The sequence below is a fragment of the Actinomycetospora lutea genome, assembly GCF_028737205.1.
Taxonomy (GTDB): Bacteria; Actinomycetota; Actinomycetes; order Mycobacteriales; family Pseudonocardiaceae; genus Actinomycetospora; species Actinomycetospora lutea.
The window spans coordinates 113508-166644 of the sequence record NZ_JAQZAL010000015.1 but is presented as its reverse complement, the minus strand read 5'-3'; the positions used below and the strand labels follow the sequence as shown (position 1 = coordinate 166644).

Below are 53137 nucleotides of genomic sequence, written 5' to 3'. Positions count from 1 at the left end.
TGGCGTGAGACGCCAGCGAAGCCGCATCGCTCGTACCGCTCAGGACACGCCGCGGTCGGCGGACGACCAGTGTTCCGCGCGCAGGTCGCGCTTGAGGATCTTCCCGGCCCCGGAGATCGGGAGGGCGTCGCGCAGCTCCACCGTGCGCGGGGCCTTGTAGCCGGCGATCAGGCCCTTGACGTGCTCGCGCAGCTCCTCGGCGGTCGGTGCCGCCCCCGCGACCGGGACGACGACCGCGTGCACGCGCTCGCCCCACTCGTCGTCGGGCACCCCGATCACCGCGCAGGACGCGACGTCCGGGTGCTTGGCCAGGGCGTTCTCGACCTCGACGGAGTACACGTTCTCGCCGCCCGAGACGATCATGTCCTTGATCCGGTCGACGACGTAGACGTAGCCCTCGTCGTCCATGCGGCCGCCGTCGCCGGTGTGCATCCAGCCGCCGCGCAGCGCGGTCGCGGTCTCCTCGGGGCGGTTCCAGTAGCCGAGCATCACGTGCGGCCCGCGGCAGACGATCTCGCCGACCGTGCCGTACGGGACCTCCTCGTCGTTCTCGTCGACGATCCGGACCTCGGCGTGCGGGGCCGCGCGCCCGGCCGAGCGACGCAGGCGGTCGACGCCGTGGTCGGCGGGGGAGAGCAGCGTCGCGACCGGCGACAGCTCGGTCATCCCGTAGGCCTGGGTGAACTCGGCGGCGGGCAGGCGCTTCGCGGCACGCTCGAGGACGGCCTCGGAGATCGGCGAGGCGCCGTAGAGCAGGTGGCGCAGGCTGGAGAGGTCGGCGTCGGCGGCCTCGGGGGAGTCGACCAGCATCTGGATCATCGTCGGCACGAGCAGGACGTCGGTGACCTCGTGCTCGGCGATCGCCGCGGCGACACCGGCGGGCGTGAACACCGGGACGATGACGTGCGTGCCACCGACGACGTTGCGCGCCACCCAGGAGGCGCCGTCGGCGAGGTGGAACATCGGCGCGGTGTGCAGCAGACGCCCGCCCGGGGTCATGAAGTCGCCGCTCGCCGCGCACCCCAGCGCGGACACGAGCAGGTTCGCGTGGCTGAGCACGACGCCCTTGGGCGTCCCCGTGGTGCCGCCGGTGTAGTAGATGCCGTACGGGTCGGCGCCGCCGCGCCGCGCGTCGGGGACGGGCGCGTGGCCGGCGACGAGCTCCTCGTAGGAGATCATCCCGTCGGGGACCTCACCGTCGCCGCAGTAGACGACGGTCCCGACGACCGGCGCGTCCGCACGCACCGCGGGCACCGCCGGGACGAACGTGTCGTCGACGAGCAGGACCGCCGCGCCCGCGTCCTCCAGCGAGAAGGCGATCTCGGCGGGGCTCCACCGGATGTTCACCGGGGTCACGACGCCGCCCGCCCACGGCACCGCGAACAGGTACTCGTGGTAGCGGTCGGAGTTCAGCGAGAGCATCGCGACCCGGTCGCCGGGACCGACCCCCAGGCCCTGCAGGGCGCCGGCGAGCCGGGCGACGCGGTCGAGGCACTGCGCCCAGGTCCGGACGCGCTCGCCCGCGATCGTCGCGGGCCGGTCGGGGGTCTGCTGGGCGGCGCGGTGCAGCGCCTGGGTGATCTCCACGGCTGGTCCTTCCCTCGGTGCTTGCCGCGCCATGTGAACGGTGATTAGCTCGCTGACGGCGTCAGTGAAGCACGTCACGTCGGCCCGCGGAAGCGACCAGCGGGAGGAGACCGGGATGATCCGGGCGTTCGACGTCGGGACGGTGACGTGACGGTCACGGCGCGCGAATCGTCGTTCACCTCCTGTGGTGGAGAGGGGCCAGGATGACCCTGTCGGCCCCCGCGCGACGGCGCCCGCGCGACCGGCGGCGCCAGATCCTCGCGGCGGCGGCCACGCTGTTCTGGTCCGAGGGCTACCACCGCGTCGGGATGGCGGACGTCGCGACGGCGGTCGGCATCGCCCCGAGCGCCCTCTACCGCCACGTGCGGGGCAAGCAGGAGCTCCTGCTCGCGATCCTCGACGAGCACCTCGCGCGCATCGAGGCCGTGGTCGCCGCGCCGGACGGCGACCTGGTGGACGGGCTCGCCGCCCTGACCCTCGAGCGCCGCGAGTTCGGCCTGCTCTGGGAGCGCGAGGCCGGGCACCTGCCCGCCGAGGAGAGCCGCGCGGTCCGCCACCGCCTGCGCGCGGTGGCCGCCGGCGTCGCCGCCGCGGGCGCCGAGGCCGACCCGGCGAACGCGGAGCTGCGCGCATGGGCCGCGATGTCGGTGATCGACAGCCCCGCGCACCACCGCTGGACGCTCGCCGGCGACCGGTTCGGCGACCTGCTCGCCGGGGCCGCGCGCGCCGTGCTCACCGTGCCGTTGCCCGCGGCGTCCGGGGAGCCGGAGACGCCGGCCCGACCCCCCGGGCTCGCCCCGGCCTCGCGGCGCGAGGCGCTGCTGGCGGCGGCCATCCGGCTCTTCGGCGAGCAGGGCTACCCGGCGGTGGGCCTCGGCGACATCGGCGCGACGGCGGGCATCGCCGGCCCGAGCGTCTACCGGCACTTCGCCACCAAGACCGACCTGCTGCTCGCCGCCCTGCACCGGGGGAACGAGGCGCTCTGGCTCGGCCTGCACCACGCGCTGGCCCGGGCGGGCGACGCCGAGGACGCGCTGACCCGCCTCGCCGCCGACTACACCGCCTTCGTCGCCGACAACCCCGAGATCGTCAGCGTGCTCGTCTCGCAGACCATCCACCTGCCCGCCCCCCACCGGGACGAGCTGCGCCGCTCGCAGCGGGCCTACCTCGCCGAGTGGGTCGCGCTGCTGACCGCCGCCCGCCCCGACCTGCCGGCGCCCGAGGCCCGCGTGCTCGTCCACGCCGCGCTCGCGCTGATCAACAGTCTGGCGCGCGTCCACCACCTCGCGGTCCGCCCCGGCGCCCGGGAACGGATCGCGACGCTGGCCGGCGCGGTGCTCGCCGCGGGGAGCTGATCAGGCCGCGCGCGAGGTCGTCGCGAGCCCGGCGCCCAGCCCGATCATCGCGACGCCGCCCGCGCCGCCGAGCACCGACAGCCGGCGCGGCGAGCGCGCGAACCAGGCCCGCGCGGTGCCCGCCCCGAGCGCCCAGGCGCTGTCGAAGGCGAGGCCGATCGACGTCATGATCACACCGAGCAGGAGGATCTGGGGACCGGTCGCCGCGCCCGGGTCGATGAACTGCGGCAGGAACGCGATGAGGAAGAGCGCGCTCTTGGGGTTGAGCACCCCGACGACGAGGCCGTCGATCCCCGAGCGCCACCATCCGGGCAGGGCCGGGGCCGCGGCCGGCGACGCGAGGGCGGTCGCGGTGGCGTGCCGGTGGCGGATCGCCGTCACGCCGAGCAGCACGAGATAGGCCGCGCCGGCGAACTTGACCACCGTGAACGCCGCGGCCGACTGCGCGAGCACCGCGCCGAGGCCGGCGCCGACGGCGAGGACCTGCAGACCGATGCCCAGCGCGTTGCCGGCGACCGAGCACAGCGCGCGCCGGCGCCCGGCGGCCAGGGCCCGGCTGACCGCGAACACGACGCTCGGGCCCGGGACGGCGATCACGATCGCGCAGGCGACGACGAAGGCGAGCAGGTGGTCGGGCACGCTCGCGAGCTTCGCCCGCGCCGGGCCGTGCGGTCCAGGGAATTCCCGGCCGCGCCGGTGACGGGACCCACCGCCGTGCGGTGAGGACGTCCGGAAGGTCGCGGGGACCCGTGATGTTGTACCGGATGCCGGACCGAGATCGCGTCGAGATCGACACATCGGACCGCCTGTCGGACACGTCTGCCGGACGACGGAGTCCGGAGAGGAGGACGTCGTTGCGACGTCACGAGAGCAGTCCCGTCCTGATCACCGGCGCGGCCGTCTCCCCCGCGGAGGAGTTCGCGGCCCGCCGGCGTCGCTACTCACTGATCATGTCCCTGCGCATCCCCTGCCTGGTCGTGGCCGGGGTGCTCGCCATCGGCTTCGGGTGGACCATCGCGGCGGCCGTGATCGTCATGCTGTCGGTGCCGCTGCCGTGGATGGCGGTGCTGATCGCCAACGACGGCCCGCCCCGCAAGGCCGAGAAGGTCGCCCGCTATCGCGGCGACCGTGTCCTCGAGACCCGGTCGGCCCGCGCGATCGAGCCCGGGCAGGTCATCGACGCGCCCACCGATCGGGCGGCGTGATCGACCGGTGAGCGAGGAGCAGGGCGGTTCGTGGGCGCAGATGGTCGCCCCCGGACGTCGGGGAGCCGTGACGGTGCTGGCCGGCGGCACGCTGATGTTCGCGATCGACACCTACGTCACCGCGAGCCTCCTGCCCTCCGCGGTCGCCGAGATCGGTGGGCCCGAGTTCTACGCGTGGCCCACCACCCTGTTCCTGCTCGCGGCCGTCGTCGCGTCGTCGCTGACCAGCCGGGTGCTGGCCACCGTGCCGGCGGCGCGGGCCTACCTCGTGGCGCTGGCGGTGTTCGCCCTGGGCGCCCTCGTCGACGCGCTCGCCCCGTCGATGGCGGTGCTGCTCGTCGGGCGGGTGGTGCAGGGGCTCGGCGGCGGGTTGCTCGCCGCCATGGGCTACGCCCTCATCCGCGTCGCGCTGCCCCGCACGCTGTGGACGCGCGGCAGCGCCGTGATCGCCGCGATGTGGGGCGTGGCGCTGATCGTCGGCCCCGGCCTCGGCGGGATCCTCGCCGCGGCGGGGCAGTGGCGCTGGGCGTTCGGCGCCCTCGTCCTGGGCAGCCTCGTGATCGCCGCGATCGTGCCCTCCGCGCTGCGCCGCGCCCGCGCGCCGATCTCCCCGGGCCCGTTCCCGGTCGGCTCGGTGCTGCTGGTCGGCGCGGCCGCGGCCGTGCTCAGCGTCGCCGGGCTGGCCGCCTCCCCGCTCGTCGCGGGCCTCGGCCTGCTGCTAGCGCTGGTGCTGCTCGTCCTCTTCGTCGTCCACGAGCGGCGGACGTCGGCGGCCGTGCTCCCACGCGCGACGTTCCGCCCCGGCTCGCCGCTGCGCTGGATCTACGGGCTCATGGCCGTCCTCGTCGGGGTCTCGGGGGTCGAGGCGTTCGTGCCGCTGGTCGGCCAGCAGGTCGCCGGCCTCACCCCGGTGTCCGCGGGCTTCCTCGGCGTCGCGCTGGGCGCCGGGTGGGTGCTCGGCGAGATGGTCAGCGCGTCCGCCCGCCGCCCCCGGCCCCGGGTCCTCGCCGGACCGGTGCTGCTCGCGTCCGGCACCGTCCTGGTCGCGGCCGCGCTGCTCCTCCTCGACGGCACGGCCGGCGTCGTGCTCTGGGCGGTGGGGCTGCTCGCGGGCGGGTTCGGCATCGGGACGGCGTGGCCGCACCTCGCGGCGTCGGCGATCGGCGGCGCGGACCCGGAGCCCGCCTCGGCGGCGGAGCAGGACGAGGGCGAGGCCGACAAGGCCTCCGCGGCCGTGACGACGGTGCAGATGCTCGCCGTCTCGGTCGGCACCGCGCTGGGCGGCGTCGCGCTCGCGCTCGGCGGCGCCGATCCGCTCGCGTCGGCGCGCTGGCTCTTCGCGACGTTCGCCGTCGTGGCCGTGCTCGGGGCGCTGACCGCCCGCCCGGCCGTCCGCGGCGTCTCCTAGCGCAGGATCTCCACGAGCAGTGCCCAGGCGTTGACCAGCCCGCCGACGAGGGCGAGCGCCACCGCGGCCGGCAGCCAGTAGAGCCCGCCGAGCGACTCGGTGAGCAGGCCGATCGCCGCGACCACGGGTGCGAGCGCCGCGGCCCCCGCGGGCACGACGTTCGTCGCCACCCGGGACAGCAGCGGCTGCTCCTCGGCGTGCGCCGCGGGCCGGACCAGGTACCCGAGCGACGGCACGGTCACCGCGGAGATCACCAGGAGCTCGATCGCGAGGGCGACCTCCGCCTGCCCCGGGATCAGGAGCGCGAGCGAGATGAAGACCGGCAGCGCGAGCAGGATCAGGGACAGCGCGGCCCGGCCCGCGATGCCGGGGCCGGAGAGGATCGTCCGGATGTTGATCGAGACGGCGACGAACAGCAGTCCGGCGAGCGCGGCCGCGGCGCCGGCCATGCCGGCGGCGAAGTCGGACCAGGGCTCGGCGTCGTAGGCGGGGTCCACGGCGGGGAGTCTGCCGCGCCTACCCGCCGAGCTCCTCGCGCATCGTCGTCGCCACGGCCTGCAGCGCGGACAGCGGGCGGATCATCACCGTGAGGCGGTCGATCGCGCCGGACGCGTCGTGGTGCAGGAGGTCGATGCCCTCGAGCTCGCGGTCGCCCACGCGGGCGCGGAAGACCAGGACGTGGTCCTCCCCGCCGCCCCCGCCGATCTCGTCCACGTAGCGGAAGTCCTCGAAGACGGTGAACACCGCGCGCAGGATCGGCGCGACGGCGTCGCGGCCCCGGTACGGCGTGTGCACCACGGGACTGGAGAACGCGACGTCCTCGGCGAGCAGGGCGACGGCGGCGTCGATGTCGCCGCGCTCGACGGCGGCGCGGAACGTGGTCATGCGGGCTCCGGGGTCGGGAAGCTCTGGGGGCTGCGGACGACGACGATCGCGGTGTCGTCGGCGACCTGGCCGCCGGCGTGGTCGAGCGCGGCGCGGCTGACCGCCTCGGCCACCGCCTCGGCGCCCGCCGCGGGCGACAGCGACGCGAGGACGCGGGCGACGCCGTCCTCGCCGAACAGGTCCGTGCTGCCCGGCGGGCGCGACTCGGTGACACCGTCGGTGTAGAAGACGAGGCTGTCGCCCGGCTTGAGGCACTCCTCCTCGCGCCCGACCGCCGCGTCCGGGCGCAGGCCCAGGGCGCGGCCGCCGTCGGCGAACTGGCGGACCTCGCCGTCGGCGCGCAGCAGGAAGGCCGGCGGGTGCCCGCCGTTGACCACGACCGTGTTCAGGCCCTCGTCGGCGGCGGTCATCGTCGCGTAGGTCGCGGTGACGAAGCTGTGGCGCCCGGCGAACCAGACGTGCAGCACGTCGTTGAGCGCCGCGAGCACCGCGCCGGTGTCGTCCTCGGTGTGCCCGACGGCGCGCACGGTGGAGCGGGCCAGCGCGGTGGTGCGCGCTGCCCACGGACCCTTGCCGCAGACGTCGCCGACCACCACGCCCCAGCCGCCCGGCACCGGGAAGACGTCGTAGAAGTCGCCCAGGACCTCGGCGCCCCCGCCGCCGGGGCGGTAGCGCGCGGCGACCTCCATGCCCGGGATCCGCGGGTTGCCCGCGGGCAGGAGGCTCTGCTGCAGCGTCTCGGCCAGCTCGGTGGCCTCGGCGGCGGAGCGTTCGGCGCGGGCGGCGTGGCGCTCGGCGTCGGCGGCGTGGCGCTCGGCCGCCGCGGACGCGTGGCGCGCCTCCTGCAGCGCCATCCGCAGGGCGATCTCGCCGCCCGCGGCCTGCGAGAGGGTGCGCAGGATCTCCAGCTGGCGGTGGGTCCACTCGCGCGGGCGGATGTCCATGGCGCAGAACGTGCCGAGCACGTCGCCGCTCGCGGCCCGGATCGGGATGCCGGCCCAGGCCTTGATGTTCATGGACGCGACCGCGTCCATGCCCCTCGTGCGGGCGTCGACGCGGGTGTCGGGGATGACCTGCTCCGCGCCGGTGGTGATCACGAACCGGCAGAACGACTGGCTGGCGGGCCGCTGCTGCGGCGTCCCGTCGTCGACGCCGGTGGTGCTCTTCCAGTAGGAGACCTGGTCGTCGACGAGGGTCACGAACACCATCGGGGCACCGATGAGGTCGGAGGCCAACCGGGTGAGGCGGTCGAACGCCTCTTCCCGTGGGGTGTCGAGCAGACCCGTCGACGCGACGGCCGCGACCCGCCCGGGGTCGTCGATCCGGTGATCCGGATTGGGCTCGTCGTCCACCGGGAACAGCCTACGGCCAGCGGTGTTCGGGACAGGACGAGGCGGGGGTGCTCGTGGGGGAGGGCGACGACGTGTTGCACCTCGAAGTACCGGCGACTCCGGCGCACGTCGGACGCCTGCGCCGCGCGGTCCGCGGCTGGCTGCGCCAGGCCCTCGGCGAGTCCGAGGCGGACGCCGTCGACAACCTCACCCTCGCCGTCAGCGAAGCCCTCGAGAACGCCGCGGAGCACGCGTACGCGGACCGGGACGAGCCCGGGACGATGACCCTCTCCGCGCAGCGCGACCCCGGCGGCGCGGGCTCGGTGGTGATCAGCGTGACCGACACCGGACGCTGGCGGGCGCCGACCGGGGGCACCGGCTACCGGGGCCGCGGCCTCGCCCTCATCGAGGAGCTCGCCGAGGCCCACACCGTCCGGCCGGGACCGACCGGGACCACGGTGACCCTGCGCCACCCGGCCTGAGCTACACCACGTCGGGCAGCTTGAGGTCGACCTGGAAGCCGCGCCGCCCGTCGTGGGTGACGACGCCCCGGCAGCGCACCAACCCGACGACGTCCACGAGGTGGCGGTAGCGGGCGCTCATCGCCGCGGTCAGCTCCCCGACCCGGCGGCCGTCGAGGCGGACCTCCACGGCGTAGTCGCCCCGGTACTTGCCGCGGGTGACCGTCGACGGCCACAGCTCGACCGTCACCGGCGTCGCCGCGGCGCCCGCGCGGTGGTGCGCGGCGAGGACGTCCTGGTGGTCCTCCTCGCGCGTCACGACGACCTCGCGATCGGCGTCGAGGACACCGGTCGGAGCGGCCGCGCGGGGCGCGGGGATGGGCGCCGTGGGCGGCTCGCCCCCACCGGCGCTCGGACGGCGGGGTGCGGGCGGGGGTGCGGGGCGGCGCGCGGGTGTGAGGACGGGGGCGGGAGCGACGGGCGGTGCCGGGACCGGTGTCGCTGCCGGTGCTCCTGCCGGTGCTCCTGCCGGTGCCCCTGCCGGGGTCGCGACGGGCCGGCGCCGTGACCGGTCGAGCGTCCACCAGACGCCGAACGGCACCGCGAGGACGACCGCGGTGATCGCGAGCCACTTGATCAGCAGGAGCACGGCCACACCGGCCCATCGTCGCGGGACCGCGTTTCGTGACAGGGACGGTCCGGACGGTAACGATCGCGGCCGGCCGCCCGACAAGGTCGACGATCATCGCCGGTGGGAGGGGACGTCGACGTGCGGCAGGCGTACAAGGTGTGGTCCGGGATCGCGGCCGGCGTGTTCTGCCTCGTCGCCGCCACCGACCTGTCGGGCCGGGGCGCCACGCCGCCGGCGGGGACCGTCGCGAGCTCGTCGTCGTTGCCCGCGACGACCGCCGCCGCGCCGGTGCGCGCCGGGGTCGGGACGGTGGGTGGCGCGACGTCCGCGCAGACCTCGAGGTGATCGACGGCGACACCTTCCGCCTCGCCTCGGGCGACGAGGTGCGCGTGCTGGGCATCGACTCCTGCGAGGCGACCACCCCGGGCGGGCGCCGCGCCACCGACGCCGCCCGCGCCCGCCTGCTGGGCGCGCCGGTGACCCTCGCCGCGCAGCCCGGTGTCGACCGCGACCGCTACGGGCGCATGCTGCGCTACGTCTCCGCGGGCGGCGGCGACTTCGCGGAGTCGATGGTCGCCATGGACCACACGGCGATCTACACCGACGGGCGCAACGACGCCTCGCCGGGCGTGCAGGCCACGCTGCGCCGGATCGACACGAACGGCCGGACCTGCGGGTCCACCACGACGGCGCCCACCACGCCGCGACGCACGGCGACCCCGTCGCCCGACGCCGACCGTCCCCGCACCGCCCTCCCGGCGGTCCCGCGCACGGCGACGCGCGAGTCGACGGCGGCCCGTTCCGGGGGCGGGCCGTACGCGAACTGCGCCGCGGCGCGGGCGGCGGGCGCGGCGCCCCTGCTCGCCGGCCAGCCGGGCTACCGCGCCGCCCTCGACCGCGACGACGACGGCGTCGCCTGCGAGTGAGCGTGGTGATCAGGAGCGCGTGACGTGTCCCCGTCGGCGGGCCGACGTCGATGAGGTACTCGTGATCACCGGAGCTTCCCCCGCGAGCGGACGGAGCTAGCGCGAGGCGGGTTCGGGACCGCGTACCGGGTGCCGGGCGGCGGCGGTGCGCGGCGCGCCGGAGGGACGGGCGGTGGACGGCCGCGGGGCGGGCGCGGGCGAGGTCGCCGGCAGCTCGAGCATGCCCAGGGCGGAGTCCGGGATGAGGGCCAGTTCCGAATTCTTGATCATGTCTGCCCCTTCCTGACGGAGGCCCGGGCCGACTGGAGCCCGGGGTGGCTGTTCCCCAGTCAACGCGCACCCCGCGGGGTCCTGCTCCCGTCCTGAGCACCTGATCGATCAGGCGGCCCGCCCGGCGCGGCGACTGGTCGGACACGACCGACGAGCGGCTCACCGGCGCCGGCCGGTCTCAGCGGGCGATCAGTCGGTGATCGTCGGGAGATCCGGGTCGGCGCTCAGAGCAGCGGCCGCAGGTGCGCCTCGGCCCAGCCGGCGAGGGTGCTCGGCGTCGTCGTGAGCACCGAGCGCGGCTGCTCGGGCACGAAGCCGTCGCGCAGGCCCGCCGCCATCCCGACGATCGCCTCGACCTGCGCCCCGCCCAGCCCGACCGACGCCAGGCCGGCGCGCACGTCGTCGTCGGAGACCCGCTCCGCGCGCACCGGGCGCCCGAGCACGGTGGTCAGCACCTCCGCGACCTCGGTGAACGTGAGGTCGCGGGGCCCGTGCACGGCCTGCACACCGCCCGCGGGCCACGGCGCGAGCAGGCGGGCGGCCGCGACCTCGGCGATGTCGCGCGGGTCGACCCACGGCATCGGGGCGTCGAGGGGCCACGCCGTGCGCACGACGCCCTCGCGGATGCCGTCGAGGTCGAGCACGAGGTTGGTGAAGAAGTAGGCGCAGCGCAGGTGCAGCACCGGCGCACCGGTGGCGTCGAGCGCCTCCTCGACCCGGGCGAGGCCGTCGATCTCCCCGGCCCCGCGGCGCTTCTCGGCGCCGACGCTCGACTGGACGACGGTGCGCGCGATGCCGTTCTCCACCACGGCCCGCGCGGCGTGGCCGCCGAGGCGTTCGTGGGCCGCGACCGGGTCGCCGTGAGGCTGTGTCGGGCTCACCCAGAACAGGGCCTGCACCCCGCGGGTGGCCGCGACCACCGCGTCGCCGTCGTCCTGGTCGCAGCGCACGGCGTCGACGTGGGCGCGCCAGACGGGGCCGAGCGCGTCCGGGTCGCGCATCAGGACGCGCGGCCGGACGCCGGCCTGCACGAGCGTGCGCAGAACGTGGGATCCCACGTGCTCCCGAGGGGTGGTGATCGCGATGACCATGCCGCGAGGGTCCCCGAGGGGTCCGACACCGGTTGACGATCCGGCGGTCGGGGAGTTAGCTCGTGGTCGATTACATCGTGCACGATGAAGAGGAGTACTTCATGCCGAGAGTCACCGTCGGGACCGAGAACGGCAACCCGGTCGACCTCCACTACTCCGACCACGGCTCGGGGCGCCCGGTCGTGCTGATCCACGGGTGGCCGCTGTCGGGCCGCTCGTGGGAGAAGCAGGTCCCGGCGCTCGTCGACGCCGGCCACCGCGTCGTCACCTACGACCGCCGCGGCTTCGGGTCGTCGTCGCAGCCGTGGACCGGCTACGACTACGACACCTTCGCCGCCGACCTCGACGCGCTGCTGCGCCACCTCGACCTGCGCGACGTCACGCTCGTCGGCTTCTCCATGGGCGGCGGGGAGGTCGCGCGCTACCTCGGCCGCTACGGCAGCGAGCGCGTCGCGCAGGCCGTGTTCGCCGCGGCCGTCCCGCCGTACCTCTACAAGACCGACGACAACCCCGACGGCGGGCTCGACGACGCCACGATCCAGGGCTTCCTCGACGGCGTCACCGGCGACCGCGTCGCGTTCCTCGACGGCTTCGTCACGACCTTCTTCACCGCCGGCGACCGCTCCGACCTCATCAGCGAGCCCGCGCGGCTCCACCACCGCGCGATCGCCGAGTTCGCGTCGCCGCAGGGCACGCTGGAGTGCATCAAGGCCTTCAGCTACACCGACTTCCGCGACGACCTCGCGAAGATCGACGTCCCGACGCTGGTCATCCACGGTGACTCGGACGCGATCGTGCCGTTCGAGGTCTCGGGCAAGCGCACCGCCGAGGCCGTGGGGGACAGCCGGACCGTCGTCATCGAGGGCGGCCCGCACGGGCTCAACGCGACCCACCCGCGGGAGTTCAACGACGCGCTGCTGGGCTTTGTGGGCTGATCAGGCCAGGACGGCCGTCGCCTCGACCTCGACGAGGAGGTCGGGCTCGCCGAGCGCGGTCACCCCGACGAGGGTGATCGCCGGCGTCACCTGGCCGAGGGCCGTGGCGGCGCGCATCGCACCCTCGCCGAAGGCGCCCATCTTCTCCGGGGTCAGGTCGACGACGTAGACGGTCATCTTGGCGACGTCGTGGAGCGTGGCGCCGACGGCCTCGAGGGCGGTGGCGACGTTGCGGTACGCCTGCTCGGTCTGGGCGGCGAGGTCGCCCGGGCCGACGGGCGTGCCGTCGGCGGTGCGGGCGACCTGGCCCGACACGAACACGGTGCGCGTGCCCGTCGCCACTGCGACCTGGCGGTAGACCTCGGGGGCGGGCAGGCCGGCGGGGTTGAGCAGCTCGACGGTCATGGTGACCTCCGTGAGTGGGATAGCGCTGTTATGCCTCGCCATGTATAGCAGCGTTATGCCACACTCGGCAAGTGCCCCGCCCTCCCGACCCCGCGGTCCGCACCGCCCTCATCGAGCAGGCGGCGGCGATGCTCGTCGCCCGCGAGCCGGTGACGCTGCGGGCCCTCGCGACGCGCGTAGGCACGTCGACCATGGCCGTCTACACCCACTTCGACGGCATGACCGGCCTGTGGGGCGCGGTGCGCCAGGAGGGGTTCGCGCGCCTCGCCCGCCGGTTGGCGGACGTGGCCGCGACCGACGACCCCGTGCGCGACCTCGCCGCCCTGGGCGCCGCCTACGCGGCCACCGCGATCGAGCACCCGGCGCTCTACCGCGCGATGTTCGACGCTGTCGCCGACCTGCCCGACCCGGAGGCGGCGGGCGCGGCGTTCGGGGTGCTCGTCGCGGCCGCGGGCCGCGCGCTCGAGGCCGGCCGCTTCCGCGCCGCCGACCCGGCCGCCGTCGCCACCCGCCAGTGGGCCTCGGGGCACGGGCTGATCCTGCTCGTGATCTCCGACGTGCTGCCCCGCACGGCCCTCGACGAGCACGCCCCCGCGCTCCTGACGGCGATCTTCTCCGCGGCCGGCGACGACCCGCCGCGGTGCGCGGCCTCGGTCCGCGCCGGCTGGGGCTAGCGTCCGCCGCGTGGATGCCGCCGCCCTGGTCACGCAGGCCCCGCTCGCCCAGGCCGCCGCCCTGCGCGCCGGCCACGTCAGCGCCGTCGACCTCGCCGAGGCGAGCCTGCGGGCGGCGCGGCAGGTCGACGCGCGGGTCAACGCCTTCGCCGAGCTCGACCCCGACGGGGCCCACACCGCCGCGCAGGCGGCCGACCGCCGCCGGGCCGCCGGCGAGGACGGCCCGCTGCTCGGGGTGCCGATCGCGCTCAAGGACGACCTCGACGCCGCCGGCCACGTGACGTCCTGGGGCACCCGGGCGCGCACCACCCCGGCGTCCGCCGACGGACCGGTGGTCGCCGCGATCAGGACCGCCGGCCTGGTGCCGATCGGGCGGACGACGCTGCCCGAGCTCGCGGTCTACGGGTTCACCGAGTCCGAGCGCTTCGGCGTGACGCGCAACCCCGTCGACCCGGGGCGGACCTCCGGGGGCTCGTCGGGCGGGTCGGCGGCCGCGGTCGCCGGCGGCGCGGTGGGGATCGCGACGGCGAGCGACGGCGGCGGCTCGATCCGCATCCCGGCGTCGTGCTGCGGGCTCGTCGGCATCAAGCCGGGCGCGGGCCGCACGCCCGGCGGCGGGTGGAACGGCCTCGCGGTGCAGGGCTGCGTGACGCGCCGCGTCGCCGACTCCGCGACCTACCTCGACCTCGTCGGCGACTTCCCGACCCCGCTCGCCGCGGCCGCCGAGCAGGACCCGCCGGGCCTGCGGGTCGGCGTCGACCTCGCCTCGCCGGTCACCCCGGCCCTGCCGCTCGACCCGGAGCTCGACGCCGCGGTCCGGCGCGCCGCCGACGTCCTGGCCGGCCTCGGGCACGACGTCCGCGAGGTCCGCGTCCGCTACGGCGCGATGGCGGCGGGGTTCGTCGCCCGCATGCTGCACGGCGTCGCCGGCGCCGCCGCGCAGGTCGACGACCCCTCGCTGCTCGAGCCCCGCACCGCCGAGGTGGCGTGGATCGGGCGGCGCCTCCCCGACGCCGCGGTCCGTCGGGCGATCCGGCAGGGCGAGGCGTTCGGGCGCCGCGCGCTCGCCGACCTCGGCGTCGACGTCCTGCTCACCCCGCCCGCACGGGGCCCCGCCGTGCCCGTCGGGCACTGGGCGGGCCGTCGGGGCCTGACCACGATGCTCGGGCTCGCGCAGCAGTACGCGCACACGCCGCCGTGGAACCACGCGGGCGTCCCGGCGGCGGTCGTGCCCGTGAGCCGGTCGGAGCTCGGGCTCCCGCTCGCGGTGCAGTGCGTCGTCGGGCCCGACGAGGACGCGCGCCTGGTGTCGGTCGCCGCACAGCTCGAGCGCGCGCTCCCGGCGGTGCCTCGTGGATCACGGGTGAGCCCGGGGGACCCCGGGTAGCCCGAGCCCGGTCCGCCGAGTCAGGGCCGCCCGACCGGGCGTCCGACCTCCGCTCCGGGGTACAGCCCTCCGCCCCGCGGCGTCGTCGTGGCGGTCGCACCCACCCGTGCCCGCCGGCCGTCCGGCGCCGCGATGAGCGCCGAGGAGAGCGATGACCCCCTTCGACGCGGTCGGGCCCGTCCTGGCCCGGTTCCGCACCGCGCCCACGCCGCGGGGTGAGGGCCGCACGCGCCACAACCTGGGCGTGCTGGCCGCGGCCGCCGCCGAGGACCTCGACGTCGCCCGCCTCGCCGAGGCGCACCTCGACGCGACGACGATCCTCGCCGAGCTCGACGGTCCCGCGCCGTCGCCCGGCTCGTGCTGGGGCGTGTGGGCCGCGGAGTCCGGCCCGGACGCGGTGCGCGTGGCGGAGGGGCGCCTGAGCGGGCGCAAGCCGTTCTGCTCGGGCGCCGCCGGCCCCTGTACGCACGCCCTGGTCACCGCGGAGGGCGGGCGCCTGTTCGCGATCGACCTCGCCGGGCCCGGGGTCACGGTCCACGCCGGCGAGTGGCAGGCGCTGGGCATGCGCGGCAGCGCCGCCGCCACGGTCGACCTCGACGCCGTTCCGGCCACGGAGATCGGCGCGCCCGGCGCCTACCTCGAGCGCCCCGGGTTCTGGCACGGCGCGATCGCCGTCGCCGCGGCCTGGTTCGGCGGGGCGTCCGGGGTGGCCGCGCCGCTGCGCCGGGCCGGGCGCGACGGCCGCCTGGACGCCCACGGGCTCGCCCACCTCGGGGCCGTCGACGCCGCCCTCGCCGCGGCCCGCGCGGTGCTCCGGGACGCGGCGGCCACGCTCGACGAGCAGGAGCCGGCCGCGTGGGACGCCGAGCGGCGCCGGGCGCTGCGGGTGCGCGCCGTGGTCGAGACCGCGGTCGAGGGCGCGCTGCAGCGCACCGGGCGCGCGCTGGGACCGGCGCCGGTCGCCCGCGACGCCGCGCACGCCCGCCGCGTCGCCGACCTCGAGGTCTACGTGCGCCAGAGCCACGCCGAGCGGGACCTCGCGACCCTCGGCGAGCTGGCCGGGGCCGACGACGCGGACCCGCTGTCGTGAACCGACCGTCGCTGAAGGGCACCGGGACCCCCGAGGACGCGTGGTGGGGCCCCGGCGGGCTCGACGGGGTGCCCGCGCGCGACCCGGCCGCGGTCCGCCCGCCGGGTCGCGTCGTCGTGGTCGCCCCGCACCCCGACGACGAGGTGCTCGGGGTCGGCGGGACGCTCGCGGTCTGGGCGGCGGAGTGCACCGAGGTCGCCGTCGTCGCGGTCACCGACGGCGAGGGTTCGCACCTCGACTCCCCGACGCTCACGCCCGCCGCGCTCGTCGACCGCCGGATCGAGGAGCGCCGCGCCGCGCTCGCCGCGCTCGGGCTCCAGCCGGCCGTGGCCCGGCTCCGCCTCCCCGACGGCGCGGTGGCGGCCGGAGACGTCGCCGACGGGGTCGCGGCGGTCCTGCGGCCCGGCGACACGGTGATCGCGCCCGTCCCCGGCGACGGGCACCCCGACCACGACGCCACCGCGGACGGCGCCGGCACCGCCGCCGCGCGGGTCGGCGTCGACTGCTGGCGCTACGCCGTGTGGCTCTGGCACTGGGCGCGCCCCGGGGAGGTGTCGTTCGACGGCGCCCGGCGGCTGCGCCTGTCCGCCACCGCCGTGCGCGCCAAGGCCGCGGCGATCGGGTGCTTCACCACCCAGGTCGCGCCGCTGTCGGACGACCCGCGCGACGCGACCGTCCTGACCGCCCCCGTGCTCGCACGGTTCCGGCGTGACACCGAGATCGTCTGGGGGCCGCGGTGAGCCTGTCCGGGGAGTACTTCGACGGCCTCTACGCGGCCGACGCCGACCCGTGGGGCATCGAGGCGGGCTGGTACGAGCAGCGCAAGCGCGCGGTCGTCCTCGCGGCCCTGCCCCGTCCGCGCTACGCGCGGGGCCTCGAGCCCGGCTGCGCGGGCGGGGCGCTGTCGGTGGAGCTGGCGGGGCGCTGCGACGAGCTCGTCTGCTGGGACCCCGCGGAGCGCGCCGTCGCGGCGACCGGGGCGCGGCTGGCCGACCGCCCGCACGTGCGCGTGGAGCGGGGGGCGCTGCCCGGGACCACGCCGGACGGGACGTTCGACCTGGTCCTCGCCTCCGAGGTCGTCTACTACCTCGACGCGGGGGACCGGGAGGCGTTCTGGCGCGCCGTGGAGGCGTGCCTGCGCCCGGGCGGTCACCTGCTCGCCGTGCACTGGCTGCGCGAGGCGCCGGAGTACCCCGTCGAGGGCGCGGCGGTGCACGACGAGCTGGCCGCACGCCCCGCCCTCGCCCGCACCGTCCGCCACGAGGAGGCCGACTTCCGGCTCGAGGTGTACGCGCGCGTGCCCCCGGCCCAGGAGACGGAGCGATCAGGGGAGCACGCCGATGGGGGAGCTCGACCGTTCGTACCGCGATCGGTGGCCGAGGAGACGGGACTCCGGTGATCCCCCTCGGAGTGGTGGTCCCCGCGCACGACGAGGAGGACCTGCTCGCCGACTGCCTCGCCGGCCTGCGCCACGCCGCGGCGACCGTCGCGGACCGGGCGCGGGTGCGCGTGCTCGTCGTCGCCGACGCGTGCTCCGACCGGACCGAGGAGCTGGCCCGGACCCACGGCGCCGACGTGCTCGCGCTCGCCGCGCACAACGTCGGGCGGGCCCGGGCGGCGGGCGCGTCCGCGCTGCTCGGGGCCCCGGACCCGGTCGCGTGGCTCGCCACCACCGACGCCGACTCGGTCGTCCCGCCGGACTGGCTCGCCGCGCAGCTCGCGGCGCGGGGCCGGGGCGCCGACGCGTGGGTGGGCACCGTCGAGGTCGTCGACTGGAGCGGGCTGCCCGGCGCCGTGCCCGCCCGCTACCGCGCGGCCTACGAGGCCGACCACCGCCCCGGCGACCCGCACCGTCACGTGCACGGGGCGAGCCTGGGCGTCGCGGCGCCGGCGTACCGCGCGGTCGGGGGCTTCCCGGCCCTGCCGACCGGCGAGGACGTCGCGCTCGTCGAGCGTCTCGACCGGGGCGGGCACCGCGTCGTCCGCGACCGCCGCCACCCCGTCGTGACGAGCGCGCGCACCGAGGGTCGCGCGCCCGGCGGGTTCGCGGGTCACCTGCGTGGGCTCGCGATGCATGTCATCCCCACGGCTCCGGGTACCACCCCGGCGTCCCCGCGTCCTGCCCTGCGGCGCGAGGACGACGGACCGGCGGCGCGCATCTCCTGATCCGCCGTCGGCGACACCGACCGCACGACCGCTCGAGACCCGGGGCGGAGCGCAGTGACCCTGCCGCGCGCGCCGACGGGCGCGCCCCTTACCCGGAGCCGCCCCGTGACGCAGCTTCTCCTCACCGACCGGCGAGCGCTCCCGTGAGCGCCGAGTCCGCCGCGTGGCGTGCCCACGTCGACGCGGCCATCGATCCCCGCTTCGAGCGCGCCTTCGCGATCCTCGACGCCGTCCAGGCCGAACGTCAGCGCCCCGACGGCCACCGCGGCGTCGCCCGGGTCCTGCAGCTGCGCGGCGAGCTCGCGCAGCTGTTGGCCGAGGTCGACGGCCTGCGCGAAGCCCGCGACGCCCGGGAGACACCATGAGGTCCGCCGCGCACGGCTCGTGCGCTCAACGTCGCCGTGGGTTAACTTCTGGTGACAGTCGTCGGTTGAGACCTCCACGCCACGACGCCCGCGTGGCCCGCCCTCCGGGGTCCGGGCCGTCCCGTGGCCGTCCGAGGGAGGCCCGATGACCATCGACACCCCAGCCCCGACTGCCTCGTCCCGCACGCTCATCGACGAGGTCGACCTGCCGGCGGACCTCGCGGAGCGTCGCCGGCGGGCCGTGGCCGAGGCCGTCGCCCACGCCGAGCCCGCCGCCACCGGCAACCGCCGGGCCGCGGTCGGCATCCGCCGCTACGGACCGGGCTGCGTCGCGCTCGCGCTGCGCGGCCGCTTCGACCGTGCCGGGCGGGAGCGCCTGCGGGCCCTGGCCGCCGAGGTCGAGCGGCAGGCGGGCACCGAGCTCGTCATCGACCTGTCCGGCCTCGACCAGTGCGACGCCGGTCTCGCCCGGGTGATCGCCCGGCTGCGCATCCGGTGCCTCGCGCGCGAGGCCCGCGTCGAGCTGCACGACCCGCCGGAGGCGCTGGCCGCGGAGCTGGGCCAGTTCCGGCTCTGACACCCCGCCACACGGCCCCGACAGCCGGCCCCGACACCCGGCGCGACACCGTCCCGAGGAGGAACCGGTGACCGATCGCGACGACCTCCGCGTCCGCAAGGCCCTGCAGGGCATGGCGTTCCCTGCCGACCGCACCCAGGTGATCTCGTGGGCCACCGACCGCGGCGAGCGCGACGACCGCGTGCTCACCGCGCTGCGGGCCCTGCCCGACCGCACGTTCTCGACGGCCGACGACGTCGTCATCTCGGTGCCCCAGCGGCCCGACCAGGCATGACGGGGACGCGGGTGGCACGGTCGTCGGTGTGCCCCCCGCGTTCACCGCAGACGACCTCGCCCACCTGCGCCGCTGTGTCGACCTCGCGCGCGAGGCGCTCGAGGCGGGCGACGAACCGTTCGGTTCCGTGCTCGTCGGTCCCGGCGGGTCGGTCCGGTTCGCCGACCGCAACCGGGTCGCCGGCGGCGACGCCACGCAGCACCCGGAGTTCGCGATCGCCCGCTGGGCGGCGGCTGAGCTGACGCCCGAGGAGCGGGCCGCGAGCACCGTCTACACCTCCGGCGAGCACTGCCCGATGTGCTCGGCGGCGCACGCCTGGGTCGGGCTGGGCCCGATCGTCTACGCGAGCTCGTCGGCGCAGCTGGCAAGCTGGCGCGCCGAGCTCGGCGCGCCGCCCTCGCCCGTCCGCCCGATCCCGATCACCGAGGTCGCGCCCGCACTGCGCGTCGCCGGCCCGGTGCCCCCGCTCGACGCCGAGGTCCGCGACCTCCAGCGCCGCCACCTGGGTATGTGAGCGAAATTCCCGGCTATAGCCGGGAATTTCGCTCACATGAGGACCGCGTCAGTCGTCGTCATCGTCGTCGTCGCGATCCGGCAGCCCGCCCTGCGCGGCCTCGGCGGGCGTGACCACCTGGACGTTCCCGAACGCCCCGTTGGCGTCGACGACCACCTCGGGCAGCGTCGCCCCGCCCGGCGGGAGCCGGCAGGCCTGCTCGCAGCTCGTGCTACCGAAGATCATGGTGCCGGTGGTGCGCGCGACCGTCCCGGGCGGCACCACCACCTCGGTCCGCCCGAACAGCGTGCCGACCTGCACCTCGCCGTCCCCGGGCGTGGCCTGCACGGTGCGGTTGCCGAACACGCTCGCGCCGTCGTCGGCGGTGACGAGGTGCCCGCCCACGAAGACCGCGGCCACCCCGATGACGAGCGGGACGACCGCCTTGCCGAGCCGCTCGTGCCACGGGGTGCGCTGCGCCGGGGCCGTCTCGGCGGCCCGTGGCGCGGGAGCGGGCGCCCCGCCCGGGATGTCGGCGACCAGGACGTCGAGCTCGCGCTGCGTCCGCGCCGCCCAGGCCTGCCGGGTGCGCTCGTCGTACTCCACGAGCGTCAGCACGCCGTCGTCGAGCGCGGTGCGGAGACGGTCGTCGGTGGCCTTCCGCTCGCGGTCGCCGATCCGCATCTCCGGGGGCTCCGCGGTCATGCTCCCCATCCTGCCCTCACGGCGGGTGTGACGATGGTTCACCCGGCGCGACCGGAGGCGTCGCGGCGGGCCGTGAGCAGTGCCCGGTCGTCGGGGTCCTCGGTGCGCGCGAGCGCCGCGTCGAGGGCGTCCCGGGCCTCCTCGCCGCGGCCGAGCCGGGCGAGCAGGTCGGCGCGTACCGCGTGCAGCAGGTGGTAGCGGTCGAGGCGCTCGGCGAGCTGCTCGACGATCGTCAGCGCGGCCGCGGGCCCCGCGGTCTCGGCCAGCGCGACGGCCCGGTTCAGCGCGACCGTCGGGCTGGGCGCGAGGGCGAGCAGCTGGTCGTGCAGCGCGACGATCTGCGCCCAGTCGGTGGAGGCCGTGTCGGGCGCGGAGGCGTGCACGGCGTTGATCGCGGCCTGGAGCTGGTAGGGCCCGGGGGCGTCGCGGCGCAGGCAACGGCGGACGAGGTCGAGGCCCTCGGCGACGAGCCCGGCGTCCCACCGCGCGCGGTCCTGGTCGGCGAGCAGCACCCGCGACCCGTCCGCGGCCCGCCGCGCGGGGCGGCGGGCCTCGGTGAGCAGCATCAGCGCGAGCAGGCCGAGCACCTCGGGCTCGTCGGGCATCAGCTCGGCGAGCAGGCGGCCCAGCCGGATCGCCTCGGCGGCGAGGTCGTCGCGGGTCGCCGTCGCGTGCCCCTCGGTGAAGACGAGGTAGACGACGGCGAGCACGCCGGGCACGCGGTCGGGCAGGTCGGCGTCGTGCGGCACGCGGTACGGGATGCGGGCCGCCCGGATCTTGTTCTTGGCGCGGACGATCCGCTGGGCCATCGTCGCCTCGGGGACGAGGAAGGCGCGGGCGATCTCGGGGGTCTCGAGGCCGCCGAGCAGGCGCAGCGTCAGCGCGACCCGCGCCGGCAGGGCGAGGGCCGGATGGCAGCACGTGAAAATCATGCGCAGGCGATCGTCGTGCACCGGTCCGCCCTCCTCCGGCTCGTCCTGCTCCGGCTCCTCGCGCGCGGCCCGCGCCTCCTTGTCCCGCCCGACGGCGTCGCGGCGCAGGCGGTCGATCGCGCGCCTTCGGGCGGTGGTGACGATCCAGCCGCCGGGGTTCGGCGGCACGCCCTCGTCGGGCCAGCGGGTCAGCGCGACGGTGAGCGCGTCCTGCACGGCGTCCTCGGCGAGGTCGATGTCGCCGAGGACGCGGGTCAGCGTCGCCACGCACCGCCCGTACTCCTCGGTGACGATCCGGGTGATCGCCGCCGAGGAGGGTGCGGGGGTCACGGGGCCCAGTGGAAGGGACGGACCTCGATCGGCAGGCCGACGGCCTCGGTGGAGCGCCGGCCCCAGTGCAGGGCGGCGTCGAGGTCGGGGGCATCGATGATCGTCAGGCCGCCGACGTACTCCTTGAGCTCGACGAACGGGCCGTCGGTGACCAGCACGTCGTCGCCGCTGCGCCGCAGCACCGTCGCCGTGTCCGGGGCCTCGAGCCCGCCCGAGAACACCCAGACGCCGGCCTCCTGCATGTCGGCCTGGAGCTCCGCGACGTTGCCCATGATCGTCTGCATCTCCTCGTCGGAGGGCATCTCGCCGTCGGCGGGGGTGACGACGCTGAGCAGGTAGTGGGCCATGGGTCCTCCTTCGTCGGGTGCGGACCGGGCGCCCGCACACCCCTCCACGAACGGCCCCGACGCCGATCGACAGGTCCGGCGAAGATTTTTCCGGACGCGGCTACGACAGCACGGTGTCGTACCGGGCCAACAGCTCACGGGCGACGGCGATGTCCGGCGGGCCGTCGGTCGCCAGCGCCAGGAACTCCTCCACGAGCGTGATCGCCTCGGCGGTGACGACGACGAGGACGGACGCCGGGCTCGTGGTCGGGTTGTGGAAGGCGTGTGCCGCACCGTGCGGGATCCACACGAACGAACCGGCCGGACAGTCCACGTGATCACCGTCGATGTCGAAGGACATCGTGCCGGTGAGGACGTAGAAGGCCTCGTCGTAGGAGATGTGGGTGTGACGCGGCGGGCCGGGGGAGCCCGGAGCGTGCTCGGCCTCGAAGACGGCGATCCCGCCGCCGACGCCCTTCTCGAGCTTCACCTCGTACCCCGGAGCCATGGCACGTCCGGAGCCCGGGAACACGACGTTGCCGGCCATGATCGCCTCCGCGCGATCGCCGAATGGTGGTGAGGGGAGGGTAGACCCACAGAGGACGTCACCGACCGGACGCGGCCGCTCCTACGCGGGTCACGGCGTGGTGGCCGGGTCCTGCGGGTCGGTGCGGGGGACCAGCTCGACGTGCACGGTGCGGCCGGTCCGCCGCCGGCCGACCCGGTGGGCCAGGGGGACGAGCACGCCGTGCAGCAGCGGGTACTTGCGACGCAGCAGCCGGGCCGCGGCGTGGGCCTCCTCGCCCTCGAGCAGTCGGCACCGGACCGCGAGCGGCGGCCCGGTCGGCACACCCCGGGCCGTGCACGGGGACACGCGCGCGACCGGATCCCGCCGCAGCCGCTTCGTCTTGCCGGCCCGCGCGAAGCTCCGGACGACGGCGCGCGACCCGTCGACCGCGATGCTCACCGGGGTCGCGACCGCGGTGCCGTCCCGGCGGAACGTCTCGAGCAGCACCGTCTTCTGCTCCACGAGGTGACGCAGCGCCGGGCTCGTCGACGGCACGACGTGCCCCAGGACGTAGCCGAGCCGGCGCCACCGCCACCACGCGGCGCCGGCGAGCACCGCGGCCGCCCCGACGGCGACCGGCCCACCGCCGGCGCCCAGCCCGACGACCAGCAAGGCCGTGACGAGCAGGGTCACCAGGGCGTCGCGCCAGAGGACGGACAGCAGCAGGCCGACGCCGACGCCGAGCGACGCGACGCCGACCCCGGCGGGCCCCGTCGGAACCAGGACCGCGGCGCCGACGAGCAGGGCGCCGGCGAGGACACCGACCACGACCTCCGGCGCCGGGCGCCCCCGGGTCCGCACCGCGGTCCCGCTCATCGGTCCCGCCGCGCGACCGTGACGGCCCAGGCGAGGTAGCCCGCGTTGACGGCGAGGCGCACCGTCACCCCGGCCGGGCGGTCGAGCCAGCGCGGGTGGTCGCGGCGCGTCCGGACCGCGGCGTCGACGTGCGCGACGAGGAAGGTCGCGATCAGCCCGGCGGCCCCGGACGCGCCGAGCCGCCGGGTCGCCGGGTGCAGCAGGGCCGCGGCGACCGCCAGCTCGGCGACGCCGCTGACGGCGACGACGGGCCGCGCCCAAGCGGCCATCCACGGCGGGACGACGGTGTGGAGGAAGGCCGGCGCGGCGAAGTGCGCGACGCCGGCCCCGCCGAAGAGGGCCGCGAGGGCGTAGGCGTCGCGGGGCGGGCGGCTCATGCCGGCACCGGCCGGTCGAGCGGCTCCCGCAGCCACGACACGCTGATCGCGAGGATCCACACGACGAACAGGCCGAGCGGGGCGGCGATGCCCCCAAGCAGGCCGTTGCCCGAGTTCCAGGGGCCCGTGAGCGTGCCCACGCCGCCGACCGCGCCCACGTTGGCGAGCACCCCCGCGAGCGCGAGCCACCCCGACCAGCGCGGCAGCACGTCCGCGGCGAAGGCCACGACCGCCACGGCGACGAAGAACGCCACCCCGGCGAAGGCGGCCGGCGCGGCGAGCACGAACCCGCCCACGTGCAGGGCGTACGCGCTCGTCGGGTCGGCGGCGGCGACCAGCCCGGCCGCCATCACGAGCCCGATCGCCACGTTCAGCGCGGTCATGAACATCAGCGCCGCGCCCAGCCCCGTCCACGACCACGCCCGGACGCCGGCGTCGGCGGACAGTCGCTCGGCGAGCGCGCCGAGGAAGACCAGCAGGAACAGGTAGCCGACGCTCACCGACAGGGCCACGACCTGCATCAGGGGCAGGTCGCCGGCCCAGTAGTCGACCACGGTGGCCGCCGAGCGCAGGTCCGGGAACCCGGGCACCGCCAGCGCCATCGGCGCCCAGGTCAGGCACAGCAGCACGCCCGACCACGCGCCCCAGCGCCCGCCGGTCACCGTGCGCTCCCCTGCGCGAGGAAGCGGGCGAGCCGCTCGGGGTCGGCGTGCAGCATCGTCGACCGCACGACCACCCCGCCGCGCACCTCGTAGACGCCGACCTCGTCCTCGTCGAGCCGCGCCCCCCGCGCCTCGTCGACGGCGCGGTGCCGGAACACCGCGACGACCCGCCCGTCCTCGGTCTCGGCGAAGCTCGCCCCGAGCGGCTCCCGGCCCACCTGGTAGGGCCCCCAGGCCCGGGTGAACGCCGCCGCGTGCTCGCGGGGCCCGCGGTACACCCCGCCGTAGGGCAGCGACGGCGCCTCGTGGATCTCGGGCCGGTCGGCGTAGCAGGCGAGCAGCGCCGCCGGGTCCCGGGCCTCCACCGCCGCGAACAGCCGGCGGACCACCTCCACGCGCTGCGACATCGCGCCTCCCCTCTCGACGAGCGCGTTTAGTAGACCATATCGTCTAATTTATGGACAACGAGTGGAGGTCCGATGCGCGGGTCAGTCCTGCAGCGCGGCCCGGACCGCGCGGCCGAGGGGGTCGCGGAGCTCGGGCGGGGGCGGGCGCCGGGCGAGGAGGTGGCGGCGGATCGCCCCGAGGGGGAGGTCGACGACGGCGAGGACGGTGCGCTCGACGGCCTGGCGGTCAGCCCGGCCGTAGAGGCGGGTCGCCAGGTCCTCCACGCCGCGCTCGATCGGGGCGTTCACCGTGGTCAGCCGGCGGGCGAGGTCCTCGTCGCGGATGCCCCGCTCGACGTCGCGGCGTCGCACCGTGATCAGCAGGGCCGCCTCGTCGGGCTCCTCGCGGGCGAAGTCGTGGAGGGTCAGCGCCGCCGCGACCCCGACCGTCACCGCGTCCCCGGGCCCGTCGAGCGCGGCGAGGAAGCGGTCCTGCGAGGCGCGCACGGCGCGCAGCCACATCGTCGCGAGCAGGTCGTCGAGCGTCCCGAAGCGGTGGTAGATCGAGCCCTTCGGGGCGCCGCTGGCCACCACGATGCGGTCGACCGTCGCCGTGCGCAGGCCGTCGGCGAGGACCAGCTCCCGCGCGGCGTCGAGGATGCTGCCCGCCGGATGGCGTTCTGCTCGGCCCACCCCGCGCTCAGTACAGGAGCCGGCGGTAGTTGTCCGGGGCGTAGCGCTGCTCCAGCTCCTCGAGCGAGGAGTCGGGGCTCGTCCGGTGCGCGATCTCGGCGACGCTGGGGAGGTCGACCGGCGACCAGGCGTCGGGGTCCCAGAGCCCGGAGCGCATCAGGGCCTTGGGGCAGTGGAAGAAGACCTCGTCGACGGTCACCTCGACGAGCAGGCGCGGGCGGTGGCCGCGGACCTCGAACGCGGCCGCGTCGTCGGGATCGAGGAGCAGTCGCGCGCGCCCGTTGACCCGCAGCGTGTCGCGGCGCCGCGGCACGAGGAACAGCAGCGCGACGTGGGGGTCACCCAGAATGTTGATCATTCCGTCGACGCGGCGGTTGCCGGGCCGGTCGGGCAGCAGCAGGGTCCGGTCGTCGGCCACGAGCACCGCGCCCGCCGGGTCGCCCTTGGGGGAGACGTCGAGCGAGCCGTCGGCCCCCGAGGTCGCGAGCAGGTGCAGCGTCGAGGAGTCGATGAAGGCCCGGTCGACGTCGTCGAGGACTGCGCGCACCTTGTCCCGGGCGCGGGCCACCGGCTCGCCGACCACCGCCCGCAGCTGCTCGAGGTCGGTGATCACCGTGCCGCCGCGCGCGCCCGACTCGCTCACCGGGCCGAGGCTACGGTCCCGCGTCCGCTCGCGCGAAGAGCCGCCGTTGGACGGCGGCGAGCACGTCGGCGCGGGTGCGGGTGCCGTGCTCGGCGGCGATGAGCGGGTCGGCGACCGCCACCGAGAACGCGAGGAAGCACCGGGCCTCGAGGTCGTCGGCGTCGGTGGACACGGGTTCGAGCAGCTCGCGCAGGTAGGCGATGCGCGCGTTGTCGACGCGCCGCAGGCGCTCGGCGACCGCCGCGTCGCGTCGCGCCCAGTCGCGCACGGCGAGGTCGATCGGCCGCAGCGCGGGGCTGAAGGTGAGCTCGGCGGCCCGCAGCGCCCTCGCCATGGCGTCGCCGCCCTCCTGCTCGACGCGCGCGATGACGTCCTCGGTGCTGCGGGCCTCCCAGGTCGCCAGCACCTCCTCGAGGAGGGCGGGCCGGTCGGCGAAGTAGCCGTAGAAGCCGCCCTTGCTGACGCCCAGCGACCGCGCCAGGGACTCGACCTGGACCGCGTCCGGCCCGCCGGAGGCCAGCGCCTGCAGCCCGGCGTCGATCCACCGCGGGCGGGGCGTGCGGGCGATCGCCACGGCGGCGGTCCTCCTCGGGCTCGGGATCTGTACGGCACCGTACAGACGCTGCTAGCGTCGGCGTCGTATACGGCCCCGTATAGAACGAGGGGGATCGGATGACCACGACCCACGCCGTCACCCACGGCCTGCGGCTGCCGCCCGGGCAGCGCGCGGTCGAGGGGTTCCCGCGCTTCGGCACGCACCTCCACCACCCGGCCCCGGAGATCCCCGCGGACCACGCGATCGCGGTCGGCGGAGCCGTGCGCGCGCCGTTCACGGTCCCCCTGGCCCACCTCGCGCGGATGCCGCGCCGCGAGCTCGCCGCCGACTTCCACTGCGTCGCGGGCTGGTCGGCCGTCGACCTGCGCTGGGAGGGCGTGGGGTTCGACGCCTTCTACCGCGAGGTCCTCGCGCCCGCCCTCGACCCGGCGGCCACCGTCACCCACGTCGTCTTCGGCGGCCTCGACGGCCACCGCTCGGTCGTGACGATCGAGGACGCGCTGGCCGGCGACGTCCTGCTCGCCGAGAACCTCGACGGCCGCCCGCTCGACAGCGACCATGGCGCCCCGGTCCGCCTGGTCAGCCCGCGCCAGTACGGCTACATCAGCACCAAGCACCTGAGCCGGATCGAGCTCCGCACCACCGCGCCGGCGGCGCCGCGGGGCACCGACCGGCTGCTCGAGGAGCACCCGCGCGCGCGGGTCTGGGAGGAGGAGCGCCACGGCACCCTCCCCGGCCCGTGGGTGCGCCCGATCTACCGGCTGCTGATCCCGCCGATCCGGGCCCTGTGCGCGTGGGGACGCTCAGGGCCGCGTGAGGCCGTGGAGCAGTAGCGACGCGAGCGCCTCGTAGGCCTCGGCGTCGGCGAGGCCGGTCGCGCCGGCGATGCGGCGCTGCTGGATGGCCACCATCGTCGTCGCCACCGTCTCGGCGGCGAAGGACACGGGGACGTCGCGGAAGTCGCCGGCCGCGACGCCCTCGGCGATCAGCTCGCCGACGCGGCGGGCGGCGGCCCCGGTGTTGCGCGCGTAGACCTCGGCGGCCGGCGGGAACGCGGCCATGTCGTCGAAGAACCGGGCCGACGCGGGCGCGAGCTCGGCCGCCACGGCGCGGAGGTAGGCGGCGACGCGGTCGGCGGGCGCCGCGCAGGCGTCGACGGCGGCCTCGACGCGGACGGTGGCGCGCTCGAAGAAGCGCACGACCGCCGCGCGGACCAGCTGCTCCTTCGACCCGGCCAGCGCGTAGAGCGTGCGCTTGGAGCAGCGCAGGCGCGCGGCGACGTCGTCCAGCGTCAGGTGGGCGAAGCCCTCGGCGAGCAGCAGGTCGATGAGGGCGTCGAAGAGCTCCGAGTGGCGGGCGGCACCGCGGCGCGTCGGGCTCGGGGCGGTCACGGGCCTACCCTAGCGCTCCTCTCATCGGTACTCTAGGACCGTTCTGAGTACCGATAGGAGGCCTCGATGCCCGTCGACCGGCTGCTGCCCACCCAGGAGGCCGAAGACCTGCTGGACCTGACCCGCGACCTCGCGGACAAGGAGCTCGCCACGCGGGTGGAGGAGCACGAGCGGGCCGAGACCTATCCCGAGGGCCTGTTCGCGACGCTCGGGGAGGCGGGGCTGCTGGGGCTGCCGTACCCGGAGGAGTTCGGCGGCGGAGCGCAGCCCTACGAGGTCTACCTGCAGGTGCTCGAGGAGCTCGCGGCGCGCTGGGCGGCGGTCGCCGTGGCGACGAGCGTGCACTCGCTGTCGTGCTTCCCGCTCGCGACGTTCGGCACCGCCGAGCAGCAGCAGCGTTGGCTGCCCGACATGCTCGGCGGCGGGCTGGTCGGCGGGTACTCGCTCTCCGAGCCGCAGGCCGGGTCGGACGCGGCGGCGCTGCGGTGCAAGGCCTCGCCCGTCGAGGGCGGCTACGAGATCCGCGGCACCAAGGCGTGGATCACTCACGGGGGTCGTGCCGACTTCTACGCCCTGTTCGCGCGGACCGGAGAAGGCTCGCGCGGCATCTCGTGCTTCCTCGCACCCGGGCAGATCGACGGCCTGGCCTGGGGGAGGCCCGAGGAGAAGATGGGCCTGCACGGCGTGCCGACCACCACGGCGAACTGGGACGGCGCGGTCCTCTCCGGCGAGCGGCTGATCGGCCGTGAGGGCCAGGGGCTGGAGATCGCGTTCTCGGCGCTGGACTCGGGGCGCCTGGGCATCGCGGCGTGCGCGGTCGGGCTCGCGCAGGCGGCCCTGGACGCGGCCGTGGACTACGCGAACGAGCGGGAGACGTTCGGCCGCAAGATCGTCGACCACCAGGGGCTGGGCTTCGTGCTCGCCGACATGGCGGCGGCGGTCGACTCGGCGCGCGCGACCTACCTCGACGCCGCGCGCCGCCGCGACCTCGGCCGGCCCTACGGGCGCCAGGCGAGCGTGGCGAAGCTGGTGGCCACGGACGCGGCCATGAAGGTGACCACCGACGCCGTGCAGGTCTTCGGCGGCTACGGCTACACCCGCGACTTCCCGGTGGAGCGCTACATGCGCGAGGCCAAGATCATGCAGATCTTCGAGGGCACCAACCAGATCCAGCGCCTGGTGATCAGCCGCCACTTCGCGCGGTAGGAGTATGTGAGCGAACTTCGGGGCTATAGCCCCGAAGTTCGCTCACGTGGGTCAGCCGCCCCAGGTCACCTGGCGCAGGCCGTGGCGGTCGGGCGGGCCGGGCTGGGCGGCGCCGTCGGGCGAGACCGGCGACCCGTGGGCGGTGCCGCCCTCGCGGGCCTCGCTCTGGTCGCCGCCGGACGGTTCCGCGCCCGCGTCCAGCTCGGCGAGGCGGGTGCGCAGCACCTCGATCACCGGCATCCGCGACGAGTGGGCGCGCTCGTGCTCGAGCAGGCCCTCCACCTCGTCGCGCTCGAGCGAGCGGATGCGGTGCTTGACCGTGTCGACCGTGGCGTGGTCGAAGTCGGGGAACGGGGCGTCGGCCACGGGGACCTCCTCGGGCGGATAGGGCCCGAGGCCTACCCGCTCACGCGGCTGGCGCACCCTCCTCCGGGCGGGTGAGCAGCCCGATGACGCGCTTCTTGACGAGGAACCCGACGATCAGACCGACGAGCACCGCGACCACCAGACCGGCCCACGAGAACCGCTTGAGCCAGGACTCGGCCGCGACCCCGAGGGCGTAGACCAGCGCCGTCGTGCCGAACGTCCACAGCACGCCGCCGACGAGGTTGGCCGGCATGAACTTGCGGTAGGGCATCTTCAGTGCGCCGGCCAGCGGGCCCGCGAGGATGCGCAGGATCGCGATGAAGCGCCCGACGATCACCGTCAGCACGCCCCAGCGCTCGAAGGCCCGCTCGGCGATCGCGACGTGCCCGGGCCCGAAGTGCTTCGGGAACCGCCGCCCGGCCGCCTCGAGCAGCCCGATCCCGTAGCGGCGCCCCACCGCGAAGCCGATGGAGTCGCCCACGACGGCGCCGATCAGCGCGCACACGGCGACCCAGATCGCGGAGACGGCGAGCTCGGGCCGGGTGGCCATCAGCGTCGCGGTCACCAGCACGATCTCGCCGGGCAGCGGGATGCCGAAGCTCTCGATGCCGACCACGAACAGCACGGTGAGGTACACCGCCAGCGGCGGGATCGACTGCAGCCACTCCGCGATCACCCGGCCACTCCCTCCCGCGACGACACCCCCGAGCATGACGCACCGTGGCCATCGACGACAGCCGTTGCGTCGGAAGTGCGACAGCCTGGGCGTTCCGGACGAACGGAGCGTGACGCCCCGACTCCTAGCTGCTCCGCAACGTCCGGCTGTGGCCCCGGAACTCGGCGATGACCTGCCCGTCGCGCGGCCGGGTCACGGTGACGTCGTAGACGCCGCTGCGCCCGTACGCGACCCGCTCGCTGGCCTCGGCCTGCAGCACGTCGCCGAGCTGGGCCGACGCGACGAACACGATGTCGGCGGCGGCCGCGACGGCGACCGGCCCGGCCGAGTTGCAGGCGCACGCGAACGTCGAGTCGGCGAGCAGGAACAGGTAGCCGCCGTGGCACATCCCGTGGCCGTTGACCATCTCCTCGGTCACCGGCATCGAGATCCGCGCGTGCCCGTCCGACGCCTCGTGCAGCTCTATGCCCAGCTTGCGCGAGGCGGCGTCGTCGTCCCACATGCGCCGGACCGGCGAGCTGATCTCACGCGTCACGCTTCGCCACCAGCGTCAGCACGTCGTACTTCGCGACCGGCGCGCCGTCGCCGTTGACGACCTCCGCGTCCCAGCGCACCTCGCCGTAGGCGGCGGAGGCGCGCGGCGAGATCTGCTTGGCCGTCAGCGTGATCGTCAGCTCGTCGTCGAACCTCACCGGCGTCAGGAAGCGCAGGTTGTCGACCCCGAAGTTGGCGAGCACCGGGCCCGGCGCCGGGTCGACGAACAGGCCCGCCGCGAACGACACGACGAGGTAGCCGTGGGCGACGCGCTCGCCGAAGAACGGGTTGGCGGCCGCGGCCTCGGCGTCGAGGTGGGCGTAGAACGTGTCGCCGGTGAACTCGGCGAAGTGCTCCACGTCGGCCTCGGTGACCCGGCGCGGGCCGCCGACGACGGTGTCGCCGGGCCGCAGGTCGTCGAGGTGCTTGCGGAACGGGTGCTCGTCGGTGACGGTGCGCGCGCTGCCCGGGACCCAGCGCCCGGTGATCGCCGAGAGCATGTCCGGGGAGCCCTGCACCGCGCTGCGCTGCATGTGGTGGGCGACGCCGCGCAGCCCGCCCATCTCCTCGCCGCCGCCGGCGCGCCCCGGACCGCCGTGCACGAGCTGGGGCATCGGCGAGCCGTGGCCCGTCGACTCCTTCGCGTCGGTGCGGTCGAGCACCAGCAGGCGCCCGTGCCACGGTGCCGTGCCGAGCACGACCTCGCGGGCGAACTCCGGGTCGGCGGTGACCACCGAGCCCGCGAGCGAGCCCTGCCCGCGCGCGGCGAGCTCGACGACCTCGCCCGTCGACGCGTAGGGCACGACCGTGGCGACCGGCCCGAACGCCTCGACCTCGTGCACCGCGGCGCTGTCGGGCGACCCGCGCAGCAGCACCGGGGACAGGAACGCGCCGCGCTGCGCGTCGGCGCCGGTGACCTCGACCTGCTCGGGGTCGCCGAACACGACCTCGGCGCCGTCCATCAGCGACTTCAGCGAGCGGCGGACCTCCTCGCGCTGCTCGAGCCCGGCCAGCGCGCCCATGGTCACGCCCTCGGCCACCGGGTCGCCGACGATGACCTTCGCGAGCTCCTCCCGCACCGCCTCGACCACCGCGTCGGCCTGCGCCGCGGGCACGAACGCGCGCCGGATCGCCGTGCACTTCTGGCCCGCCTTGACCGTCATCTCGGTGACGAGCTGGCCGACGTAGAGGTCGAACTCCGGGGTCCCCGGCGTGGCGTCCGGCCCGAGGATCGAGCAGTTCAACGAGTCGGCCTCCGCGGTGAAGCGCACCGCGCGCGCCGAGAGCACCGGGTGGGTGCGCAGCCGGCGGGCGGTGGAGGCCGAGCCGGTGAACGAGACGAGGTCCTGCTCGGTGAGGTGGTCGAACAGGTCCCCGCCAGAAGAGGATGTGAGAGAGCCGGCGAGGAACTGCACCGCGCCGTCGGGCAGCAGCCCCGACGCGACGATCAGCCGGGCCAGCTCGGCGGTGAGGAACGCGGTGGGCGTCGCCGGCTTGATGATCGACGGGACGCCGGCGAGGAACGCGGGCGCGAGCTTCTCCAGCGGGCCCCAGACGGGGAAGTTGTAGGCGTTGACCTGCACCGCGACGCCCTGCAGCGGGGTGTACACGTGCTGGGCGAGGAACGTGCCGCCCTTGCTCAGGGGCACGACGTCGCCGTCGAGCCACGGCCCGGACGCGGGCAGCTCGCGCTTGCCCAGCGACGCGTAGGCCAGCAGGACGCCGATGCCGCCGTCGACGTCGAACTTCGCGTCGCCCGTGGTCGCGCCCGTGCGCGCCGACACGGCGTAGAGCTCCTCGCGGTGCTCGCGCAGGTACCCGGCGAGGGCCTTGAGCAGCGACGCGCGCTGGTGGAACGACAGCTCGCGCAGCGCGGGCCCGCCGACGCGGCGCCCGTACCCGGCGACCGCGGCCATGTCGATGCCCTCGGTGGCGAGCCGGCCGATCTCCTCGCCGGTCACGGCGTCGCTCATCGGGCGACCCTCGGCGTCGGGGGTGACCCACTCGCCGAGGACGTGGCTGGACAGGACGCTCATTCGCTGAGACTCCTAGACGTCGTAGTCGACGGTGACTTCGTCGGACACCGGTAGGGCCTGGCAGGTCAGCACGAACCCGGCGTCGACCTCCTCGGGCTCGAGCGCGAAGTTACGGCGCATCGTGACCTCGCCGACGGTGACCTGCGCGCGGCAGGTGCCGCACACCCCGCCCTTGCAGGCGAACGGGAGGTCGGAGCGGGCGCGCTGGGCGGCGTCGAGCACCGGCTCGGTGCGCGGCAGCGTGAGCACCGACGCGCGCCCGTTGACGATCACCGTGACGGTGGCGCCGGTGCCGTCGTCCTCGACCGCGTCGTCCTCGGCGCGGTGCACCTCGGGCGGGGGCTCGTCGACGTAGAACAGCTCGCGGTGCACGCGCCGGCGCTCGACGTCGAAGCCGGTGATGACCTCGGTCGCCGCCTCGACCATCCCGAGCGGGCCGCAGAGCCACCAGTGCGCGACCTCGCCGACGGGGACCAGCGCGCCGATCAGCGTGCGCAGCCGCTCGGCGTCGAGCCGGCCGTTGAACAGGTCGGCGGCGGTGGGCTCGCGGGAGAGCACGTGCACCAGCTGCAGGCGCGGGCCGTAGCGGTCCTTGAGGTCGGCGAGATCCTCGCCGAACATCACCGTGTCGCTGCGGCGGTTGCCGTAGAGCAGCGTCACGTGGGTGTCGCGGTACGCGCCCAGCACGGTCGCGGCGATCGAGAGCACCGGCGTGATCCCCGAGCCCGCGGCGACGAGCACGTGGTGCTCGCCGGGTGCGACCTCCGGGCTGAAGCGGCCCTGCGGCGGCCCGACCTCGATCTCGTCGCCCGCGGTGAGGCGGTCGACCAGCCAGGTCGAGAACAGCCCGTCGTCGACGCGGCGCACCCCGATCCGCGGGGCGGCGCCCTCGGGCGCGCAGATCGAGTACGACCGGCGCTCCTCGGCGGTGCCGTCTCCCCGCCCAGCCAGGCGCAGGGTCAGGTACTGGCCGGCGCGGAAGGCGTAGTCGTCGCGCAGCGCGTCCGGCACGTCGAACCGGACGGCCACGGCGTCGTCGCAGAGCCGCTCGACGTCGGCGACCCGCAGGGTGTGGAAACCGGCCGCGCGGGGCGCGGCCACCTCCGTGGCGGGGGCGCTCATCAGATCTCCTTGACGTGCTCGAACGGCTCGGCGCACGACCGGCAGCGGCGCAGCGCCGTGCAGGCGGTCGGCCCGAAGCGCGAGGTCTCCTCGGTGTCGGGCGCCCCGCAGCGGGGGCAGGCCACCGCGCGCGACGGGGCGACCAGCGTCAGCGGCACCGGTCCGCCCGCCGGACGCGGCCCGAGCCGGTCGGGCGGGGCGACGCCGGCCTCGGCGAGCTTGCGGCGGCCCGCGTCGGAGATCCAGTCGGTGGACCACGGCGGGCTGAACGTCGTGCGCACCTCGACCCGCTCGTGCCCGGCCGCGTGGAGCTTGCGACGCAGGTCGGCGCGCATCTCGTCGAGGGCGGGGCAGCCGGAGTAGGTCGGGGTGATGGTGACGACGACCGTCCCGTCGCCGGCGGTGTCGACGCCGCGCAGCACGCCGAGGTCGGCGAGGGTCAGCATCGGCATCTCGGGGTCGACGACGCCCTCCGCGGCGGTCCGGGCGTCGAGCAGCGGGGCGGTCACCACGTCGCCTCCGGGTGGGCGCGGGCGAGGGACTGCATCACCGCGAGGACCGTGCCGAGCGACTCGGTGTGCACGCCGTCGCGGCCACCCCAGGATCTTCTGTGGCGCTGCCCGCCGACGAGGCCCACCGCGGGGCGCTCGGGGCGGGTCAGGGTGGCGACCGGGAGGACCTGCTCGAGCACGGCGTCGACCTCGGCGCGCAGCTCCGCGGGGTCGACGGCCACGCCGACGTCGGCGAGGCGGCGCTCGACGTCGTGGGGCAGGAAGAGCTCCTCGACGAACGGCCACACGGCGTCCAGGCCCGCCTGCATCCGCGCGTGGGAGAGCTCGGTCCCGTCCCCGAGGCGCAGCGTCCACTGGGCGGCGTAGTCGCGGTGGTAGGTCAGCTCCTTGACCGCCTTGCCGGCGACGGCGGCGATCACCGGGTCGCGGCTGGCGGTGAGGCGCTGCATCAGCGCGAGCCGCCAGGAGGACAGGAGGAGGATCCAGGCGATCGTGCGCCCGAAGTCGCCGAGGTCGGTCTCGACGAGCGTGACGTTGCGGAACGCGCGGTCGTCGCGGAAGTACGTCAGCACGTCCTCGTCGTCCTGCCTCAACCGTCCGGCTCCGCTCCGCTGCGCGTCCCACGGGCCGGCGCGGAACGGCTCGGCGGCGCCGAGGTGCCCGGCGCGCGAGAGCAGCACGCGCGCCTGCCCGAGCAGGTCGAGCGCGATGTTGGCGAGCGCGACGTCCTCCTCGAGCTCGGGCGCCTTGGCCGTCCAGCCGGCCAGGCGCTGCGAGGCGATCAGCGCGTCGTCGGCGAGCATGAGGCAGTAGGCGGCGAGGTCGTCGCGGTCGACGCCCTCGGGCGCCGGGGCGTCGATCTCCGCGGTGCCCGCGTCGAAGCCGGTGCCGAACGCCCAGCGGCCGTCGTCGTCGGCGGTCGCGAGGGCGTCGTAGACGTTGTCGTCGTGCTCGGCGGGGTTGGTGTCGTCGTGGCTGTGCATCAGAGGTGGGGGACGTCGTCGGGAATGTCGTAGAAGGTCGGGTGCCGGTAGACCTTGTCGCCGGCGGGCGCGAAGAACGGGTCCTTCTCGTCCGGGCTCGACGCGGTGATCGCGTCGCCGCGCACGACCCAGATGCTCACGCCCTCGTTGCGCCGCGTGTAGAGGTTGCGCGCGTTGTGCAGGGCCATCGTGTCGTCGGGCGCGTGCAGCGAGCCGACGTGCACGTGGTTGAGCCCGCGCTTGCCGCGCACGAACACCTCGTAGAGCGGCCAGACGGCCTTCGGGGTGCCGTCGAAGCGCGGCTCGCCCTCGACGTGCGCGGTGGTGTCGTCGGCCATGCTCACGCGCTCATCGCCTCCCGCCCGGCGTGTTTCGCGGCGTACGCGGCCGCCGCGTCACGGACCCACTGCCCGCCCTCGTGGGCGGCGCGGCGGTTGTGCAGACGCTGGGCGTTGCACGGCCCCGCACCCTTGACGACCTGCATGAACTCGTCCCAGTCGATGTCGCCGAAGTCGTGCGCCTGGCGCTCGGCGTTCCAGCGCAGCGCGGGGTCGGGCAGCGTGACGCCCAGGGCCTGCGCCTGCGGGACGGTCATGTCGACGTAGCGCTGGCGCAGCTCGTCGTTGGTGTGGCGCTTGATCCGCCAGGCCATCGACTGCTGGGTGTTGGGCGAGTCGCCGTCGGCCGGGCCGAACATCATCAGCGAGGGCCACCACCAGCGGTCCACCGCGTCCTGGACCATCGCGCGCTGCGCGTCGGTGCCGGCCATCAGCGTCATCAGCAGCTCGTAGCCCTGGCGCTGGTGGAACGACTCCTCCTTGCAGATGCGCACCATCGCCCGCGCGTAGGGCCCGTAGCTGGAGCGGCACAGCGGGACCTGGTTGACGATCGCGGCGCCGTCGACCAGCCAGCCGATGACGCCGATGTCGGCGAACGTCAGCGTGGGGTAGTTGAAGATCGACGAGTACTTCTGCTTCGCGTCGATCAGCTTCTCGGTGAGCTCGCCGCGGTCGACCCCGAGCGTCTCGGTGGCCGAGTACAGGTACAGCCCGTGGCCGGCCTCGTCCTGGACCTTCGCCAGCAGGATGGCCTTCCGTCGCAGGCTGGGGGCGCGCAGGATCCAGTTGCCCTCGGGCTGCATCCCGATGATCTCGGAGTGCGCGTGCTGGGCGATCTGGCGGATGAGGGTCTTGCGGTAGCCCTCGGGCATCCAGTCGCGCGGCTCGACCCGGCCCTCGGAGGCCACGGTGCGCTCGAACTGGGCCTCGAGCTCTTGCTCGGTCACCGTCATCGGTGGCCACCTCTCCGTACCGAATGTTCGTTCGGTTGATGGTGACGCACCGGACCCCGTCTCCGCAACCATCACGTGGGCGTGGGCTCGCCGCGTGGTCGGGAGCGAGGGAGTCCCTGAGTGCGTGGGAGGCAGCGAGGGACGCCCTCGCTGCCCCACTCGCCGGGCATGATCGCCGGCGTGGACGTGCTCGCGACGCTGGCGGACGGGGCGCTCACGGTGCGCCGGGCCCAGGCGGCCGACCTGCCCGCGCTGGTCGGGCTGATCGCCGCCGACCCGGTGAGCGCCGGGCGGGGCGACGCCGCCGGCGACCTCGCGCCGTACGCGGCGGCGTTCGCCGAGATCGACGACGACCCCGCCCACCTGCTCGTGTGCCTCGACGACGCCGACGGGGCGACGGTCGGGACGCTGCAGCTCACCGTGCTGCCGAGCCTCGGGCGGCGGGGGACGCGGCGCGCGCAGCTGGAGTCGGTGCACGTCGACGAGCGGTGCCGGGGCCGGGGCCACGGCGTGCTGCTCGTCGGCTGGGCCGTGGAGGAGGCCCGGCGGCGTGGCTGCGGGCTGGTGCAGCTCACCAGCGACACGTCCCGCGAGGGCGCCCACCGGTTCTACGAGCGGCTCGGGTTCACCGCGAGCCACGTGGGGTTCAAGAAGGACCTGACGTCCCGTCGATGAGCTCGTCGAGCGTGACGTAGAGCCCCGGCTCGCCGGTGCGCTCGCTGCGCTCGACCGCGGCGCGCGCCCGGGCCGCGATGCGCCCGATCTCGTCGGCCGCGACCACCCGCGTCTGCAGCACCTCGCCGTCGCCGTCGGTCAGGGTGACCGCGACCAGGCCTGTCTCGGGCTGCTCGGAGAACTCCAGCGGCACGCGCCCGAGCCTAGGTCGGCCGGCCGTCCGGCGCAGATGTCTTCTGGGCGAGCAGCCCCTCGAACGCCATGCGGTCGACCTCGGCGACGAGGTCGTCGACGGCGACGCGCCCCGGCCGGTACCAGTCGACGAGCGAGTTCACGAGCCCCGAGAGCAGGCGGGCGCCGACGGCCGGGTCGATGCCGGCGCGCAGCTCCCCGGCGCCCGAGGCCTCCCGGACCAGGGCGGCGATGGCGGAGTCGAACTCGCGGCGCCGGGCCAGGGCCCAGCGCTCGGTCTCGGTGTTGCCGCGCAGGCGCAGCAGCAGCGTCACGTGCGGCAGCTCGGCGACCAGCACCTCGACCTGCCGGCGCACGATGTGGCGCAGCCGGGTCAGCGGGCTGCCAGAGGATGCCCCGGGCTCGTCGAGGATGCCGAACAGGCCGTCGAGCGCGCGCTCGAGCGCGGCGCGCAGCAGGGCCTCCTTGCCGCGCACGTGGTGGTAGAAGGACGACTTCGTGATGCCGGCCGCCGCCGAGAGGTCCTCCATGCTCGTGGCGTCGTAGCCACGCTCGTTGAAGACCCGCGCGGCGACCTCGACGAGACTCGACGGGTCGTACGTCGGTCGGGCCCGGCGCTCCCGCACGGGCCCCGCCGGGCGCTCGCCCTCGGGGGCGGGGGGTCGCGTGCCGGTCACGCGGGGGAATCTACGTGCCCGACCGGGCTCCGGGGCCAGAGACGGGCGGACGAGATCACTCGCGGTCGCGCCGCCCGGTTCCGAGCGAAGGGCACCGTCGGTCAGGTAGACGGGCGAGGGGCGCCCCTCGCCGGAACGCGGTCCCTGGCGCGCGAGGCCCCGCACCCACCATCCTCGTCCCTGGCCGGGTGGAGCGGGTCACTGCTACCGTCGAGCCGACCGAACGATCGTTCGAGCCTGACCTATCGATACTGCGCCACCACGCAGCGTGTTCCCCGGAGCTGCTCGATGACGACGCCCGAGACCCTCCACGACCTCGCGCCGGCGGGCGACGCGGGCAACGCGACGCGCACGATGGGCGCGGCCCTGCGTCGCGCGCTCGCCACCGCCCGCGGGCGCACGGCCGTGGTCTGCGGCGAGCAGACGGTCAGCTACGCCGAGCTGGCCGACCGCATCGCGCGCCTCGGCGGGCTGCTCACGAAGCTGGGGCTGCGCCCCGGCGACCGCGTCGGCGTCCTCGGCGCGAACTGCCACCGCTACCTCGAGCTCTACCTCGGCCTGCCCAGCCACGGGCTCGTCATCGTCCCGCTGAACGTGCGCCACACCGCCGCCGAGCGCAGCTACGCGCTGCGCGACGCCGGCGCGCGCGTGCTGTTCGCCGACCGCGCGCTCGACGGCCTCGACCCGGACCTGCGCGTGGTCGACACCAGCACCGAGTACGAGGGGCTGCTCGCCGACGCCGAGCCCACCGCGCCGCTGCGCGAGCCCGCGGAGCACGACCTCGCCGGCATCTTCTACACCGGCGGCACCACCGGGGCGGCCAAGGGCGTGATGCTCACGCACGGCAACCTCGTCGCCAACGCGTTCCACTTCATGGCCTGCTGGCCGTTCACCGCGGACACCCGCTGGCTCGTGGTCGCGCCGATGTTCCACGCCGCGGGCACGATCGCCGCGCTCTCCACCGTCTGGGCCGGCGGGATGCAGGTGATGTGCCCTGCCTTCACGCCCGACGGCGTCCTGGACCTGGTCGAGCGCCACGGCATCACGGCGACGCTCGTGGTCCCGACGATGATGGACGCGCTCGCCGCCGAGCAGGCCGTCCGGCCGCGGACCGTGTCGAGCCTGCGCTGGCTCTCGCACGGGTCGTCGCCCGCCGCCGTCGAGCTGCTGCGCCGCACCCACACCGCGTTCCCGGACGCCGAGATGCTGCACATCTACGGGCTGACCGAGACCTCGCCGATCGTGACCCTCCTGCCCGGCGAGCAGCACCTGCTCGACGCCCCGCAGGCGCGCTCGTGCGGGCGCGCCGCGGTGGGCGTCGAGGTGATCGTCGTCGACCCCGCCGACCGCACGCCGCTGCCGCCCGGCACGGTCGGCGAGGTGCTGATCCGCGGCGCCAACGTCACCGCGGGCTACTGGAACAAGCCCGAGGAGACCGCCGCGGCGCTGCGCGACGGCTGGTTCGCCTCCGGGGACCTGGGTCTGCTCGACGACGGCGGGCACCTGTTCCTCGTCGACCGCGCCAAGGACATGATCGTCTCGGGCGGCGAGAACGTGTACAGCGCCGAGGTGGAGAACGCGCTGTTCGCGCACCCCTCGGTGGTCGAGGTCGCGGTGTTCGGCGTGCCGCACGAGCGCTTCGGCGAGTCGGTGCACGCGGTCGTCGTGCTGCGCTCCCAGCCCGACGACGCCGACGCCTTCGCCGAGGAGCTCGTCGCGCACTGCCGCCGCACGATCGCCGGCTACAAGGTCCCGCGCAGCATCGAGACGCGCGTCGAACCTCTCCCCAAGTCCGGCGCCGGGAAGATCCTCAAGCGGGAACTGCGCGCCGTGTACTGGAGCGAGCGCGAGTCCCAGCTGACCTGATCCGCGGCAGCGCACGACTCCTCCGTGCGGGAAGGCCTCGACGGCGTTGCGGTCGGCGCCGCGGCCTTCCACGCCGCCCCGCGGCTTGCGACGCTGTCCGCAGGTCCGCCAGGGGGGAGCGCGGCGATGACGGTGCCACTGAGCGGCGGCGACGAAGCGGTCACCGTCGGCGAACGTGTCGTCCTCCGGGTCCCGGGGCTGACCGGCGAGGTCGAGCTCCGACCGGTCGCGCGGAACGCCGCCGCCGCCCCGGACGGCGACGACGTCGGCCACCTGGGCCGGGCCCTCGCCAACGCGGGCCTGGAACGGGCCGCCGCCTTCTTCGTGCGGCCCACGTCGGCGCCGGCCGGGGACGGGGCCGTCGTGGCCACCCCGAGTGGCTCCGGCCGGCAGGCGGTCCTGCTGTCCCGGGACGCTGCCGGGATCCTGCACTGGCACCTCCCGGAGTCCGGTCCGGTGACGGGCACCGGGACGACGGGTGCGCCCGACCTGTCGATCCGCATCCCCCGTGACCGCTTCGAGGCGGCCGACTCGGCCACGCTCTGGACGCTGCTGGAATTCCCGCTCGGCGCGGTCGGCCGGGCGGCGGCGCACGCCTTCGAGCAGTGGGAGAGGACGGCCCGCCCCTCCGTGGCGACCTGGTTCCCCCCGAAGCACGGGCTCCGGCAGGGGGTGACGCTCACCGACGCCAACTGGCGGGCCTTGGCCGCGGCCACCGGGCCGACGTTGTTGTTCCTCCACGGCATCTTCAGCACCAGCGCGAGCGCGTTCGGCGGGCTGCTCGACACCGATCTCCCCGGCAACGAGGAGCTCTGGGCGCGCCTCGACCGGAAGTACCAGGGGCGGATCATCACCTTCGAGCACCCGACGGCCTCGGTCCCACCCGAGGAGAACGCGGAGGCTCTCCTCGAGCTGATCCCCCGGGACGTCCACCTGGAGCTGGACATCGTCTGCCACAGCCGCGGCGGTCTCGTCGCGCGCGTCCTCGACGGGCAGCTCGCCGCGACGACCGGCAGGAGTCTGTTCGACGTCCTCGTGGACCCGCTGCGAGAGTTCCTCGGCCTGCACCGGGCACGGGGCAGGGTGACCGTCCGCAAGATCGTGTTCGCGGGCACCCCGAACGGCGGCACGGCCATCGTCGAGCGGGAGAACTGGAACACCCTGGCCGACGGCTTCACCACCCTCCTCGACGCGCTGCCACCGGGCCCCTGGCATGCCACCACACCGGTGTTCGAGGCCGTGCTCGAGCTGGTCAAGGCGCTGGCCGCCCGGACCGCGGACGACCTCCCCGGCCTGCGGGCCATGGACCCCGACAGTGCGCTCTACGCCGCCCTCGACCGGTACTCCGGCACCGCCCCGCTCTACTACGCGATCGAGGCGGACCACGAAGACGGTGTCGACGAGCTCATCGACCCGATCTTCGGGCGACCCAACGACGTCGCCGTGCCCACCACCGGAGTCGGCGACCCCGTCACGGTCCGTCCCGCCGCATCACGGCCCTCCGCGATCACCGGCTTCCCGGTCCCCGCGGCCCGCCGTCTCGTCTTCGACCCCGGCGACGTGTGGCACCTCACCTACTTCCGGCAGGAACAGACCCGGACGCACCTCCTGCGCTGGCTCACCTGAGCGCGGCGAGGCGCTCGGACAGGCAGCGCCGGACCGTCCGACGGGAGACGACCGCCGCCTCCGTGAACGCCGGCGCGACCGGGCCGGAGCCCGTTCGGCCGCACGCGGGTACCGCCTGCCGTCACGGTCGCCGGACGGACCCGTCCGTGCCCGAATACTTCGGGCCCCTGACCGAAGGAGATCCGACACGATGCTCGCCATCGCCGCAGCGGTCCTGTTCCTCATCGCGCTGATCTTCGAGGTGTCCGGCCTCGTGATCAGCGTGCTCACCCCGACGGTGCTCCTCACGCTGGGCGCGATCTGCATCGCGCTGCACCTCGCCGGCATCGGGCACCGGAGGAGGGCACCGCTCCGCTGATCGAGCGACGGCCCGGCTCACCTGAGCTCGGCCAGCGCGGTCTCCACGAGGTCCACGACGGCGTCGGGGTGCGACACCATCGGGACGTGGCTGGACTCGACCTCGACGGTCGTCGCGCCCATCCGGGCGGCGAACGCGCGCTCCGCGTCCGGCGGGATGGCCTCGTCGTTCGTGGCCACCAGGTACCAGGTCGGGAGCGCCTTCCAGGCCGGGATGCCCATGACGTCCTCGAGCGTGCTCGCCGCGAGGGGCTGCTGCGCGGCGTGCATCACGCGCGCCTTCACCGGGTCCACGTCCGCCGCGAAGTGCCCGACGAAATCGGCCTCGGGCAGCCAGGCGTATCCGAGGTCGTCGATCTCGAGGTTCCCCAGCGCGGGTGTCGGGGGTCCCTGGGCCAGCAGCTGCCCGATGGACTCGCCCTCGTCCAGGCCGAAGGCGGCGATGTAGACGAGGCCGACGACGTTCGGCGCGTCCTCGCCCAGGGCCGTGGCGATCTGACCGCCGTAGGAGTGGCCGACGACGAGGGTCGGGCCGTCCTGGCGGCGTAGGACCTGGCGCAGCCGCGCGACGTCGGCCTCCAGCGAGGTCTCGGGGAACTGCGGGCTGATCACCGTGTGGCCGCGTGCCTGCAGTGCCTCCACCACCGAGCTCCAGCACGAGCCGTCGGCCCATGCGCCGTGGACCAGGACGATGGTGGTGCCGCTCACGGAGACCCCTCTCGGACGGATGATCGCTCAGCGCGACCGTTGCCCACCCGCACCACGAAGGAGTGAACGTCCGACCTCGATCCGGTCTCGGAGCGTGACCCGTCTGTCAGTCGCCCGGGCCCCGGAGAACAGGACTCCGGCGACCGGTGGAGTCCTCAGTGACCGACGAACGTCGGCTTCTCCTTGGCGAGGAACGCCTCGACCGCGTTGCGGTGGTCCTCGGTCTTCGCCAGGCGCGACTGCGCCGCGCCCTCGTGCTCGAGCACGCTCGGCAACGAGGACACCGTCCCCAGCGCGATCGCGGCTTTGATCTCGGCGTACGCGGCGGTCGGCCCCGAGGCGAGCTTGCGGGCCAGGGCGAGCGCCTTGTCGTCGAGCTCCTCGGCGGCGACGACCTCGCGCACGACGCCCCAGTCGCGCGCCGACTCGGCGGTGAACGTGTCGCCGAGCATCAGCAGATCGGTGGCCCGCGAGGCGCCGACCGCGTGCGCGAGCGTCGCGGAGAGCCCGGAGTCGCCGCCGAACCCGATGCCGGCGAACGCCGTCGCGAACCGGACCCCGGCCGCGGCCAGGCGCAGGTCGCAGGCCAGCGCGAACCCGAGGCCGGCGCCGACGCAGGTGCCGCCGATGGCCGCGATCGCCGGCTTGGGCATGGTCGCGAGCGCCGAGGTGATGCGGTTGTAGTGCTCGGGCACCGTGCGCATCGCGTCCGGGTCGCCCGAGCGCAGGGTCTCGGCGTGCTCGCCGAGGTCCTGCCCGACGCAGAACGCGGGACCGGCGCCCGCGAGGACGACGGCGCGCACGCTCTGGTCCTGCGCGACCTCCTCGAGAGCGTCGCGCAGCGCCACCTTGAGCTCGGTGGTCAGCGCGTTGCGCCGGTCCGGGCGGTTCATCCGCACGACCGCCACGGCCGCCTGGTCGTCCCGGGTCACCACGACGGCGTCGCTGCTCATCGCACGCACTCCTCTCCTCGGCCGGGCGCTCCGGCGCGCGGGATCATGCTGCCCGCCCGCGGCGGGCGGGGACAGGGGAGGGTGGGGCCATGACGACGGTGTCAGCGGTGTCCGGGCGGGTCGCGGCGTTCTGCGAGCGCTACGGGCTCGACGTCCCGATCCTCCAGGCGCCGATGGCGGGCGCCTGCCCGCCCGAGCTGGCCGTGGCCGTCGCGCGGGCCGGCGGCATGGGCGCGACCGGGGCGGTCCTCGACGGGCCGACGAAGATCGAGGACTGGGTGCGGCGGTTCCGCGAGGGCTCGTCGGGGCCGTTCCAGATGAACCTGTGGATCCCCGACGCGCCGCTGGCTGGGGACGGCGGGGAGGCCGCCGCGCGCGGCTTCCTCGAGCGCTACGGCACCCCCGGCGAGCCCGCCGGGCCGTCGCCGGTGTTCGCCGAGCAGGTCGACGCGCTGCTCGCGGCGGGGCCGACGGTGATGTCCTCGATCATGGGGTTGTACGACCCGCCCACCGTCGAGCGGATGCACGCCGCGGGGATCGCCTGGTTCGCGTGCGCGACCACCCTCGACGAGGCGCTCGCCGCGCAGGACGCCGGCGCCGACGCGGTGGTCGCCCAGGGCATCGAGGCCGGCGGGCACCGCGGGACGTTCGACCCCGTGGCCGCCGAGTCGACCGGCGTCGGGCTGCTCGCACTCGTGCCGCAGCTCGCCGACGCGCTGACCGTGCCCGTGGTCGCCACCGGCGGGATCACCGACGGGCGCGCGGTCGCGGCGGCGCTGACGCTCGGGGCGAGCGCGGTGCAGGTCGGCACGGCCTACCTCCGCTCGCCGGAGATCGGGATCGCGGCGGGGTGGTCGGAGGCCCTGGGGGCCGCCGCACCAGAGAGCTCGGTCCTCACCCGCGCCTACTCGGGACGGCCCGGACGGGCGCTGCCGACCCCGTTCGTCCGCGCCTGGACCGCGGACGACGCGCCGCCGCCCGCCCGCTACCCGGTCCAGCGGGCGCTCGTGGGTCAGTGGCGTCGCGGGCAGGCGTCCGGCGTCGACCCCGTCAACCAGTGGGCGGGCCAGGCCGCCCGCCTCGCGCGCCCGGAGTCTGCGCGGGTGATCACCGAGGAGCTGTGGCGCTCGGCGCGGGCCCTCTTGCCGACGTGACCGACACTGGTGGGGTGCGCCGACTCCCCGCCCACCACGCCGCCCGCGCCACCGGCGCGCTCCTGGCCGCGCAAGGTGTATTCCAAGCGTGCCTGGCGTCGGGGGCGCCGTGGGGACGCGTCGCGTACGGCGGCACGCACCCCGGCCGGCTCCCCGAGAAGCTGCGGCGGATCAGCGGGGTCGCCGCGCCGGTCTACGCGGCGTCGGCCCTCGCGGTCGCGACGGGGGCCGGGCCGCCGCGGGTGCGACGGGCGGCGCTGAGCGGACTCGCCGCGTTCATGGCCGTCGGCACGGTGCTGAACGGGGTCTCCCGGTCGCCGGGCGAGCGCCTGGTGTGGACGCCGTTCTGCGCCGTGACCGCGGTGCTCGCCTGGGCCGCCCGCCCGGATCAGGGCACGCGAGCCACGAGCGTGATCACCGGCGGCCGGTAGGGCTCCATCACCGGGGCGACGGCCGCAATCGCCGCGCGCCGCAGCGCGTCACGCTCGCCCTCGGCGAGCCCGGCCAGCCAGCCGGCGACGTGGGCCTGGCCCAGGCGGTAGTCCACCAGGTCCTCCGGGCGCTCGACCCCGACGTCGGCGACGTGCTCGGTGACGGCGACGTCGACCAGCCCGGCGGCCCGGGCGGCTCCGCGCATCGCGGGCACGTCGCCGAGCAGCGGCGCCTGCACGGTCGTGAGGTGGGCGTACCAGTCCGGCGGCGTGAAGCCGGCGTCCGCGGCGACGGCGTCGATCCGGTCGCGCACCGTGCGGTGGGCGGTCGTGGCGCCGGGCGCCGTCGCGAGGACCGCACCGCCGGGCCGGGTGACGCGGGCCAGCTCGCGCAGCGCGGCCGCCGGGTCGTCGACGTGGTTGAGCACGAACGCCGCGACCGAGTCGTCGACGGCGTCGTCCCGCAGGGGCAGCGCCTCCAGGGCCCCGACGGCGGCCGGTGGGCGGGTCGCGGCGTCCCGGGCGAGCATCGCCGGCGATCGGTCGACGGCGACCGGGCGCGCCCCGGCGCCCCGCAGCGCCGTCGACGCCAGGCCCGTCCCGGCGCCGGCGTCGAGCACGCGCCGACCGGCCAGCGGGTGCGGCGCGGCCCCCACGAGCTGGGTCGCGAGCGGCCCGTACACCCGCGCGGCGCCGGTCGCCCAGCCCGTCGCGGCCCAGGCGTAGCGGTCCACCGTCATGGCCTCACTGTTCCCTCAGAGTCGCCACAGAGCTGCGTCACCCCCGATCAGCAGAGTGATCGCCAGAGGCGGCCGCCCCGAACGGTCGCCCGGACCGCGAGGAGATCGATCGATGGACCCCCGCCGCCTGCCGGTTCTCGCCGGACCGGTCCTGGCCGGACTGCTCGTGCTCGGCGGCTGCGCCGGCGCCCCCGCGACCCCCGCCGGGCCCCCCGCCGGGACCCCCGCCGCGGCGCCCGCCCCCGCGGTCGTGTCCGCGCCCACCGGCGTCGGCGGGCAGGCGCCCTGCACGACGCGGCTGCGGCCCGGCGGGGGCAGTGGCGGCGGGCTGACCCTGACGCCCGAGGTGCAGGCGCAGATCGAGCGGCTGCGGCAGACACCGGGCCCGGACGCCCGCGCGACGCCACCCGACCCGGCGCTCGCCTCCCGCCTCGCCGACGTCAGCTCCCGCGTCGAGCGCGCCGCCCAGCCGTGCACGGACCGCTGACGGGGACGAGCACAATCGCGCCATGAGCGACCCGGCCGCGCCCGACCTGCTGGTCGTCGACGACGACGCCGACGTGCGCGCCTCGCTCGAGCGGGGGCTGCGGTTGTCGGGCTTCGCGGTGCGCTCCGCGCAGGACGGCCCGGGCGCGCTGCGCGCGGTGCACGAGCGCGTCCCCGACGCCGTGGTCCTCGACCTCGGGCTGCCGGGCATGGACGGCGTCGCGGTGGTCACCGCGCTGCGGGCGATGGACCACGACGTCCCGGTGTGCGTGCTCTCGGCCCGCGACACCGTCGACGACCGCGTCGTCGGCCTCGAGGCCGGCGCCGACGACTACATGGTCAAGCCGTTCGCGCTCACCGAGCTGGTCGCGCGGCTGCGGGCGCTGCTGCGCCGCGGCGTCCGGCCGGCACCCGCCGCGTCCGGCGAGGTGATCGCGGCCGGTCCGCTCCGGATCGACCTCGCGCGGCGCACCGTGCACGTGGGCGAGCGGTCGGTGGACCTGACCAAGCGGGAGTACGAGCTGCTCGTCGTGCTCGCCCGCAACGCCGACGTCGTCCTGACCCGCGAGCGGCTGCTCGAGCTGGTCTGGGGCTACGACTTCGCCACCGACACCAACGTCGTCGATGTCTTCGTCGGCTACCTGCGGCGCAAGCTGGAGGCCGACGGCACGCCGCGGCTCGTGCACACCGTGCGCGGCGTGGGGTTCGTGCTGCGGGAGGGCGGGTGACGCGCCGCTCCGCGTCCCTGCGCCTGCGGGTCGCGCTCGCCTCGGCCCTCGCCTCCCTGGTCGTGGTGGTGCTCGTCGGCGTGCTGGCCTCGGTGCTGCTGACCCGCGAGCAGACCGAACGGCTCGACCGCAGCCTCGTGCCGGGCTCGCCCGCGGTGCTCGGGACGTTCGCGTCGACGCGCGCCGACCTGGCCGTCACGCTGCGCGGACCGACCGGCACCCGGCGCGTCAGCGGCCCCGAGCTGCCGCTCTCCCCGATCGGCGTCCCGACCTCGGTGGAGGTGGGCGGCGTCGCGTACCGCATCCGCACCGCGCCGGGGCCGACGCCGGGCGTGCTGGTCACGGTCGGGGCGACCGAGGACGACACCCGGGCGCGGGTCGCCGACCGGCAGCGCCTGGTCACCGGGCTCGGCGTGGTGGCCGTCGCCCTGGCCGCCGGGCTCGGCTGGCTCTTCGCGGGCCGTGCCGTCCGCCCGCTGCGCCGGCTCACCGCCCAGGCGGCGACGCTCGACGGCGCCGTGGATCCCGAGGTCGACCCGCCGACCGTGCGCGCCGACGGGTCCCGCGAGTCCGAGGAGCTCGCCGACGCGCTGTCTGCCATGCTCGCCCGTCTGCACGCCGAGCAGGAGCGCAGCACGGCGTCGCTGCACGCCGCGCGGGACTTCGCGGCGGCCGCTCGCCACGAGCTGCGCACGCCGCTGACCGCGATGCGCACCGACCTCGAGGTCCTGCGCGCCCACCCCGACCTGCCCGAGCGCGACGCGGTGCTCGCCGACGTCCTGCGTGCCCAGGCCCGGGTCGAGGCGACGCTCACCGCGCTGGGCCAGCTCGCCGCGGGCGATCTGCCGGAGGTGGGCGACCGGGACGCGGTCGGGGTCGCCGACCTGCTGCGCCTGGCCGCGGAGGACGCGCGCCGGGCGCACCCGGAGCTGGAGGTCGTCGTCGACGACCCGGCGACCGGGACGGCGGGCGCGGTGCGGGCCTCGCTCGAGGGGCTGCGGATGGCGCTGGCGAACGCGGTCGTCAACGCCGTGCGGCACGGCGGGGCGGGGAGCGTGCGGCTCGGCGCCCACGCGCGCGACGACGGCGGGGTGGTGCTCACCGTCGACGACGACGGGTGCGGTCTGCCGGCCGCCGAGCGGGAGTCCGTGCTCGGGAGGTTCGTGCGGGGGAGCACCGCGGGCGCGCCGGGCTCGGGGCTGGGCCTGGCGCTGGTGGCGCAGCAGGCGGCGCGGCACGGCGGGGAGGTGCGCCTCGAGGACGCGCCGACCGGGGGGCTGCGCGTCAGCCTCGCGATCGGTCCGGATCGAGCTGGGTGACCAGGCGCAGGTCCCACGTCTCGGGCCACGGGGTGGGCCGCCGGACCCGCTCGTAGACCCACGCGGTGAACCCCTCGGCGACGAGGCCGCGCGCGAGCTCCACCAGCCCCGCGAGGTCGTCGGAGTCGTGCTGCTCGTGATCGTTGCGGGCGGGGGTGTGGAGCGGCCCGCGGAACCGCCGGGCGTCCAGCCGGTAGCGCCGGGGACCGCCCGGCCCGGGTAAGAGGGTGTCGTGGATGTCGCTCATGTCGCCGAGTATAGCGACGTCGGCGACACCGACGACAACAGTGCCATAGGAGAAACTGACGACACCGGCGTTGTTCCCGTCTTTCGGACGACAGCGGCGACATAGGGTGACCGGCATGTCGCCGTCGGATCTGGTGTCGACGCCCGAGGCCGCGAAGGCGCTCGGGGTCAGCGCGCGCACCCTGCAGCGCTACGTGACGCAGGGTCTCGTCACGCCGGAGATCACGCTGCCGTCGGGGCAGTACCGGTGGAACGTGGCCAAGCTCCGACGCCAGATCGGCATCGCCGAGGAGGAGTAGCGCCGCCGACGCCCCGGCGATGTCGGTCCGCCCCCGTAGCGTCGACCCCGTTCTGCGGACGAGGGGAAGACGTCATGATCGAGCGCGACGCGGTGCCGTCGGGACCGTTCCGGATCGAGCCGTTCGACCTGGGCCGGGTGCTCGCCGCGGGGAGCACCGGCGACGAGGTCGTGCGCCGCAGCGAGCGCTGGCTGGTCGACGTGCTCACCGAGGCCGAGGTGGAACTCGGCGCGGCCGACCGGGAGATCGCCGCCCTGCTCGCCGCCGACGGGTGGTCGGTGGCCCAGGTGGTCGGGGGGTGGGTGCGCCGCGCGGGCCGACGGTCCGGGGGTGTGGTGCGCGAACTCGTCGCGCCCGGCGTCACGCGCGTGGTGGGCTGAGCAGCGCGAGCACGTCGTCGAGGCCCCGCTCGCGCTCGCGCTGCTCGCCGGCCAGCACGAACACGCGCAGCCCGGCGGCCGCGGCGCCCCCGTCGCGGCGGGGGTTGTCGCCGACCATGAGGGTCCGGCGCGGGTCGACGCCCAGGCGCGTGCAGGCGGTGCGGAAGAGCTCGGGCGCCGGCTTCTCGCGGCCCTCCTCGCAGGAGAGCACCCAGGTGCCGACGAGCTCTTCGAGGCCGGCGGCGCGGGCGTGGCCGCGGATGTCCCAGCCGATGTCGCTGACCACGCCGACCGGGACGCCGCGGTCGGCCAGCGTCCGCAGGAAGGGTCCGGTGTCGGGGTAGGGCACCCAGGAGTCCTCGGCGGCGACGCGCGCCTGGGCGGCGTCCTCGATGCCCCGCAGGTACGCCACGCGCGAGAACCACGCCCGCATCGCGCGGCGGTGGGCGTCGGCGTCGAGGTCGCGGCCCTCCTGCGCGGCGATGACCTCGGGCTCGGCGGCCGCCGCGTCGAGGGCCGCGAGCACGGCCGCGGGGTCGTCGAGCGCGCGGCCGGTGTCGTCGGCGATCCGGCGCAGCCACTCGTCGGTCGGGATCATGCGGAAGAGGGTGTTGCTGAAGTCGCAGAGCACCGCCTCGATCGGCGGCACCGGCGCGGCCCGGTCCTCGGCGGACGGACGGTAGGCGGCGGGGAGGTCGAACAGCGCGCGCACCCCGCCATGATCGCGCGGGCGGGGTGCGGGCGCGCGACCCGGTTCGCGGGAGATCACCAGGTCGACAGTCACCCCAGAGCGCCGTCCGGCGGTGCCTGGCGACCTGCTGATCTTCTGGTGCGTGCGGATGCGAGATCACGAGCGCGTCATGGGCCCCGCCGGCGAGCACCACGTCGACGACGTGCTCGTGATCTCCGCGCCGGCGCGCCCCGTTCCGCGCGAAGGGCCCCTTCGGCCGGCTGGTCCGACCGAAGGTGCCCTTCGCTCAGTCCAGGCCGGGCGCCGGGCGAGCGATCAGGCCTGCGTCGACGGTTCCTCGGCGACCGCGGGCTCGTTGAGCTCGCGTTCGCGGCGGGAGGTGCGCACCGCCAGGACGATGGCCCCGATCCAGAGCACCGCCAGCACGAGGAGCGCGACGGTGACGATCGTGCCGGCCACGTCGATCCCGTTCAGGAACGTGCGCGTGTTGGTGATGATGATCAGGCCGCCGGCGGCGGTGCCCAGCACGCGGGCGGGCAGCAACCGGACGATGTAGGCCGCGAAGGGGGCCGCGACGACGCCGCCGATCATCAGGGCCAGCACGACCGTGACATCGATCTCCTCCTGCCCCAGCGCGAACAGGAAGCCGACGCTGGCGGCGAGGGCGACGACGAACTCGGAGGTGTCGACCGACCCGACGACCTTGCGCGGCTCGAGGCGGCCCGAGGCGAGCAGGCTGGACGTGGCCACCGGGCCCCAGCCACCACCGCCGGAGGCGTCGAGGAAGCCCGCGACCAGGCCGAGCGGGCCGAGGAACGTGCCGCTGGGCCTCGGCCCGGACACGACGCGCTTCGCCACCGCGCGGGAGCTGAAGCGCAGCAGCACGTAGACACCGAGCAGCAGCAGGACGAGTGCCATGTAGGGCTCGGCGCTCTCGGTCAGGTTGACGAGGACGTAGGCGCCGAGCACGGCGCCGATCGCCCCGGGGAGGGCGAGGATCCCGACGACCCGCCAGTCGACGTTGCCGAAGCGCCAGTGGGACGCCCCGGAGGCCAGGGTGGTGCCCACCTCGGCGAGGTGGACGGAGGCGGAGGCCACGGCGGGCGCGGTCCCCACCGCCAGGAGGACCGACGTCGAGGTGACGCCGTAGGCCATGCCCAGCGAGCCGTCGACGAGTTGGGCGAGCAGGCCCGCGAGGGCGAAGAGCAGGAACGTGCGCACGTGTTTCCTCGGGTGGGGCAGGGCGAGCCCGCGCGCCCGCACACCGGGGCACGACGACGCCCGGTCGGGGCAAGGGCCCGCGACCGGACTTCAGGGGACGGTCAGCGGCGGGGCGAGCAACACCCGGCCGAGGAGACGCGGAGCAGATCCACGTGCGCGCGGCGCACGAGGAGGACTCCCGCGTCGGACATGGGAGCCATCGTCACACGCCGGCGGACCATCCGACAGCGATCGTGCTCACCGCCGTGACGGCGGCCACACCGGCGTGGACGACGGGCGCTCAGCCCGGCACGCCGGGCTGGACCGGCGGCGCGGGCTGCGCGGGCTGTGTCGGCTGCGCGGGCTGGCCCGGCTGGGCCGCACCGGGCACGGTCTGCACCGTCGCCCCCGGCGCGACCTGCACCGTCGCGCCGGGCTGGACCTGCACGACGATCGGGCCGGACGCGCCACCCCGCTCACCGCGGTCCTGACCGCGCCCGGGCCCACCCGGCGCCCCGGGCCCACCGTGCGGGCCCCGCCCCTCGGCGCTCGTCCCGGGGCCGCCGCCGCGGGGCCCGTCGCCGCGCGGGCCGCCCACCGTGACCGCCAGGACGGCGCCCGCGAGCAGGACGCCGATCAGGAGGCCGACGACGCCGGACACGAGGACTGCGGTGCGCCGGGTCCAGCCCGACGGGCGCGTCGTGCGCTGCCAGCGGGTCGGGGGGCCGGCCGGGTCCTGGCTCTCGGTAGCCGTCCCGGGATCGGTCGGCCGGGTCGGTGGGTCCTGCTCGCTCATCGTGGTCTCCACTCCTGCTCGGGGACCACCGACGATCGGCGCCGGTCCTGAACCGGACCTGAAACACCCCGGGTCTTCAGCGACGGTTCAGGACCGGAGGGCCAGGATCCCGGCGTGGGCGGGACCTGGGGCACAGCGGCGCGCGTGGTCGTCGTCGAGGACGAGGCGGCGATCCGCGAGTCGGTCGTCGACGCGCTGGAGGACGCCGGCTTCCGCGCGGTCGGGCGCGACGACGGCACCGGCCTCGAGGAACTGCTCGACGGCTTCCGCCCCGACCTCGTCGTCCTCGACGTGATGCTGCCCGGCCGCGACGGCTTCGCGCTGCTCGACGTGGTGCGCGCCCGCACCGACGCCGGCATCGTCCTGCTCACGGCCCGCGACGCGCTCGCCGACCGCCTGCACGGCCTCGACGGCGGCGCCGACGACTACGTCGTCAAGCCGTTCCTGCTCGCCGAGCTGGTGTCGCGGGTGCGGGCGGTGCTGCGCCGTCGTGGCCGGGTGCCGACCGCGATGACCGTCGGCGACCTCGTCGTCGACGACGAGGCGGGCACCGCCACCCGCGCCGGCGCCGTCCTCGACCTCACCGCGACCGAGCTGCGCCTGCTGCGCTACCTCGTCGAGCAGCGTGGGCGCACGGTCACCAAGAACCAGATCCTCACCCAGGTGTGGGGCTACGACGCCTACGACCCCAACCTCGTCGAGGTCCACGTGTCCGCGCTGCGCCGCAAGCTCGAGGCGCACGGGCCGCGGATCGTCCACACCGTGCGCGGCCTCGGCTACGCGCTGCGGCCGGGGGAGGGGGCGTGACGGCGGGCCTGCGCCGGCGATGGACCGCGGCGCGCTCGTTGCGCTTCCGGGTCACGGCGCTGGTGCTGCTCGTGGTGGCGCTGGCGCTCGTGGTCATCGGTGTCGCGGTCGACCTCTCCCTCGACGCCCAGCTGCGCCGCGACCAGCAGGGCAGGCTCGACGACCGGGCGGCCCGCGCC

General features: G+C 75.7%; 71 protein-coding genes (1 of these 71 running past the window's edge). 32 read left to right on the top strand and 39 right to left on the bottom strand.

The genetic code is table 11. From position 1 onward, the window contains the following. Window positions 1-39: 39 nt before the first annotated feature. The gene (locus PHK61_RS18020; protein ID WP_274282388.1) at window positions 40-1587 is read right to left on the bottom strand and encodes an acyl-CoA synthetase; all 1548 of its coding nucleotides are present in this window, start codon (window positions 1585-1587) and stop codon (window positions 40-42) included. A 203-nt stretch (window positions 1588-1790) separates the two neighbouring features. On the opposite strand from PHK61_RS18020, the gene PHK61_RS18015 reads away from it, so the two are divergent. Further along, entirely contained in the window at window positions 1791-2942 is a 1152-nt protein-coding gene (locus PHK61_RS18015) for a TetR/AcrR family transcriptional regulator (RefSeq protein WP_274282387.1), read from the top strand. Here the strand turns inward: PHK61_RS18015 and PHK61_RS18010 are convergent, their stop codons facing one another. Beyond that, on the bottom strand, window positions 2943-3581 hold the full coding sequence (locus tag PHK61_RS18010; protein ID WP_274282386.1) for a LysE family translocator: 639 nt from the start codon (window positions 3579-3581) through the stop codon (window positions 2943-2945). A gap of 215 nt (window positions 3582-3796) precedes the next feature. Here PHK61_RS18010 and PHK61_RS18005 point away from each other — a divergent pair, with 215 nt between their 5' ends. Both PHK61_RS18005 and PHK61_RS18000 read left to right on the top strand, forming a co-directional pair. After that, window positions 3797-4147, top strand: a complete 351-nt coding sequence (locus PHK61_RS18005) for a DUF3099 domain-containing protein (RefSeq protein ID WP_274282385.1) — start codon at window positions 3797-3799, stop codon at window positions 4145-4147. A gap of 7 nt (window positions 4148-4154) precedes the next feature. Continuing rightward, entirely contained in the window at window positions 4155-5555 is a 1401-nt protein-coding gene (locus PHK61_RS18000; RefSeq protein WP_274282384.1) for an MFS transporter, read from the top strand. Here the strand turns inward: PHK61_RS18000 and PHK61_RS17995 are convergent. Genes PHK61_RS17995 through PHK61_RS17985 form a run of 3 tightly spaced genes read right to left on the bottom strand, consistent with a single transcriptional unit; the run spans window position 5552 to window position 7792 of the window. After that, window positions 5552-6052 carry a hypothetical protein gene (locus PHK61_RS17995; protein ID WP_274282383.1) on the bottom strand — a complete coding sequence of 167 codons (501 nt, stop codon included), beginning with the start codon at window positions 6050-6052 and terminating at the stop codon, window positions 5552-5554. The genes PHK61_RS18000 and PHK61_RS17995 overlap by 4 nt on opposite strands. A 19-nt stretch (window positions 6053-6071) precedes the next feature. After that, the gene (locus tag PHK61_RS17990) at window positions 6072-6440 is read right to left on the bottom strand and encodes a nuclear transport factor 2 family protein (RefSeq protein ID WP_274282382.1); all 369 of its coding nucleotides are present in this window, start codon (window positions 6438-6440) and stop codon (window positions 6072-6074) included. Then, complete coding sequence (locus PHK61_RS17985; RefSeq protein WP_274282381.1) at window positions 6437-7792, bottom strand: PP2C family protein-serine/threonine phosphatase; 1356 nt, start codon at window positions 7790-7792, stop codon at window positions 6437-6439. The genes PHK61_RS17990 and PHK61_RS17985 overlap by 4 nt, the downstream gene beginning before the upstream one ends. Before the next feature lie 47 nt (window positions 7793-7839). Here PHK61_RS17985 and PHK61_RS17980 point away from each other — a divergent pair, with 47 nt between their 5' ends. After that, window positions 7840-8253 carry an ATP-binding protein gene (locus PHK61_RS17980; RefSeq protein WP_274282380.1) on the top strand — a complete coding sequence of 138 codons (414 nt, stop codon included), beginning with the start codon at window positions 7840-7842 and terminating at the stop codon, window positions 8251-8253. Between the two features lies 1 nt (window position 8254). Here the strand turns inward: PHK61_RS17980 and PHK61_RS17975 are convergent, their stop codons facing one another. After that, window positions 8255-8887 (bottom strand): hypothetical protein, encoded by a 633-nt coding sequence (locus PHK61_RS17975; RefSeq protein WP_274282379.1) that lies wholly within the window; start codon window positions 8885-8887, stop codon window positions 8255-8257. A gap of 96 nt (window positions 8888-8983) precedes the next feature. Here PHK61_RS17975 and PHK61_RS17970 point away from each other — a divergent pair, with 96 nt between their 5' ends. Both PHK61_RS17970 and PHK61_RS17965 read left to right on the top strand, forming a co-directional pair. Continuing rightward, entirely contained in the window at window positions 8984-9208 is a 225-nt protein-coding gene (locus PHK61_RS17970) for a hypothetical protein (protein WP_274282378.1), read from the top strand. Next, window positions 9205-9789, top strand: coding sequence for a thermonuclease family protein (locus PHK61_RS17965; protein ID WP_274282377.1), 585 nt, complete (start codon window positions 9205-9207; stop codon window positions 9787-9789). Before PHK61_RS17970 ends, PHK61_RS17965 begins: the two co-directional genes overlap by 4 nt. A gap of 96 nt (window positions 9790-9885) precedes the next feature. Here the strand turns inward: PHK61_RS17965 and PHK61_RS17960 are convergent, their stop codons facing one another. Both PHK61_RS17960 and PHK61_RS17955 read right to left on the bottom strand, forming a co-directional pair. Continuing rightward, window positions 9886-10059: a hypothetical protein gene (locus tag PHK61_RS17960; protein ID WP_274282376.1), complete on the bottom strand. Its 174-nt coding sequence runs from the start codon at window positions 10057-10059 to the stop codon at window positions 9886-9888. Between the two features lie 224 nt (window positions 10060-10283). Next, window positions 10284-11150: an NmrA family NAD(P)-binding protein gene (locus PHK61_RS17955; RefSeq protein ID WP_476288136.1), complete on the bottom strand. Its 867-nt coding sequence runs from the start codon at window positions 11148-11150 to the stop codon at window positions 10284-10286. A 62-nt stretch (window positions 11151-11212) separates the two neighbouring features. Between PHK61_RS17955 and PHK61_RS17950 the strand changes: the two genes are divergently transcribed. After that, window positions 11213-12085, top strand: coding sequence for an alpha/beta fold hydrolase (locus PHK61_RS17950; protein WP_337993974.1), 873 nt, complete (start codon window positions 11213-11215; stop codon window positions 12083-12085). On the opposite strand, the gene PHK61_RS17945 is transcribed toward PHK61_RS17950, so the two are convergent. After that, window positions 12086-12490: a RidA family protein gene (locus tag PHK61_RS17945; protein ID WP_274282374.1), complete on the bottom strand. Its 405-nt coding sequence runs from the start codon at window positions 12488-12490 to the stop codon at window positions 12086-12088. A 71-nt stretch (window positions 12491-12561) separates the two neighbouring features. Between PHK61_RS17945 and PHK61_RS17940 the strand changes: the two genes are divergently transcribed. The 10 genes from PHK61_RS17940 to PHK61_RS17895 all read left to right on the top strand — a co-directional run bounded on the left by PHK61_RS17940 (window position 12562) and on the right by PHK61_RS17895 (window position 19537). Next, complete coding sequence (locus PHK61_RS17940) at window positions 12562-13164, top strand: TetR/AcrR family transcriptional regulator (protein ID WP_274282373.1); 603 nt, start codon at window positions 12562-12564, stop codon at window positions 13162-13164. 10 nt (window positions 13165-13174) lie between these two features. Beyond that, window positions 13175-14551: an amidase gene (locus tag PHK61_RS17935; RefSeq protein ID WP_274282372.1), complete on the top strand. Its 1377-nt coding sequence runs from the start codon at window positions 13175-13177 to the stop codon at window positions 14549-14551. Between the two features lie 151 nt (window positions 14552-14702). Then, a complete protein-coding gene (locus tag PHK61_RS17930; protein WP_274282371.1) occupies window positions 14703-15641 on the top strand; it encodes an acyl-CoA dehydrogenase in 939 nt (312 codons plus the stop codon). Further along, window positions 15638-16381: a PIG-L deacetylase family protein gene (locus tag PHK61_RS17925; protein ID WP_274282370.1), complete on the top strand. Its 744-nt coding sequence runs from the start codon at window positions 15638-15640 to the stop codon at window positions 16379-16381. Before PHK61_RS17930 ends, PHK61_RS17925 begins: the two co-directional genes overlap by 4 nt. Then, window positions 16378-17040 (top strand): class I SAM-dependent methyltransferase, encoded by a 663-nt coding sequence (locus PHK61_RS17920; protein WP_274282369.1) that lies wholly within the window; start codon window positions 16378-16380, stop codon window positions 17038-17040. Before PHK61_RS17925 ends, PHK61_RS17920 begins: the two co-directional genes overlap by 4 nt. Beyond that, the gene (locus PHK61_RS17915) at window positions 17037-17807 is read left to right on the top strand and encodes a glycosyltransferase family 2 protein (protein ID WP_274282368.1); all 771 of its coding nucleotides are present in this window, start codon (window positions 17037-17039) and stop codon (window positions 17805-17807) included. Before PHK61_RS17920 ends, PHK61_RS17915 begins: the two co-directional genes overlap by 4 nt. 143 nt (window positions 17808-17950) lie before the next feature. Further along, window positions 17951-18172, top strand: a complete 222-nt coding sequence (locus tag PHK61_RS17910; protein ID WP_274282367.1) for a hypothetical protein — start codon at window positions 17951-17953, stop codon at window positions 18170-18172. Between the two features lie 145 nt (window positions 18173-18317). After that, on the top strand, window positions 18318-18749 hold the full coding sequence (locus PHK61_RS17905) for an STAS domain-containing protein (RefSeq protein WP_274282366.1): 432 nt from the start codon (window positions 18318-18320) through the stop codon (window positions 18747-18749). Between the two features lie 67 nt (window positions 18750-18816). Further along, window positions 18817-19023 carry a DUF2795 domain-containing protein gene (locus tag PHK61_RS17900; RefSeq protein ID WP_274282365.1) on the top strand — a complete coding sequence of 69 codons (207 nt, stop codon included), beginning with the start codon at window positions 18817-18819 and terminating at the stop codon, window positions 19021-19023. A 28-nt stretch (window positions 19024-19051) separates the two neighbouring features. Further along, entirely contained in the window at window positions 19052-19537 is a 486-nt protein-coding gene (locus tag PHK61_RS17895) for a nucleoside deaminase (RefSeq protein ID WP_274282364.1), read from the top strand. Window positions 19538-19585: 48 nt separating this feature from the next. Here PHK61_RS17895 and PHK61_RS17890 read toward each other — a convergent pair whose 3' ends face one another. From PHK61_RS17890 to PHK61_RS17840, 11 genes are all read right to left on the bottom strand, one after another. After that, window positions 19586-20221, bottom strand: coding sequence for a DUF1707 SHOCT-like domain-containing protein (locus tag PHK61_RS17890; protein ID WP_274282363.1), 636 nt, complete (start codon window positions 20219-20221; stop codon window positions 19586-19588). A gap of 38 nt (window positions 20222-20259) precedes the next feature. Beyond that, the gene (locus tag PHK61_RS17885; protein ID WP_274282362.1) at window positions 20260-21483 is read right to left on the bottom strand and encodes an RNA polymerase sigma factor; all 1224 of its coding nucleotides are present in this window, start codon (window positions 21481-21483) and stop codon (window positions 20260-20262) included. Further along, complete coding sequence (locus PHK61_RS17880; protein ID WP_274282361.1) at window positions 21480-21830, bottom strand: YciI family protein; 351 nt, start codon at window positions 21828-21830, stop codon at window positions 21480-21482. Before PHK61_RS17880 ends, PHK61_RS17885 begins: the two co-directional genes overlap by 4 nt. 100 nt (window positions 21831-21930) lie before the next feature. After that, window positions 21931-22356: a cupin domain-containing protein gene (locus tag PHK61_RS17875; protein WP_274282360.1), complete on the bottom strand. Its 426-nt coding sequence runs from the start codon at window positions 22354-22356 to the stop codon at window positions 21931-21933. Between the two features lie 90 nt (window positions 22357-22446). Further along, window positions 22447-23193 (bottom strand): PPOX class F420-dependent oxidoreductase, encoded by a 747-nt coding sequence (locus tag PHK61_RS17870; RefSeq protein WP_274282359.1) that lies wholly within the window; start codon window positions 23191-23193, stop codon window positions 22447-22449. Continuing rightward, window positions 23190-23570, bottom strand: a complete 381-nt coding sequence (locus tag PHK61_RS17865; protein WP_274282358.1) for a MauE/DoxX family redox-associated membrane protein — start codon at window positions 23568-23570, stop codon at window positions 23190-23192. Before PHK61_RS17865 ends, PHK61_RS17870 begins: the two co-directional genes overlap by 4 nt. Continuing rightward, window positions 23567-24232 carry a hypothetical protein gene (locus PHK61_RS17860; protein ID WP_274282357.1) on the bottom strand — a complete coding sequence of 222 codons (666 nt, stop codon included), beginning with the start codon at window positions 24230-24232 and terminating at the stop codon, window positions 23567-23569. The genes PHK61_RS17865 and PHK61_RS17860 overlap by 4 nt, the downstream gene beginning before the upstream one ends. Next, window positions 24229-24639, bottom strand: a complete 411-nt coding sequence (locus PHK61_RS17855) for a nuclear transport factor 2 family protein (RefSeq protein ID WP_274282356.1) — start codon at window positions 24637-24639, stop codon at window positions 24229-24231. Before PHK61_RS17855 ends, PHK61_RS17860 begins: the two co-directional genes overlap by 4 nt. Before the next feature lie 81 nt (window positions 24640-24720). Beyond that, window positions 24721-25311, bottom strand: a complete 591-nt coding sequence (locus PHK61_RS17850) for a TetR/AcrR family transcriptional regulator (RefSeq protein WP_274282355.1) — start codon at window positions 25309-25311, stop codon at window positions 24721-24723. Window positions 25312-25318: 7 nt separating this feature from the next. Then, window positions 25319-25954, bottom strand: a complete 636-nt coding sequence (locus PHK61_RS17845; RefSeq protein WP_274282354.1) for an MSMEG_1061 family FMN-dependent PPOX-type flavoprotein — start codon at window positions 25952-25954, stop codon at window positions 25319-25321. Between the two features lie 10 nt (window positions 25955-25964). Next, a complete protein-coding gene (locus PHK61_RS17840) occupies window positions 25965-26528 on the bottom strand; it encodes a TetR/AcrR family transcriptional regulator (RefSeq protein ID WP_274282353.1) in 564 nt (187 codons plus the stop codon). A gap of 98 nt (window positions 26529-26626) precedes the next feature. Here PHK61_RS17840 and PHK61_RS17835 point away from each other — a divergent pair, with 98 nt between their 5' ends. Further along, window positions 26627-27343, top strand: a complete 717-nt coding sequence (locus PHK61_RS17835) for a molybdopterin-dependent oxidoreductase (RefSeq protein ID WP_274282352.1) — start codon at window positions 26627-26629, stop codon at window positions 27341-27343. Here PHK61_RS17835 and PHK61_RS17830 read toward each other — a convergent pair. Beyond that, window positions 27314-27901: a TetR/AcrR family transcriptional regulator gene (locus PHK61_RS17830; RefSeq protein WP_274282351.1), complete on the bottom strand. Its 588-nt coding sequence runs from the start codon at window positions 27899-27901 to the stop codon at window positions 27314-27316. The two genes, PHK61_RS17835 and PHK61_RS17830, sit on opposite strands and share 30 nt — an antisense overlap. Window positions 27902-27967: 66 nt before the next feature. Here PHK61_RS17830 and PHK61_RS17825 point away from each other — a divergent pair, with 66 nt between their 5' ends. Next, window positions 27968-29107: an acyl-CoA dehydrogenase family protein gene (locus tag PHK61_RS17825; RefSeq protein WP_274282350.1), complete on the top strand. Its 1140-nt coding sequence runs from the start codon at window positions 27968-27970 to the stop codon at window positions 29105-29107. Between the two features lie 51 nt (window positions 29108-29158). Here PHK61_RS17825 and PHK61_RS17820 read toward each other — a convergent pair whose 3' ends face one another. The 9 genes from PHK61_RS17820 to paaA all read right to left on the bottom strand — a co-directional run bounded on the left by PHK61_RS17820 (window position 29159) and on the right by paaA (window position 36627). Beyond that, entirely contained in the window at window positions 29159-29473 is a 315-nt protein-coding gene (locus PHK61_RS17820; RefSeq protein ID WP_274282349.1) for a DUF8129 domain-containing protein, read from the bottom strand. Window positions 29474-29513: 40 nt separating this feature from the next. Next, the gene (locus PHK61_RS17815) at window positions 29514-30149 is read right to left on the bottom strand and encodes a DedA family protein (protein WP_274282348.1); all 636 of its coding nucleotides are present in this window, start codon (window positions 30147-30149) and stop codon (window positions 29514-29516) included. A 124-nt stretch (window positions 30150-30273) separates the two neighbouring features. Next, window positions 30274-30651 carry a hydroxyphenylacetyl-CoA thioesterase PaaI gene (gene paaI, locus PHK61_RS17810; protein ID WP_274282393.1) on the bottom strand — a complete coding sequence of 126 codons (378 nt, stop codon included), beginning with the start codon at window positions 30649-30651 and terminating at the stop codon, window positions 30274-30276. 22 nt (window positions 30652-30673) lie between these two features. Continuing rightward, on the bottom strand, window positions 30674-32719 hold the full coding sequence (gene paaZ / locus PHK61_RS17805) for a phenylacetic acid degradation bifunctional protein PaaZ (RefSeq protein ID WP_274282347.1): 2046 nt from the start codon (window positions 32717-32719) through the stop codon (window positions 30674-30676). Window positions 32720-32731: 12 nt separating this feature from the next. Then, on the bottom strand, window positions 32732-33841 hold the full coding sequence (paaE, locus tag PHK61_RS17800) for a 1,2-phenylacetyl-CoA epoxidase subunit PaaE (protein WP_274282346.1): 1110 nt from the start codon (window positions 33839-33841) through the stop codon (window positions 32732-32734). After that, complete coding sequence (gene paaD / locus PHK61_RS17795) at window positions 33841-34353, bottom strand: 1,2-phenylacetyl-CoA epoxidase subunit PaaD (RefSeq protein WP_274282345.1); 513 nt, start codon at window positions 34351-34353, stop codon at window positions 33841-33843. Before paaD ends, paaE begins: the two co-directional genes overlap by 1 nt. After that, entirely contained in the window at window positions 34347-35336 is a 990-nt protein-coding gene (gene paaC, locus PHK61_RS17790) for a 1,2-phenylacetyl-CoA epoxidase subunit PaaC (RefSeq protein WP_274282344.1), read from the bottom strand. The genes paaD and paaC overlap by 7 nt, the downstream gene beginning before the upstream one ends. After that, complete coding sequence (paaB, locus tag PHK61_RS17785; RefSeq protein WP_133826380.1) at window positions 35336-35674, bottom strand: 1,2-phenylacetyl-CoA epoxidase subunit PaaB; 339 nt, start codon at window positions 35672-35674, stop codon at window positions 35336-35338. Before paaB ends, paaC begins: the two co-directional genes overlap by 1 nt. A gap of 2 nt (window positions 35675-35676) precedes the next feature. Further along, on the bottom strand, window positions 35677-36627 hold the full coding sequence (paaA, locus tag PHK61_RS17780) for a 1,2-phenylacetyl-CoA epoxidase subunit PaaA (RefSeq protein ID WP_274282343.1): 951 nt from the start codon (window positions 36625-36627) through the stop codon (window positions 35677-35679). Window positions 36628-36795: 168 nt separating this feature from the next. On the opposite strand from paaA, the gene PHK61_RS17775 reads away from it, so the two are divergent. Continuing rightward, complete coding sequence (locus PHK61_RS17775) at window positions 36796-37302, top strand: GNAT family N-acetyltransferase (RefSeq protein WP_274282342.1); 507 nt, start codon at window positions 36796-36798, stop codon at window positions 37300-37302. Here PHK61_RS17775 and PHK61_RS17770 read toward each other — a convergent pair. Continuing rightward, window positions 37274-37495, bottom strand: a complete 222-nt coding sequence (locus PHK61_RS17770) for a hypothetical protein (RefSeq protein ID WP_274282341.1) — start codon at window positions 37493-37495, stop codon at window positions 37274-37276. The genes PHK61_RS17775 and PHK61_RS17770 overlap by 29 nt on opposite strands. 10 nt (window positions 37496-37505) lie before the next feature. After that, window positions 37506-38171 carry a TetR/AcrR family transcriptional regulator gene (locus PHK61_RS17765; protein WP_274282340.1) on the bottom strand — a complete coding sequence of 222 codons (666 nt, stop codon included), beginning with the start codon at window positions 38169-38171 and terminating at the stop codon, window positions 37506-37508. Window positions 38172-38459: 288 nt separating this feature from the next. On the opposite strand from PHK61_RS17765, the gene PHK61_RS17760 reads away from it, so the two are divergent. The 3 genes from PHK61_RS17760 (at window position 38460) to PHK61_RS17750 (ending at window position 42021) form a co-directional block, all read left to right on the top strand. Continuing rightward, window positions 38460-40037: a class I adenylate-forming enzyme family protein gene (locus PHK61_RS17760; protein WP_274282339.1), complete on the top strand. Its 1578-nt coding sequence runs from the start codon at window positions 38460-38462 to the stop codon at window positions 40035-40037. Between the two features lie 126 nt (window positions 40038-40163). Continuing rightward, entirely contained in the window at window positions 40164-41663 is a 1500-nt protein-coding gene (locus PHK61_RS17755) for an esterase/lipase family protein (RefSeq protein ID WP_274282338.1), read from the top strand. 190 nt (window positions 41664-41853) lie between these two features. Beyond that, a complete protein-coding gene (locus PHK61_RS17750) occupies window positions 41854-42021 on the top strand; it encodes a hypothetical protein (RefSeq protein ID WP_274282337.1) in 168 nt (55 codons plus the stop codon). A 17-nt stretch (window positions 42022-42038) separates the two neighbouring features. Here the strand turns inward: PHK61_RS17750 and PHK61_RS17745 are convergent, their stop codons facing one another. Then, window positions 42039-42728 carry an alpha/beta fold hydrolase gene (locus PHK61_RS17745; protein WP_274282336.1) on the bottom strand — a complete coding sequence of 230 codons (690 nt, stop codon included), beginning with the start codon at window positions 42726-42728 and terminating at the stop codon, window positions 42039-42041. 155 nt (window positions 42729-42883) lie between these two features. Beyond that, window positions 42884-43681, bottom strand: a complete 798-nt coding sequence (locus PHK61_RS17740) for an enoyl-CoA hydratase/isomerase family protein (RefSeq protein ID WP_274282335.1) — start codon at window positions 43679-43681, stop codon at window positions 42884-42886. An 89-nt stretch (window positions 43682-43770) separates the two neighbouring features. Here PHK61_RS17740 and PHK61_RS17735 point away from each other — a divergent pair, with 89 nt between their 5' ends. Further along, the gene (locus PHK61_RS17735; protein ID WP_274282334.1) at window positions 43771-44835 is read left to right on the top strand and encodes an NAD(P)H-dependent flavin oxidoreductase; all 1065 of its coding nucleotides are present in this window, start codon (window positions 43771-43773) and stop codon (window positions 44833-44835) included. A gap of 14 nt (window positions 44836-44849) precedes the next feature. Continuing rightward, on the top strand, window positions 44850-45266 hold the full coding sequence (locus PHK61_RS17730) for a hypothetical protein (protein WP_274282333.1): 417 nt from the start codon (window positions 44850-44852) through the stop codon (window positions 45264-45266). On the opposite strand, the gene PHK61_RS17725 is transcribed toward PHK61_RS17730, so the two are convergent. Beyond that, window positions 45224-46006 carry a class I SAM-dependent methyltransferase gene (locus PHK61_RS17725; RefSeq protein ID WP_274282332.1) on the bottom strand — a complete coding sequence of 261 codons (783 nt, stop codon included), beginning with the start codon at window positions 46004-46006 and terminating at the stop codon, window positions 45224-45226. The two genes, PHK61_RS17730 and PHK61_RS17725, sit on opposite strands and share 43 nt — an antisense overlap. Before the next feature lie 112 nt (window positions 46007-46118). On the opposite strand from PHK61_RS17725, the gene PHK61_RS17720 reads away from it, so the two are divergent. Genes PHK61_RS17720 through PHK61_RS17710 form a run of 3 tightly spaced genes read left to right on the top strand, consistent with a single transcriptional unit; the run spans window position 46119 to window position 48539 of the window. Further along, entirely contained in the window at window positions 46119-46493 is a 375-nt protein-coding gene (locus PHK61_RS17720; RefSeq protein WP_274282331.1) for a hypothetical protein, read from the top strand. Between the two features lie 22 nt (window positions 46494-46515). After that, window positions 46516-47220 carry a response regulator transcription factor gene (locus PHK61_RS17715; RefSeq protein ID WP_274282330.1) on the top strand — a complete coding sequence of 235 codons (705 nt, stop codon included), beginning with the start codon at window positions 46516-46518 and terminating at the stop codon, window positions 47218-47220. After that, window positions 47217-48539, top strand: a complete 1323-nt coding sequence (locus tag PHK61_RS17710; protein ID WP_274282329.1) for a sensor histidine kinase — start codon at window positions 47217-47219, stop codon at window positions 48537-48539. The genes PHK61_RS17715 and PHK61_RS17710 overlap by 4 nt, the downstream gene beginning before the upstream one ends. Here PHK61_RS17710 and PHK61_RS17705 read toward each other — a convergent pair. Then, on the bottom strand, window positions 48505-48786 hold the full coding sequence (locus tag PHK61_RS17705) for a hypothetical protein (RefSeq protein ID WP_274282328.1): 282 nt from the start codon (window positions 48784-48786) through the stop codon (window positions 48505-48507). The genes PHK61_RS17710 and PHK61_RS17705 overlap by 35 nt on opposite strands. A 115-nt stretch (window positions 48787-48901) precedes the next feature. Here PHK61_RS17705 and PHK61_RS17700 point away from each other — a divergent pair, with 115 nt between their 5' ends. Together PHK61_RS17700 and PHK61_RS17695 are read left to right on the top strand one after the other, a co-directional pair. Continuing rightward, window positions 48902-49084 carry a MerR family DNA-binding transcriptional regulator gene (locus PHK61_RS17700; protein ID WP_274282327.1) on the top strand — a complete coding sequence of 61 codons (183 nt, stop codon included), beginning with the start codon at window positions 48902-48904 and terminating at the stop codon, window positions 49082-49084. A 74-nt stretch (window positions 49085-49158) separates the two neighbouring features. Then, complete coding sequence (locus tag PHK61_RS17695; protein ID WP_274282326.1) at window positions 49159-49464, top strand: hypothetical protein; 306 nt, start codon at window positions 49159-49161, stop codon at window positions 49462-49464. Here PHK61_RS17695 and PHK61_RS17690 read toward each other — a convergent pair. The 3 genes from PHK61_RS17690 to PHK61_RS17680 form a co-directional block, all read right to left on the bottom strand. Next, entirely contained in the window at window positions 49445-50176 is a 732-nt protein-coding gene (locus PHK61_RS17690; protein ID WP_274282325.1) for an HAD family hydrolase, read from the bottom strand. The genes PHK61_RS17695 and PHK61_RS17690 overlap by 20 nt on opposite strands. Window positions 50177-50470: 294 nt before the next feature. After that, window positions 50471-51376, bottom strand: coding sequence for a sulfite exporter TauE/SafE family protein (locus tag PHK61_RS17685; RefSeq protein WP_274282324.1), 906 nt, complete (start codon window positions 51374-51376; stop codon window positions 50471-50473). Window positions 51377-51656: 280 nt separating this feature from the next. Then, a complete protein-coding gene (locus tag PHK61_RS17680) occupies window positions 51657-52151 on the bottom strand; it encodes a hypothetical protein (protein ID WP_274282323.1) in 495 nt (164 codons plus the stop codon). 114 nt (window positions 52152-52265) lie between these two features. On the opposite strand from PHK61_RS17680, the gene PHK61_RS17675 reads away from it, so the two are divergent. After that, window positions 52266-52958 (top strand): response regulator transcription factor, encoded by a 693-nt coding sequence (locus tag PHK61_RS17675; RefSeq protein WP_274282322.1) that lies wholly within the window; start codon window positions 52266-52268, stop codon window positions 52956-52958. Further along, a protein-coding gene (locus tag PHK61_RS17670; RefSeq protein ID WP_274282321.1) for an ATP-binding protein crosses the window boundary here: on the top strand, window positions 52955-53137 show its 5' portion. Its footprint extends 1221 nt past the window's final position; the window shows 183 of its 1404 coding nt (coding positions 1-183); its start codon is at window positions 52955-52957; the stop codon falls past the right edge of the window. The genes PHK61_RS17675 and PHK61_RS17670 overlap by 4 nt, the downstream gene beginning before the upstream one ends.

Excerpts from the sequence above, each read along its gene's own strand:
- PHK61_RS18015 (WP_274282387.1), top strand. The coding sequence starts at position 1,791 with ATGACCCTGTCGGCCCCCGCGCGACGGCGCCCGCGCGACCGGCGGCGC.
- PHK61_RS17990 (WP_274282382.1), bottom strand. The coding sequence starts at position 6,440 with ATGACCACGTTCCGCGCCGCCGTCGAGCGCGGCGACATCGACGCCGCC.
- PHK61_RS17960 (WP_274282376.1), bottom strand. The coding sequence starts at position 10,059 with ATGATCAAGAATTCGGAACTGGCCCTCATCCCGGACTCCGCCCTGGGC.
- PHK61_RS17955 (WP_476288136.1), bottom strand. The coding sequence starts at position 11,150 with ATGGTCATCGCGATCACCACCCCTCGGGAGCACGTGGGATCCCACGTT.
- PHK61_RS17945 (WP_274282374.1), bottom strand. The coding sequence starts at position 12,490 with ATGACCGTCGAGCTGCTCAACCCCGCCGGCCTGCCCGCCCCCGAGGTC.
- PHK61_RS17930 (WP_274282371.1), top strand. The coding sequence starts at position 14,703 with ATGACCCCCTTCGACGCGGTCGGGCCCGTCCTGGCCCGGTTCCGCACC.
- PHK61_RS17905 (WP_274282366.1), top strand. The coding sequence starts at position 18,318 with ATGACCATCGACACCCCAGCCCCGACTGCCTCGTCCCGCACGCTCATC.
- PHK61_RS17890 (WP_274282363.1), bottom strand. The coding sequence starts at position 20,221 with ATGACCGCGGAGCCCCCGGAGATGCGGATCGGCGACCGCGAGCGGAAG.
- PHK61_RS17880 (WP_274282361.1), bottom strand. The coding sequence starts at position 21,830 with ATGGCCCACTACCTGCTCAGCGTCGTCACCCCCGCCGACGGCGAGATG.
- PHK61_RS17875 (WP_274282360.1), bottom strand. The coding sequence starts at position 22,356 with ATGGCCGGCAACGTCGTGTTCCCGGGCTCCGGACGTGCCATGGCTCCG.
- PHK61_RS17870 (WP_274282359.1), bottom strand. The coding sequence starts at position 23,193 with ATGAGCGGGACCGCGGTGCGGACCCGGGGGCGCCCGGCGCCGGAGGTC.
- PHK61_RS17865 (WP_274282358.1), bottom strand. The coding sequence starts at position 23,570 with ATGAGCCGCCCGCCCCGCGACGCCTACGCCCTCGCGGCCCTCTTCGGC.
- PHK61_RS17855 (WP_274282356.1), bottom strand. The coding sequence starts at position 24,639 with ATGTCGCAGCGCGTGGAGGTGGTCCGCCGGCTGTTCGCGGCGGTGGAG.
- PHK61_RS17835 (WP_274282352.1), top strand. The coding sequence starts at position 26,627 with ATGACCACGACCCACGCCGTCACCCACGGCCTGCGGCTGCCGCCCGGG.
- PHK61_RS17825 (WP_274282350.1), top strand. The coding sequence starts at position 27,968 with ATGCCCGTCGACCGGCTGCTGCCCACCCAGGAGGCCGAAGACCTGCTG.
- paaI (WP_274282393.1), bottom strand. The coding sequence starts at position 30,651 with ATGTGGGACGACGACGCCGCCTCGCGCAAGCTGGGCATAGAGCTGCAC.
- paaZ (WP_274282347.1), bottom strand. The coding sequence starts at position 32,719 with ATGAGCGTCCTGTCCAGCCACGTCCTCGGCGAGTGGGTCACCCCCGAC.
- paaE (WP_274282346.1), bottom strand. The coding sequence starts at position 33,841 with ATGAGCGCCCCCGCCACGGAGGTGGCCGCGCCCCGCGCGGCCGGTTTC.
- paaC (WP_274282344.1), bottom strand. The coding sequence starts at position 35,336 with ATGCACAGCCACGACGACACCAACCCCGCCGAGCACGACGACAACGTC.
- paaB (WP_133826380.1), bottom strand. The coding sequence starts at position 35,674 with ATGGCCGACGACACCACCGCGCACGTCGAGGGCGAGCCGCGCTTCGAC.
- paaA (WP_274282343.1), bottom strand. The coding sequence starts at position 36,627 with ATGACGGTGACCGAGCAAGAGCTCGAGGCCCAGTTCGAGCGCACCGTG.
- PHK61_RS17775 (WP_274282342.1), top strand. The coding sequence starts at position 36,796 with ATGATCGCCGGCGTGGACGTGCTCGCGACGCTGGCGGACGGGGCGCTC.
- PHK61_RS17760 (WP_274282339.1), top strand. The coding sequence starts at position 38,460 with ATGACGACGCCCGAGACCCTCCACGACCTCGCGCCGGCGGGCGACGCG.
- PHK61_RS17755 (WP_274282338.1), top strand. The coding sequence starts at position 40,164 with ATGACGGTGCCACTGAGCGGCGGCGACGAAGCGGTCACCGTCGGCGAA.
- PHK61_RS17750 (WP_274282337.1), top strand. The coding sequence starts at position 41,854 with ATGCTCGCCATCGCCGCAGCGGTCCTGTTCCTCATCGCGCTGATCTTC.
- PHK61_RS17740 (WP_274282335.1), bottom strand. The coding sequence starts at position 43,681 with ATGAGCAGCGACGCCGTCGTGGTGACCCGGGACGACCAGGCGGCCGTG.
- PHK61_RS17735 (WP_274282334.1), top strand. The coding sequence starts at position 43,771 with ATGACGACGGTGTCAGCGGTGTCCGGGCGGGTCGCGGCGTTCTGCGAG.
- PHK61_RS17725 (WP_274282332.1), bottom strand. The coding sequence starts at position 46,006 with ATGACGGTGGACCGCTACGCCTGGGCCGCGACGGGCTGGGCGACCGGC.
- PHK61_RS17720 (WP_274282331.1), top strand. The coding sequence starts at position 46,119 with ATGGACCCCCGCCGCCTGCCGGTTCTCGCCGGACCGGTCCTGGCCGGA.
- PHK61_RS17715 (WP_274282330.1), top strand. The coding sequence starts at position 46,516 with ATGAGCGACCCGGCCGCGCCCGACCTGCTGGTCGTCGACGACGACGCC.
- PHK61_RS17705 (WP_274282328.1), bottom strand. The coding sequence starts at position 48,786 with ATGAGCGACATCCACGACACCCTCTTACCCGGGCCGGGCGGTCCCCGG.
- PHK61_RS17700 (WP_274282327.1), top strand. The coding sequence starts at position 48,902 with ATGTCGCCGTCGGATCTGGTGTCGACGCCCGAGGCCGCGAAGGCGCTC.
- PHK61_RS17695 (WP_274282326.1), top strand. The coding sequence starts at position 49,159 with ATGATCGAGCGCGACGCGGTGCCGTCGGGACCGTTCCGGATCGAGCCG.
- PHK61_RS17680 (WP_274282323.1), bottom strand. The coding sequence starts at position 52,151 with ATGAGCGAGCAGGACCCACCGACCCGGCCGACCGATCCCGGGACGGCT.